Annotated in this window: 46 protein-coding genes (1 of these 46 running past the window's edge); 19 read left to right on the top strand and 27 right to left on the bottom strand. The window is 36.7% G+C overall.

What is annotated here, in order from left to right; genetic code table 11:
- Positions 1 to 529, top strand: partial view of a sigma-54-dependent Fis family transcriptional regulator gene (locus GVN22_RS18660; RefSeq protein WP_166552526.1) — the 3' end only. The gene continues 917 nt to the left of window position 1, outside the view; 529 of the gene's 1,446 nt are visible here — the last part of the coding sequence; its start codon lies beyond the left edge, outside the window; its stop codon occupies positions 527 to 529.
- A gap of 51 nt (positions 530 to 580) precedes the next feature.
- Here the strand turns inward: GVN22_RS18660 and GVN22_RS18655 are convergent, their stop codons facing one another.
- From GVN22_RS18655 to GVN22_RS18585, 15 genes are all read right to left on the bottom strand, one after another.
- The gene (locus GVN22_RS18655; protein ID WP_166552525.1) at positions 581 to 1,951 is read right to left on the bottom strand and encodes a sigma-54 dependent transcriptional regulator; all 1,371 of its coding nucleotides are present in this window, start codon (positions 1,949 to 1,951) and stop codon (positions 581 to 583) included.
- A complete protein-coding gene (locus tag GVN22_RS18650; RefSeq protein WP_166552524.1) occupies positions 1,944 to 4,208 on the bottom strand; it encodes a histidine kinase dimerization/phosphoacceptor domain -containing protein in 2,265 nt (754 codons plus the stop codon). The genes GVN22_RS18655 and GVN22_RS18650 overlap by 8 nt, the downstream gene beginning before the upstream one ends.
- A gap of 84 nt (positions 4,209 to 4,292) precedes the next feature.
- Positions 4,293 to 4,766 carry a Dps family protein gene (locus GVN22_RS18645; protein ID WP_166552523.1) on the bottom strand — a complete coding sequence of 158 codons (474 nt, stop codon included), beginning with the start codon at positions 4,764 to 4,766 and terminating at the stop codon, positions 4,293 to 4,295.
- A 207-nt stretch (positions 4,767 to 4,973) separates the two neighbouring features.
- Positions 4,974 to 5,417: a DMT family transporter gene (locus GVN22_RS18640; RefSeq protein WP_166552522.1), complete on the bottom strand. Its 444-nt coding sequence runs from the start codon at positions 5,415 to 5,417 to the stop codon at positions 4,974 to 4,976.
- Positions 5,410 to 5,868 carry a DoxX family protein gene (locus GVN22_RS18635; RefSeq protein ID WP_166552521.1) on the bottom strand — a complete coding sequence of 153 codons (459 nt, stop codon included), beginning with the start codon at positions 5,866 to 5,868 and terminating at the stop codon, positions 5,410 to 5,412. The genes GVN22_RS18640 and GVN22_RS18635 overlap by 8 nt, the downstream gene beginning before the upstream one ends.
- 77 nt (positions 5,869 to 5,945) lie before the next feature.
- Positions 5,946 to 6,881 carry a ring-cleaving dioxygenase gene (locus GVN22_RS18630; RefSeq protein WP_166552520.1) on the bottom strand — a complete coding sequence of 312 codons (936 nt, stop codon included), beginning with the start codon at positions 6,879 to 6,881 and terminating at the stop codon, positions 5,946 to 5,948.
- Between the two features lie 21 nt (positions 6,882 to 6,902).
- Positions 6,903 to 8,279, bottom strand: a complete 1,377-nt coding sequence (locus GVN22_RS18625) for an alginate export family protein (RefSeq protein ID WP_166552519.1) — start codon at positions 8,277 to 8,279, stop codon at positions 6,903 to 6,905.
- A gap of 146 nt (positions 8,280 to 8,425) precedes the next feature.
- Complete coding sequence (locus GVN22_RS18620) at positions 8,426 to 10,204, bottom strand: amidohydrolase (protein ID WP_166552518.1); 1,779 nt, start codon at positions 10,202 to 10,204, stop codon at positions 8,426 to 8,428.
- A gap of 192 nt (positions 10,205 to 10,396) precedes the next feature.
- Positions 10,397 to 11,086, bottom strand: coding sequence for a hydrolase (locus GVN22_RS18615; RefSeq protein WP_166552517.1), 690 nt, complete (start codon positions 11,084 to 11,086; stop codon positions 10,397 to 10,399).
- 311 nt (positions 11,087 to 11,397) lie between these two features.
- Positions 11,398 to 12,219 (bottom strand): alpha/beta fold hydrolase, encoded by an 822-nt coding sequence (locus GVN22_RS18610; RefSeq protein WP_166552516.1) that lies wholly within the window; start codon positions 12,217 to 12,219, stop codon positions 11,398 to 11,400.
- Between the two features lie 309 nt (positions 12,220 to 12,528).
- Positions 12,529 to 13,632, bottom strand: coding sequence for an alpha/beta hydrolase-fold protein (locus GVN22_RS18605; protein WP_166552515.1), 1,104 nt, complete (start codon positions 13,630 to 13,632; stop codon positions 12,529 to 12,531).
- Positions 13,633 to 13,735: 103 nt separating this feature from the next.
- Entirely contained in the window at positions 13,736 to 14,614 is an 879-nt protein-coding gene (locus GVN22_RS18600) for an alpha/beta hydrolase (RefSeq protein ID WP_166552514.1), read from the bottom strand.
- An 81-nt stretch (positions 14,615 to 14,695) separates the two neighbouring features.
- Positions 14,696 to 15,244: a hypothetical protein gene (locus GVN22_RS18595; RefSeq protein WP_166552513.1), complete on the bottom strand. Its 549-nt coding sequence runs from the start codon at positions 15,242 to 15,244 to the stop codon at positions 14,696 to 14,698.
- Between the two features lie 21 nt (positions 15,245 to 15,265).
- Positions 15,266 to 16,933 (bottom strand): glycoside hydrolase family 43 protein, encoded by a 1,668-nt coding sequence (locus GVN22_RS18590; protein WP_166552512.1) that lies wholly within the window; start codon positions 16,931 to 16,933, stop codon positions 15,266 to 15,268.
- 1,036 nt (positions 16,934 to 17,969) lie between these two features.
- Positions 17,970 to 18,512 carry a transposase gene (locus GVN22_RS18585; protein WP_166552511.1) on the bottom strand — a complete coding sequence of 181 codons (543 nt, stop codon included), beginning with the start codon at positions 18,510 to 18,512 and terminating at the stop codon, positions 17,970 to 17,972.
- A 565-nt stretch (positions 18,513 to 19,077) separates the two neighbouring features.
- Here GVN22_RS18585 and GVN22_RS18580 point away from each other — a divergent pair.
- From GVN22_RS18580 to GVN22_RS18550, 7 genes are all read left to right on the top strand, one after another.
- Entirely contained in the window at positions 19,078 to 19,818 is a 741-nt protein-coding gene (locus tag GVN22_RS18580; RefSeq protein ID WP_370520441.1) for a helix-turn-helix transcriptional regulator, read from the top strand.
- A gap of 80 nt (positions 19,819 to 19,898) precedes the next feature.
- A complete protein-coding gene (locus GVN22_RS18575; RefSeq protein WP_166552510.1) occupies positions 19,899 to 20,291 on the top strand; it encodes a RidA family protein in 393 nt (130 codons plus the stop codon).
- A 385-nt stretch (positions 20,292 to 20,676) separates the two neighbouring features.
- Positions 20,677 to 21,288, top strand: a complete 612-nt coding sequence (locus GVN22_RS18570) for an RNA polymerase sigma factor (protein WP_166552509.1) — start codon at positions 20,677 to 20,679, stop codon at positions 21,286 to 21,288.
- Between the two features lie 108 nt (positions 21,289 to 21,396).
- On the top strand, positions 21,397 to 22,494 hold the full coding sequence (locus GVN22_RS18565) for a FecR family protein (protein ID WP_166552508.1): 1,098 nt from the start codon (positions 21,397 to 21,399) through the stop codon (positions 22,492 to 22,494).
- 216 nt (positions 22,495 to 22,710) lie between these two features.
- Positions 22,711 to 26,067: a TonB-dependent receptor gene (locus GVN22_RS18560; RefSeq protein ID WP_205690956.1), complete on the top strand. Its 3,357-nt coding sequence runs from the start codon at positions 22,711 to 22,713 to the stop codon at positions 26,065 to 26,067.
- A 36-nt stretch (positions 26,068 to 26,103) separates the two neighbouring features.
- Positions 26,104 to 27,738, top strand: a complete 1,635-nt coding sequence (locus GVN22_RS18555) for a RagB/SusD family nutrient uptake outer membrane protein (protein WP_166552507.1) — start codon at positions 26,104 to 26,106, stop codon at positions 27,736 to 27,738.
- A gap of 100 nt (positions 27,739 to 27,838) precedes the next feature.
- Positions 27,839 to 29,572, top strand: coding sequence for an alpha-L-fucosidase (locus GVN22_RS18550; protein ID WP_166552506.1), 1,734 nt, complete (start codon positions 27,839 to 27,841; stop codon positions 29,570 to 29,572).
- A 95-nt stretch (positions 29,573 to 29,667) separates the two neighbouring features.
- Here the strand turns inward: GVN22_RS18550 and GVN22_RS18545 are convergent, their stop codons facing one another.
- The 5 genes from GVN22_RS18545 to GVN22_RS18525 form a co-directional block, all read right to left on the bottom strand.
- Positions 29,668 to 30,294: an NAD(P)H-dependent oxidoreductase gene (locus GVN22_RS18545; protein ID WP_166552505.1), complete on the bottom strand. Its 627-nt coding sequence runs from the start codon at positions 30,292 to 30,294 to the stop codon at positions 29,668 to 29,670.
- Positions 30,295 to 30,576: 282 nt separating this feature from the next.
- Positions 30,577 to 31,440 (bottom strand): SDR family oxidoreductase, encoded by an 864-nt coding sequence (locus tag GVN22_RS18540; RefSeq protein WP_166552504.1) that lies wholly within the window; start codon positions 31,438 to 31,440, stop codon positions 30,577 to 30,579.
- A gap of 244 nt (positions 31,441 to 31,684) precedes the next feature.
- Complete coding sequence (locus GVN22_RS18535; RefSeq protein WP_166552503.1) at positions 31,685 to 32,335, bottom strand: NAD(P)-dependent oxidoreductase; 651 nt, start codon at positions 32,333 to 32,335, stop codon at positions 31,685 to 31,687.
- A gap of 11 nt (positions 32,336 to 32,346) precedes the next feature.
- Positions 32,347 to 33,312: a pirin family protein gene (locus GVN22_RS18530; RefSeq protein ID WP_166552502.1), complete on the bottom strand. Its 966-nt coding sequence runs from the start codon at positions 33,310 to 33,312 to the stop codon at positions 32,347 to 32,349.
- A 235-nt stretch (positions 33,313 to 33,547) separates the two neighbouring features.
- A complete protein-coding gene (locus tag GVN22_RS18525; protein WP_166552501.1) occupies positions 33,548 to 33,922 on the bottom strand; it encodes a DoxX family protein in 375 nt (124 codons plus the stop codon).
- Between the two features lie 84 nt (positions 33,923 to 34,006).
- Between GVN22_RS18525 and GVN22_RS18520 the strand changes: the two genes are divergently transcribed.
- From GVN22_RS18520 to GVN22_RS18495, 6 genes are all read left to right on the top strand, one after another.
- Positions 34,007 to 34,369 carry a helix-turn-helix domain-containing protein gene (locus GVN22_RS18520; RefSeq protein WP_166552500.1) on the top strand — a complete coding sequence of 121 codons (363 nt, stop codon included), beginning with the start codon at positions 34,007 to 34,009 and terminating at the stop codon, positions 34,367 to 34,369.
- Positions 34,370 to 34,809: 440 nt separating this feature from the next.
- Positions 34,810 to 35,805 carry an SDR family NAD(P)-dependent oxidoreductase gene (locus tag GVN22_RS18515; RefSeq protein WP_166552499.1) on the top strand — a complete coding sequence of 332 codons (996 nt, stop codon included), beginning with the start codon at positions 34,810 to 34,812 and terminating at the stop codon, positions 35,803 to 35,805.
- A 123-nt stretch (positions 35,806 to 35,928) separates the two neighbouring features.
- A complete protein-coding gene (locus GVN22_RS18510) occupies positions 35,929 to 36,747 on the top strand; it encodes a helix-turn-helix domain-containing protein (RefSeq protein ID WP_166552498.1) in 819 nt (272 codons plus the stop codon).
- Between the two features lie 45 nt (positions 36,748 to 36,792).
- On the top strand, positions 36,793 to 37,839 hold the full coding sequence (locus GVN22_RS18505; RefSeq protein WP_166552497.1) for an MBL fold metallo-hydrolase: 1,047 nt from the start codon (positions 36,793 to 36,795) through the stop codon (positions 37,837 to 37,839).
- A 243-nt stretch (positions 37,840 to 38,082) separates the two neighbouring features.
- Positions 38,083 to 38,598, top strand: coding sequence for a hypothetical protein (locus tag GVN22_RS18500; protein WP_166552496.1), 516 nt, complete (start codon positions 38,083 to 38,085; stop codon positions 38,596 to 38,598).
- The gene (locus tag GVN22_RS18495) at positions 38,555 to 39,205 is read left to right on the top strand and encodes a transposase (protein ID WP_166552495.1); all 651 of its coding nucleotides are present in this window, start codon (positions 38,555 to 38,557) and stop codon (positions 39,203 to 39,205) included. Before GVN22_RS18500 ends, GVN22_RS18495 begins: the two co-directional genes overlap by 44 nt.
- Positions 39,206 to 39,285: 80 nt before the next feature.
- Here GVN22_RS18495 and GVN22_RS18490 read toward each other — a convergent pair whose 3' ends face one another.
- From GVN22_RS18490 to GVN22_RS18470, 5 genes are all read right to left on the bottom strand, one after another.
- Positions 39,286 to 39,426 (bottom strand): hypothetical protein, encoded by a 141-nt coding sequence (locus tag GVN22_RS18490; protein ID WP_166552494.1) that lies wholly within the window; start codon positions 39,424 to 39,426, stop codon positions 39,286 to 39,288.
- A gap of 1 nt (position 39,427) precedes the next feature.
- A complete protein-coding gene (locus GVN22_RS18485; protein WP_240915705.1) occupies positions 39,428 to 40,297 on the bottom strand; it encodes an AraC family transcriptional regulator in 870 nt (289 codons plus the stop codon).
- A 74-nt stretch (positions 40,298 to 40,371) separates the two neighbouring features.
- Positions 40,372 to 40,854 carry a nuclear transport factor 2 family protein gene (locus GVN22_RS18480; protein WP_166552492.1) on the bottom strand — a complete coding sequence of 161 codons (483 nt, stop codon included), beginning with the start codon at positions 40,852 to 40,854 and terminating at the stop codon, positions 40,372 to 40,374.
- A gap of 54 nt (positions 40,855 to 40,908) precedes the next feature.
- The gene (locus tag GVN22_RS18475) at positions 40,909 to 41,784 is read right to left on the bottom strand and encodes an NAD(P)H-binding protein (protein WP_166552491.1); all 876 of its coding nucleotides are present in this window, start codon (positions 41,782 to 41,784) and stop codon (positions 40,909 to 40,911) included.
- Positions 41,785 to 41,801: 17 nt separating this feature from the next.
- Entirely contained in the window at positions 41,802 to 42,608 is an 807-nt protein-coding gene (locus tag GVN22_RS18470) for an SDR family oxidoreductase (RefSeq protein WP_166552490.1), read from the bottom strand.
- A 498-nt stretch (positions 42,609 to 43,106) separates the two neighbouring features.
- Between GVN22_RS18470 and GVN22_RS18465 the strand changes: the two genes are divergently transcribed.
- Positions 43,107 to 43,415, top strand: a complete 309-nt coding sequence (locus GVN22_RS18465) for a helix-turn-helix domain-containing protein (protein WP_205690954.1) — start codon at positions 43,107 to 43,109, stop codon at positions 43,413 to 43,415.
- A 130-nt stretch (positions 43,416 to 43,545) separates the two neighbouring features.
- Here the strand turns inward: GVN22_RS18465 and GVN22_RS18460 are convergent, their stop codons facing one another.
- The gene (locus tag GVN22_RS18460; protein ID WP_166552489.1) at positions 43,546 to 43,938 is read right to left on the bottom strand and encodes a hypothetical protein; all 393 of its coding nucleotides are present in this window, start codon (positions 43,936 to 43,938) and stop codon (positions 43,546 to 43,548) included.
- A gap of 239 nt (positions 43,939 to 44,177) precedes the next feature.
- On the opposite strand from GVN22_RS18460, the gene GVN22_RS18455 reads away from it, so the two are divergent.
- The 4 genes from GVN22_RS18455 to GVN22_RS18440 all read left to right on the top strand — a co-directional run bounded on the left by GVN22_RS18455 (position 44,178) and on the right by GVN22_RS18440 (position 55,764).
- Positions 44,178 to 48,257, top strand: coding sequence for a hybrid sensor histidine kinase/response regulator transcription factor (locus GVN22_RS18455; protein ID WP_166552488.1), 4,080 nt, complete (start codon positions 44,178 to 44,180; stop codon positions 48,255 to 48,257).
- A gap of 250 nt (positions 48,258 to 48,507) precedes the next feature.
- Positions 48,508 to 51,657 (top strand): TonB-dependent receptor, encoded by a 3,150-nt coding sequence (locus tag GVN22_RS18450; RefSeq protein ID WP_166552487.1) that lies wholly within the window; start codon positions 48,508 to 48,510, stop codon positions 51,655 to 51,657.
- A gap of 11 nt (positions 51,658 to 51,668) precedes the next feature.
- Positions 51,669 to 53,480 (top strand): RagB/SusD family nutrient uptake outer membrane protein, encoded by a 1,812-nt coding sequence (locus GVN22_RS18445; RefSeq protein ID WP_166552486.1) that lies wholly within the window; start codon positions 51,669 to 51,671, stop codon positions 53,478 to 53,480.
- A 352-nt stretch (positions 53,481 to 53,832) separates the two neighbouring features.
- Positions 53,833 to 55,764: an alpha/beta hydrolase-fold protein gene (locus GVN22_RS18440; protein WP_166552485.1), complete on the top strand. Its 1,932-nt coding sequence runs from the start codon at positions 53,833 to 53,835 to the stop codon at positions 55,762 to 55,764.
- Between the two features lie 109 nt (positions 55,765 to 55,873).
- Here GVN22_RS18440 and GVN22_RS18435 read toward each other — a convergent pair whose 3' ends face one another.
- Positions 55,874 to 57,484: an erythromycin esterase family protein gene (locus tag GVN22_RS18435; RefSeq protein ID WP_166552484.1), complete on the bottom strand. Its 1,611-nt coding sequence runs from the start codon at positions 57,482 to 57,484 to the stop codon at positions 55,874 to 55,876.
- Positions 57,485 to 57,671 lie beyond the last annotated feature (187 nt).

The raw sequence follows: 57,671 nt of genomic DNA, 5'->3' as shown, positions 1-57,671 counted from the left end.
TGTTCGCATTATTACTGCCACGCATTGTGACCTAGAAAAATTAATAGAGGCTGGCGCTTTCCGACAAGATTTGTACTACCGACTGCACGTGTTTCCTATCCAGATACCTGCCTTGAGAGAAAGAGTGGAAGATATTCCTGTATTAGTGGAACACTTTGTTAATCACTTTGCCAAAACGCTCAACAAGCCTTTACTTGGGGTTAGTCAACAAGTGTTGAACTGTTTGATGCAAAATACTTGGCAGGGAAATGTCCGAGAATTACAACATGTTATCGAACGAGCCTGTATTTTATCGAAGGGAAAATTTATTAACAAGGTTTCTATCTCTCAAAATACGATACAAGCTAGAAGCGATGATTTTGAAATAAGACCTTTACAAGAAATAGAACGAAATTATATTATTCAAGTGCTTCAATATTGTCATGGAAAAGTATTTGGAGAAAATGGCGCAGCCCAACTTTTGGGTTTACCCCCGACAACCTTATTGTCGAAAATGAAAAAACTACATATCCAAAAGCAGATAGGCTAGTTCGAGGCTTAGTCTTGAACTAGTCATTTCATACTTCATTAGTATAAACGCTTACTGATAAACCAGCTTAATGCCGTGTTTCTTTATTTTGGAATAAAGGGTCTGTGCAGATATTCCTAATAGTTCGGCGGCACCACCTGCACCAGATACTTTGCCATTACTTGCTTTTAAGGTATTGATAATATGCTCTTTTTCCATTTCATCCATTGTCAGAATAGGACTAGGTTTTTCAGTTTCTACCTGATGTTTAGTCTTTAATTCTGGTATTGGGAGTGTATTTATTTCAGCATTATTTGCCAAAAGAATGGCTCTTTCGATACAGTGTTCCAATTCTCGAATATTTCCTGGCCAAGTATAGTTTTGAAGTTTTTCACGCGCTGAAACAGACAAACTGGTGATTTTTTTACCCAGCAATAGCCCATACTTTTCAAGAAAATAGCTTGTCAAATCTTCAATATCTTCCTTTCGTTCACGTAGTGGCAAAAGCTCTAAGGGAAAGACGTTGAGGCGGTAATATAAGTCTAGTCGAAAACGACCCTCCGATACTTCTTTTTCTAGATTACGATTCGTTGCTGCAATAACTCGAATATCAACTTTTAGGGTCGTGTCGCTTCCTATTCGCTCAAATTCTTTTTCTTGCAAAACTCTTAATAGCTTTACCTGTGCTTCGAGTGGCATTTCTCCAATTTCATCCAAGAAAATCGTTCCGCCATGTGCTTGTTCAAACTTTCCTATACGTCGCTGGTTGGCACCTGTAAAGGCTCCTTTTTCATGACCAAACAACTCAGATTCAATAAGATTGATGGGTAGAGCAGCACAGTTGACAGTAACAAAAGGCTGTTTATTGCGATTAGATAATGTATAAATCGCCTTGGCTACTTTTTCTTTACCCGTTCCACTTTCACCCAAAATTAACACGGAGGTAGGAGTGGGGGCTACCACTTGAATTTTATGAGTTAACTCTTTCATAAAAGGACTTTTGCCTATAAGCCCCGTTACTTCAGAGGTAAGCTCTACTTGTGTTTCAGTCTTAATAAAACCTGTCTCTATGCCGTATCTATGGCGTGCAATATCGAGCATGACAAATAAATCTTTGTCTCGAAAAGGTTTTACCAAAAAACCATAGGGTTGTGTTTTTTTTGCAGATTCCAGACTTGAATGATTGGTATTAGCCGAAATAAAAAGAAAAGGAATATTTCTTTTATGCAGTATTTGAGCCAAATCTACGCCTGTCAATTCACCTTTTAGAATAATATCAATGAGCACCCAATCGGGTTTCTTTTCTTCAATATATTGTAACGCTCTTTCTACAGAAGATGCAATTCCTGTTACCAAATAGCCTCCTTTGGTAAGCATGAGCTTAAGGTCATACGCTACAATAAACTCATCTTCAACAATTAATATTTTATCTTTTTTAGACATTCACTAACTCTTTATGTAGAGGAAAAACAATTTTCACCTTCACGCCATGATCACTTGTGATTTCAACATTTCCGTCTATTTGCTCCGCTAAACCATAAATCAAATTGACTCCTAATGACTCGGAGGTATGTTGTAAAAAATCATCTGGAAGCCCAATACCATTGTCACGTACCCCCAAATGTACAAAGTTCTGCTCATCGAGTTGGAGACAAATACGAATCACACCATCACTTTGGTTAGGAAAGGCATATTTAATGGCATTATTAATCACTTCATTGAGGATTAAACCTACTGGAACTGCCTGAGAAACATCAAGAATAACATCGTCGAGGACATAATCCATGGTAATCTTTTGCTTAAAATTAGAGTACTCTTTCACATACGAAATCAACTCAGCTATATACCACCGCATATCGATAGTTGATAGCCCATCCGTTTGATACAGTTTTTGATGTATCAGCGAAATGGCTTGCATACGTTGTTGGCTTTTCTGGATAGCCACTATGGCATCCTGATTATTAAGATGAGCCGATTGTGCATTGAGCAGGCTAATAACTACTTGTAAGTTGTTTTTAACTCGGTGATGTATTTCTCGAAGAAGCCACTCTTTTTCATTTAAGAGCTTTTTAAGTAAATCATTTTGTTGATTGATTTCAGCTTGTTTTTTCTCAAGTTGTAAATTGACTTTTTGCTTGAGTCGGTATCGACTAACAGAAATTACTAATAAGAGCAATAAAATTACGGCTCCAGCGATAATATTGACTTTTAAAACTCTTTCATTTTGGATAATACTATTCTGAATTTCTGTCTTTTGTTGTAAAATTTGGATATTCTTATCTTTTTGTTCGGTTTCAAACTTTACTTGAAGATTGATAAGCTGTTTGGCTTTTTCGATATTCAATAAAGAATCAGAAGCTACTTTATATAGTTTTAGATGCTTTATCGCATCCTGAAGCCTACCTAATGCAGAATCAGCTTTATAAATATTCTGATAGGCTAAGGAAAGATAAAGGTAGTTTTTTTCTTGAATAGCTATTTTTTCGTAATCTAAAAGTAGTGGATAGGCCTTTTTATATTGATGTGTTTCGACCAAATATCGTGTGATACTATTGAGATAAAACTTGTAATAAGCCTGTTCTGGTGTGAGTGTCGAAAATATATCCCACACCTTTTGATAATGCTGTTGAGCTTTATCAAACTCACGAAGTCCAATATAGATATTCAAATAGAGATAAGGAATCCGCCCTATCATTTCTGCACTTAAGTCTTTGGCATATTTTTTTTCGAAAAAAATTAAATCTTTTAGGGCACCTTTATAGTCATTGATGCGGGCTTTAGCAGTAATAATATTACCCGAAATCATTTGAATATAGCTTTGCTCTTGGTATTTTTTGGCGATGACTAATGCCTTTTCCCAATAGGCAACAGCAGGTTTTTCTTGTTTTAAATAATAATATACCAGTGCGGTGGTGTTGTAAATGCTGCTCATTTGTAAAGATGAGTCTTTGAGTGACTCAGCAGTTTTTACAGCGGAGATACTATTTTCGAGGGCATTATCGTACTTACCCATCTGTATATAAATACTAGCCATCAGTTTATACACGCCTTGGGTATCAGGTATTTTAGCCTTTTGAAAAGCAACAAGTGCCTCATTTAGTTCTTTCAAGGCTTGTTCTTTCTGATTATCAATAATCAGTAAATCTCCGAGCATTTGTCTTGCAGGAGCTTCTTTATTGTAGGCATTGGCTTGTGCAAAATATAAGATGGCTTTTTGATAAAACTTTATTTTTTGCTTGATATGATGTTCATCTTGTTCTATCAAATGCCCTTCATTTTCAAAATAATCGCCTTTTTGCTCTGGTAAATTATACAGTTTGGCAAAACCATACGCTTTTCTAAAAAGTAATTTCCCTTCTTTTCGAAATCCTTTTTCCAACAAAATACTACCTCTTAGATATAGACTTTTGACATATTCTGGATGTAAATTATTGATAACACTCATCCGCGTAGCATCTTCTGCCAAGGTTGATGCACTATCTAAATCAGATTTTAGTTCTCCATTCCTTAACAAATAATGCTCACTCAAAAGTAAAAGCGTATTCACTTGATTAAGGGGCGTAACTTTACCTTTGAGCACACGCTTAAGTGAATCGGCTTGAGCCAATGTTAGCACTTTAGTGTTTGCTTGAAAGTTAGTCAGTAATCCTGTGGCAACGAGCAACAAGCATATTCTTGGAAAAAAAGAGAACGTTTTCATTATGATTCAGAATAACAAATGGCGATTGAGAGGTAATGCAAGCTAGCCAATTTGCTAGCTTGTATTAATAAAATTACACAAATTTTACTTTAGATGTGCTCTTAACATCCATGCCATTTTTTCATGGGTTTCCATCAAGCCAGTAATAAAATCACTTGTCCCGAGGTCGTGTAAGTCGCTAGCAAAACGATTAATGTTTTCACGTAAGTGAAAAATAATCGTTAGGTGGTCTTGTAGTAATTCTTTGATTAGTCCAAGACTCGTATTTTCTTCACGGGTTTCTTCGGTTAAACGAGTGAGTTGTGAATAGCGTTTGAGCGTAGCAGGGGCAAAATGACCAATCGCCCGAATACGCTCGGCAATATCGTCGATAATGTCGTCTAACTCATCATATTGTTTTTCGAAGAAAAGGTGCATTGTATAAAAATCTGCGCCTTCTACATTCCAGTGAGCATTGCGTGTTTTGGTGTACAAAACAAACTCATCCGCTAATAATTTTGACAGCTCTAGGGCTATTTCCAAGCGGTCATGCTCTTTGATACCAATGTGTGTTTCCATATTTTATGTAAAGTTTTGAGATAAGTGACGGGAGTTATTTGTTAACAGTATATCGGTTATGTGTTTAGGCAACAGGCACAAGGCAAAGAGTGTTAAAATGTTTTTTATGTTTTGCCGAATGCCCAAAGCTAAAAGCCGAAAGCTCAATATTTGAATTTAATTTTGCCAACTAGCCTAATGCCTAATGCCTATGGCTTACAGCCATTTTTAAAACTTCCGAATAATTACGACGCCAGCAATAATGAGTAAAATTCCTAGAATACGGTATAGGTTGATAGGATGCGGGTGCGGAACTAATACGTTGAAATGGTCTAATAATAAGGAAATCAATAATTGTCCTGCCACCGCCAACCCAAAAGTTAGTGCTGGTCCGAGCCTAGGAAATGCCAATACCATGACAGTTACATAAAAAGCGCCAAGCAAACCAGCCACCCACAAATGAGAAGGCGCTGATTTTACCGAACTTAAAACAAGTGCTTCCCTGTTGACTGCAACATACGCAAACATACCAATCGCCCCAACAATAAAGGAAATCAATGTAGCCCAAGAAGGACTGTCGAGTGCCTTACCCATACGGGTATTGAGTCCCGCCTGAATCGGTAACATGGCCCCAGCCATAATCACCAATAATATCCAAATACCTTTATTCATCGTAATGAGATTTAGAAAATAAGAAATAGTCCAAACTGTAATTTCCTGCTCCAGCGAAGGTTAAAAAAATAAAAGATAGGCTATACATGAAAGGCGTATCTTTGACCAGCAAGGAATCGCCTGCATGTACCACTAAATATCCCATTAGCGTTACGCACCAAATGGGGATGCTTGAAAAACGGGTGAATAACCCCAAAATCACAAATATCGGACAAACCAAATTGGCCGTCAGAATAGCGCCATCATTCAACCATGAGGGTAAGCCAAAAGGGTTAGGGATTTGTTCAACTACTCCCGTTGTAATACCCAGCTTTTTGAGACCATGAACCAAGAATAGCTCCGTCCCCAAAGCCACTCTATAAATCAATAGGAGGATATTCCAAGATTTCGGTTGTAGATTACCCACTAAAAATAGGTTAGATAACCACTGATTAAAAGGTTCTGATTTCATACATATTTATTAGGTTGAAGAAAGTTATTGAAAACGTAAAGCCTTGCTCAACTACTTGTGAATACTTTTAAATTCACTCAATAAATCGGCGTGAGCGTATTTTCTATTTCGCTTCTAAAACGTTCAAATTGTATAGGAAGCTTCAGTGATTGCCCCAATTCGGCAAGAGGTTCATCTACATCAAAGCCAGGACTATCCGTTGCCACCTCGAACAGCACTCCGCCAGGTTCACGGAAATAAATAGAATGAAAATAAGTTCTATCCATAATAGGTGAAACATGCAAATCTGCATCTAAAACCTTCGCTCTTTGTAGCGCAATAAACTCATCGGTTGGCGTTCTGAATGCCACATGATGGACAATACCAGCGGCAATAAATGCTTCGGGTTCATCAGGTAATTCAAGAATATCGATATATGCAGCATTGGCTTCGAACTGATGCGAAAGTCTCGTAAATGCACCTTGCTTGCTTGAAACTGTATATCCTAGCAGTTCCTTTAGTACCTCAACACTTGGTTCAGTTTCATTGAGGGTGAGAGTTATACCATAAAAACCTTGTGTAGCGTACTGAGCAGCGATTTCGCTGGTTATCCAAGGCTGGGATGTTTTGCCTTTTTCTGTTTCTATCAACGCTAATGATAAACCATCTGGATCAGCGAAGGATAAGATATTTTCTTCAAAACCATCCTTTTGTTCTACAAAACGAATGTTATTTTGTGCCAAACGCTTTTTCCAAAAATCTGTACTTCCTACAGGAATGGCAAAAGTAATCTGAGAAACTGTTCCTGCGCCAGGGATGCCTTTTACCTCATCGCCCCAAGCAAAAAATGTCAGAATTGTTCCGGGTGAACCCGCTGTATCTCCAAAGTAAAAGTGATACGCATCAGGAGCATCGAAATTGACAGTCTTTTTGACTAATCTCAATCCTAATACTTTGGTATAAAAATCATAAGTTCTTTGGGCATCGCCAGCAATTGCTGTGATATGATGTAGCCCGTATGTGAGGTTTTCCATGAGCATTGATGATGTTTTTTGCTAAAACTTTACTTGTGTAGTGAGTGCTGTCATAAAAATGTCTTTCCCTGCGCTTTCTGCCTGAATAAAAGGACCTGAAGCAAACCACGTAGCCTCAAGTCTGAGGTACACAAAAGGATTAAGTTGATAATTAAAATCTGTAGCCAACTGAGTACCGATAAATTTTTCTTCGGTATTTTTTCCTGCATAAATCACCGACATATTGGGTGCATAAATACCGTCGTGCTTGCTCAACCGCCAAAAAATATCGTAATCCATACCCCAATTAAGTCTGTCTGTCAATTCTAAATCAATGGAAGGATGAATATCAAATAAATTGGAAGGACCGATTAGTGCTGCCAGACCAAAATAAGCTCCTTTGGGATATAAGGGATTAAAAGTTTCCACCCGATTATCGTTAGGATTTTCATCACCAGAGATAGCTTCAGTTTTTAAGCCAAACTTTGGTTTTAAACGCCATTCGTCTAATTGAAAAGTCGTATTTGATGAAATTGTCCAAGCACGAATGGTTTTATCTTGAAAAGCTCCAAACTGATATACTCCTTCAAAATCATATTGCCAAGCACCTGAGGTTTTCCAAATACGAGTGCCAAGTGAGTGACGAAGTTCTTCGCCTTTACCAGCTACAAGTGTGGCTGTTTTTTTCCAGATACCCAAGTAATAAACATCGATATTGTTCAATACAGGAGCATGATTAATGACCGAATAAAGCCCCCAAAATTTAGCATTTTCATTAAAATGGTCGTCAAAAATTCCTGTTTTGTTGGCGACGGGATGCGAGAAAAAGGCATCAGATTTGAAGTTTTTTTGTTGGTAAATAAGTTTCAAGGCATCAAATGCCATTCTGTTATTGGGTGCTTCACGGACTGCCACTAATCGCTGTGAACCATAAGATAACTCTTGTCGACCAATGCGAGTGGTAAGTATAGTTTGTGATGAAGTGTTCCATTTTGCCTCAACAAATGCCTGATGTAAATCCAGTGGGTTTTCTTCGACGACACTTGGCGCTAGACGGCTATTGGCCATGCTACTTTGCAATTGTACAAAGGCTCTCAAATGCTTGTTTAAATGCCAATCTGCATGACCCAGAAAACGTGTGAGTAAAAATCCATCTTTGTCAGGTGTGGCATCGCCCCAGTCTTCATTTTTGAGGTAAAAGTATTGATAGCGCACCTCTCCACCCAAAGACAAATAGGGAAGTTTTTGATGCTTTGTCAATGGGATAAACTTAATTTTATCGTAACTGCCTACACTGCTATCACGTTTAATTTTTGACCAATCTTCGTCATAACGAAGCGGCTTGAAAAGCGAAGCTTTTTGAGCAAAAGCACCAATACTTCCTAAGAAAATACCCAATGCCAAAATCGCGGTTTTCATACGGTATAACGAAGATTAAGTAAAACAATATTGGGCAATAGGCTGTAGGCTGTAAGCTGTAAGCTAAAGTAGTTTCTCATGTCAACCTATTTTAGGCAAGCACAGCCTAATGCCTATTGCCTAATGCTTAAAGCTTATTACCACTATTATTTGGTTTGGTAGCCTCCATAATATTTGACTGGGCTCCAGCTTGGAATTACGTCCAAAGGTAGGGGTGCGATAGCTTTAAAATCTCCTTTGCCATACACCACTTTACCATCGAGAATAGTCAATTCTGAAGTAATTTCCTTGATTTTTTCTTCTTCTATATTGAAGTAGTCATCACTCAGTACCACTAAATCGGCCAGATACCCCGAAGCAATTTTCCCTTTTTGTTTTTCTTTAATCAAATCATAGCCTCCTGCTGTATATAATTGGAGTGCTGTTTGGCGATCAAGCGTATTTTCTTTGGCCATTACCTGATTGCCTCCTAATGATTTTCCTGAAACTATCCAGTATAATGACATCCATGGATTGTATGAAGCTACTCGCGTTCCGTCGGTACCTAGACCAACAGGAATACCCAATTCAAGCATTCTTTTAACTGGAGGACTATTCAAGGCTGCTTTTTTGCCGTATCTACGAATAAAACTTTCTCCTTGATAAGCCATACGGTGCTGAATCGCAATACCGCCACCCAAGGCTTTTATGCGCTGCATATTTTCTTCACTGACAGTTTCGGCATGATCAAAAAACCAAGTTAGTCCGTTGAGGGGAGTTTCTTTGTTTACTTCTTCGATTACCGCCAAATCTCTTGAAATACTTTCGTTATAAGTAGCATGTAATCTAAAAGGCCAGCGATTTTTTACTAGTAATTGTAAAACAGGCTTTAACGAGCTTTCCATAGTAGTTGGCAACTCAGGACGAGGGAAAAGAAAATTCTCAAAATCAGCCGCATCTGCAACCAAATTTTCGCCACCACCTTCAACATGATAATCTACCTCATTATGCCCATTTGGATGCACAGCGTCCAAATCTACCATGCCAACCCATTTGGTATAGTCGCTTATTTCAGTACCTTTTTTCTGAGCAAACAAATAATAGGGCAACCGAACGGTTATTTTTCCTGCTCGGTCGAGCGAATCTGTGATTTTGTAATCATCAGGAAAATTCTGGAAACCGCCACCTGCATCCATTACCGCAGTCACACCCAATCGGTTGAGCTCGGTCATGTATTGTAGAGTGGAATTAATTTTTTCGTCGAGACTAAGCTCTGGTAATTTTGCTAGTGTAGAATACAAGATATAGGCATTAGGCTCAGCGGCTAGTAATCCTGTTGGGTTTCCATGTTCATCTTTTTCTATTAAACCTCCCATTGGATTGGGCGTATCTCCGTTGATATGAAGTTTTTCGAGACCAGCCTTATTGAGCCAAGCTTTTCCATAGAGATATAAAATAAACGTAGGAGTATTGCCCGTAGCTTGATTGATTTCTTCAAGCGTTGGCAAACGTCTTTCTTCAAATTGGTATTCGTTCCAGCCACCAACTACACGAACCCACTGACCTTCTGGGGTGCGCTGAGCTTGTTCTTTGAGCATTTCTAACGCTCGTTTTAGGGATTTAACGCCGTCCCAACGTAATTCAGTATTAAAAAATCTTCCCCCACGGATTACGTGTAAATGGCTATCGAAAAGCCCTGGGATAATGGTTTTTCCTTTAATATCTACTACTTGTGTTTTGGATGATTTGTAGGTTAAAATTTCTTTGTTACTTCCTACTGCCAAGACTTTGTTTCCTGCAATGGCAATAGCTTCGGCATTACTCTTTTGAGCGTCAAGGGTATGTACTTTGGCATTAATCAAAACAAGATCAGCTTTGATTTTTTGTCCAAAACCTTGAAATATGACAAAGGTTAAGAGAATAGTGAGTGCGGTTAACTTCTTCATGACAATTAGAAAGGTTTGGGTAATGGGGCAATAATGCTGAATTATGAATTGTGAATGTAAAGTGTTAAATAGCAATACTTTACATTCACAATTATTTTAATTTTGCTCGCTTTAAACGGTAGACTTTCGGTAAAAATATTCCCCTTGAATTCAAAGAATCTTTTTGGCTTAATGCCTACAGCATATAGCCTATTAATGTTTCAACATTTCGTGAGCATATTGGATACCGATACCGTAAGCACCACCGTATTTTTTAACGAGGTTGGTTACAGGTACATAAGTCTCGCTTCTTGCCCAGTCTCTTTGTAGTTCAAGTAAGTACTGGATAGACGTCATTGGGTGCGCACCAGCTTGTACCATACGTGCAATAGCTTGGTCATGAGCCTCTTTTGATACGTCACCACTAGCGTCCGTTATTACATATACGTCATATCCTTCACTGATAGCAGACAATGCTGGACCTACAATACAAACGCTAGTCCACAAACCTGCAAGGACAATTTTCTTTTTACCTTTATCAACGATGGCTTTGTGAGCATTTACATCTTCCCAAGTATTCATAGTAGTACGGTCGATGTATTTGGTAGTAGCTTGAGGGTAAAATTCAGAAACTTCAGGAAAAACAGGACCACTAAATGATTTTTCGGCTACTGTTGTTACAACCGTAGGAACATTAAAGATTTTAGAAGCACCTGCTACAATGGCCGTATTGTTACGTAATTCGGTCATATCGATATTTTTTGTAGCAAAACCCATTTGACTTTCATGGTCGATAAGCACCAAAGCATGGTTACTTGGACTCAACAACATTGGAGATGGTTTTTGCGCTAAACCAATAAATGAAACAAGAGCGAATGCGATAGATAAGATGGACTTTTTCATGGTTTTAAATGTTTATTGTATTGTGTTGTGAAAATTTTGGGCAAAGTTTTTCCGTCTCCCAAAATGGGGAGTTGAGCTACATTGCAGGTTTTTGAGTATGAATTTTTGATTTACAAAACCTTCAACGAGTTATTGATTCTCTGTTGTTGCTTTGTTGATTCAAAATTACTACAAGCATTTAGCCTGTGCATTGATGTATGTTAAGTAATGAGATTTTACGCTGTAGGCGATAAGCTATTGGCATTAAGTAAGGGAAATAATATAAACTGCTTAATGCCTATAGCCTAAAGCGGGTTAATGCAATTAAATCCCTATTTTGTCAAAAATGCTAGTAATTCTGAATTAAACTTATCCAATTCCTCAATAAACAATGCATGACCACTATTTTCAAATTTCACAATATAAGAATCTGCAATGCCTGCGTGCATTTGTTCTGCTAGATGAAACCCACAAATAATATCCTTGGTACCATGGAAGATTGCAGTAGGGACTTTGATTTTGCCTAAATCTTCTCGCAAATCTTCATCACGTAAGGCAATCAAACATTGAGTAGTAGCGTAGAAAGATGCTTCAAAGTTGATTCCGCCCAACCAGCCAGCTAAAGGAGCAGAAATAGCTGTTTCGGATGCACCGAAAATCTTTCCAAAATTTTCTAATAATTGTGGACGATTGGTGATACTCAAATCAATCAAACCATTTACCGCTTCTGCCTCAGACCAAATTGGAGCCGCAGCACCAAACAAGGCTAACTTGTTAATATGTGCGCCTGCATACTTAGCTGTAAAATGAATCGAAATAGCACCGCCCATCGAAAACCCTCCTAAAAGTGCATCTTCAATATTGAGTGTTTCGAGTACAATTTTGATATCCTCGGCAAAGATATCATAGTTGTAAGGACCAAAAGGCTTGTCTGATTTACCAAAGCCACGAAGAGTAATACCAATAACACGATAGCCTTTGGCGACTAAAAATTGATATTGATACTCATACATGGCATTGCTAAGCGGCCAGCCATGAATCAAAACCACCACAGGGCCTTCGCCCAAATCAGTTACATGCAATTTTACATTTTCTTCAACTGCGATAAATTCACTTCTTCCTGCTGAAGTCAGTTGTCTGTTAGATAAGGTCATTGTTAGATTTGGAGTTTTAGTGAAAAAATAGTTAGAGATAATCTCGGTTTATTAATTCCTAAAAACATGCCATAGTCTCAAATGTCTGAATATTAGATATTTATAAAATTTTATAGAATTTTAAAACTACGATATTTCGTAGTTTTATGAAAGTACAGTACTATATTTCATAATCTTTATCTAGAGGTAGCACATTGGTGCATAAACACGACATAAAATTTAAGGCTTATTCTTATTCCAAGATACGTACTTTGGAATAAGAATAAGCCTTAAGTCATACTATTTAGATGACCACGAGAATATGGTTTCCTATTTGAACAAAAGAGGCGCTAATTCATGTAAACTTCTACGCCATGTTTGGAATTCATGACCTGTTTTTTCGGAAACATAAGAAACAGCATTAATATTAGCTTCCTTCAAGGCAGTTACTGCACCGATAACGCCTTCGGGTCTTTCTCTGCTACCGCAACTCAGGAAGATAAGTTTTACTTTCGATTTATCTTTGATGTCAGTTGGAGCATAAGTACCGCCACTCAAAAGTGCATAATACGAAAACACTTCTGGCTTATTCAAGGTAATGGTTTTTGTTTCCATACCGCCCATACTTAGTCCAGCCATAGCACGGTGCGATTGTTTGGCAATAGTTCTGAAATGAGCATCCACGTAAGGTATCAATTCATCTATCAAAACTGTTTGAAATGGTTCGATTTTGAACTCTCTGATTTTTCCAAATTTCACTTCGTTGGTCATGCCGTAAGTATTTACGATAATAAAAGGCTTGATTTTCCCTTCGGCAATCAGGTTATCCATAATTAAATTGGCGCGACCTTGGTTCATCCAAGCAGTTTCGTCCTCACCCCAACCGTGTTGTAAATACAAAACAGGGTATTTGTCTTTGCCCAATTCGTAGCCTGGAGGTGTATAAACAAAGGCTCTGCGAGAAGTATTGCTACTTGGTGATGGAAACAGCACTTGTTGTACATGACCATGCGGTACGTTTTTGAGGGCATAAAAATCTTGGTCATGGGCAGGAATTTCGATGCCACTTTCCCAACGAATAGAGCCGTAGTAATTCATAGCTCCGGGGTCATTGAACTTTCCTCCGTCGATTTTTACATTATAATAATGAAAACCTTCGTCCATTGGGCCTTCGGTTGTACCCATCCAACTGCCGTCACTGGTCTTCTCTAATTTTGTACCGCCTCTGCCACCAAGTCCCAAACTTACTCGAACGCTATCAGCAGCAGGAGCAATAATCTTGAAGCGAGCATATCCTTGAGAGTTTACCATTGGATATTCTTGTTGTGGTTGGTTGAGCGGAGAAGGTTTAAAGTCCTCAATGATGGGGTTTTGTGCCAGAGCAATACCACAGGTTGATATGCTGAATAAAAGAGATAAAACGGTACTTTTCATTGTTAAATTTAGGTTTATAATCAAAAATAAAATTCGAGATGTTTTTGATTCAAGTAGTTAAATAATAGGTCATTATGTTTTTTTATGCAAAAAAATAGATTTCTTACAGCCAATTGTTACGTTTTAACCAATCAAAAAGAGGTTCCATCCAGCCTTTATGCCTAAAAATAAATCCGTGGTCGCCCTTGGGATAAATGTGCATTTCGACCTCAACTTTGTTTTTCCGTAAATTTTCAAAATAGGAAATACTATTATCAACATCGACGAGTTTGTCGTCGGTGGCGTGGGTCAAATAGGCAGGTGGCGTATTGTTTTTGATTTGTAATTCGTTTGAAAAAGTTTCGATGTCGACTGCGGTAGGATTTTTACCAATCAAATTATCACGAGATCCACCATGTGTCAGTCCATCTTTCATCGTAATAACGGGATAAACTAATATCTGAAAATCAGGTCGTAAGCTGGTGTTATTGGGATTTTCGATATACGATTTCTCAAAATGCCTAGCGGCAGTACTAGCCAAGTGTCCTCCTGCCGAAAAGCCCATGATACCTATTTTATTTTTATCAATCCCGAATTTGTTAGCATTTTCACGTACAATCTTAATGGCTTGCTGAGCATCTTGTAAAGCCCCAATTTTTTTATCAATCATGATATCATCGTTGGGTAATCTGTACTTTAACACAAATGCGGATATCCCTTTTTCTGCCAACGCTTTGGCGGTACTCAGTCCCTCGCCATTGTAAACAATTACACCATAACCACCTCCTGCAATCACGATGACCGCAGTACCATTTGGTTTTTCAGGCTTGATATATTCTAGGGTAGGGGAGAGCACATCCCTGTAAACTCCATTTTCATTAATTTCTTTTTTGCTTGTAGCTTTAGCATTAGGAACTGTGCCATCATATAAAGGAATAATTTGCTGAGCATTCACTGCATAGCTATTGATAAAAAGGACAATAACAAGAAGCTTCTTTTTCATTTTTGTATAAAATGGTTTTACATTTGACTGATTTACAATATTTTATAAAAAATAATATGCAATCCCTTATCCACGTAGGAATCAATGATAAATTTTATTGAATATAATCCTCCTGTCGATTTTATCTATGTTTTCTTTATAGACGTAGTTTAGCGTATAATCTTTAGTCCGAAAAGTTTCCGAATCATGTATGAAATCTTTCATTGCTAAGTCAATATAAATATTATAAATCTTCAATGAATCTGTCAAGTTTTTTGCGTCTTTGGCAATGGTATATACATTCTTACTTTGATATAAATAATTTTGCGTATAAACCTTCACATACAAACTATCTCCCAATTGGCTAACATCTAAGGAATCTACATATCTTAAAGAATCTATCGGAATATTTTTGATTTGTTCAGAAATCTGATTCCACTGTTCTTTTTTAGGAAAATATCCTATGAGTCTAAAGTCCATATCCATAAACTCATTTAAGCCAATTCGGCTTATGTTTTTATAGCTATTACTGGTGCTTTTATAGGTATTTACGGTGTCTGGTTGTACTGAAATATAGCTCGCCCAAGAACCACGATCGTAGGTACTTTGACTAAGTATCAATAGGATGAGGAATGAAAATATCTTTATCATTATCAGATAGTTTAGTATTCTTTATTTCAGCACAGCATCGTTACCCTCGTATTTCAAATACTTAAATGTGGCGCTATTATCAGATTTTTCGCCATTGGAAGTTGCATACATCGCATATACACAGCCGACAAAGCCTCCTGAAAACTTGGTTGAAAGATGTTTTCCATCTTGGTTTTCGGCTAATACTATGAATTCTTTACCATTTTCTGAGATAGCAAAATCACATTTATCTCCTTTAGTAGCGATACGTAAGACTAATTTTCCATTACCAACTGGTAGTGTATTAATCAATTCTACGTCTTTTTTGCGGTGAACACTTTTATATAATTCTACTTGAGCCTTACCATCTTTAATAGATTTTGCCAAAAAGTAATAATGACTTTCGTCTTGATAAATCACCAAACCAGCTTTTTCTTTTTCAAATTTTGGAGAAAAAACGAGTTCTGTTTCTGCCAAACTAGTTAAATGTTGTTGACGTTTTCCCACAAATGAAGGGTTACCTAGTTCTGAAATAGTTTCAGGTTTCAATTTTAATGTCAATCCATTTTTAGAAGTTTTGAACGAAGTACTATCTACCGTACGCAAGTGCATCATCGAAAGGTCAAGCCCTTTATCAAATGTCATTGTATAAGAAAAATTACCGCTTTGAGGTAAAGCACCATTTTGCTTTACTTCTTTGATATTGGTTTCGTATTTGTATGCGATGGCTTTTTCTCCGTGTTCAATCATCGGCCAATCGTTTACCCACGTGAGCGGAGCAATAAACATTTCACGACCAGTGTTGTAATAATCGCCTTCATAAGGACGAACAGCCAAGAATATAGAATACCAGTTGCCATCGGGACCTTCGATAAATTGAGCGTGTCCTGCCGAAGTAATTGGATTAGGACGGTCGGCTGGTAACTCTCTTTGTGTTAGTACAGGATTTCCTTCAAAAGGTACATACGGTCCCCAAATATCTTTGCTACGCAATGCCACTTGCGAGTGATTGACCGAAGTTCCACCTTCTGCACAATACAAAATATACCAATCGTTACGTTTCATAATGTGAGGTCCTTCTATCCAAACAGGCTTTTTAGAAATATCCACACCACCATTTACTAATAGCTTTTGTTCGCCTACCACTTTCAAGTTTTTGTAATCAAACTCATACATTCTAATAGTTCTGTGCCCTGAATAGAGTGGTTTGTTGTCGGGAGCATCGCTGTTGTAAACGAGGTAGGCTTTGTCGGTGGCTTCGTCAAAATAAATAGATGGGTCGATGCCTCTAACTTGTGGTAACTTTATAGGATCACTGTAAGGTCCAGCAGGATTGGTGGCGGTAACCACAAAGTTTCCATCGTTGTCAATATCGGTACAAGTGACGTAGTAAATGCCTTTGTAATAAGTAATTGCAGGGGCAAAAAGTCCACGACTCATACGCTCGCCCATGAAATCCATTTGTGAGGGACGGTTGATAACATTCCCAATTTGTTTCCAGTTTTTCAAATCACGGCTATGCATAATAGGCAATCCAGGGAAATAGGAGAAAGTAGAATGAACTGAATAATAATCGGCTCCTACTTTTACAATACTTGGGTCAGGATAAAACCCTGCCAAAACAGGGTTTACTAAAGTGGTTTTCTGTGCGTTTGAAATGCTAATTGCAAACAGATAAGTAAGTACTAAAAAGAATGCTTTTATTTTCATGTTTGTAAAATGTCTATACTAAAATTTATTTTAATGAAAAAGTAACAACTTTGCACCTCTGCGCAGCTACTACTCTTTCGATGTCCTATTTATGATAATTATAAGTTAACTACCGATGTCCCTCAAATTCATTTTTCTAACCATTGACAAAGCGTTTTCCCAAGAATTTCCTGCTGCTTGTCTATAACACAAGACCAACTTTTTTCTGTCTTTCGAAAAGCCAACACAAGAGAGCAAGAGTAGGCAGGAGATATAGATTATTTTCATAGTTATATTATTGTGAGATTGTTTTAAGTCGAAATACTAAATTCTTATAAATCAGCTAAATGTTAACCTTAGTTACCATTTTATGGTTTAGCTTGACAATATATAATTAACTCTGCTATCTTCAATAGGTATTTTCTGGTGTATGTTTATGCAACAAGATAGATAGGTTCGATTATACATATACGTATCTAATTTGTATGTATATTTTTCAGAAAAGCATGATTTACATAGCACTATAAAAATATGTAAATTATCAGTAATTGTATGAACAATTGTCGATAACAAAATCAGAGTTCATTTTAATTTTTATTGCACCGTGAAAGTAGGCGAACACGAAAAAAAAATGTAGCACAAATAATCAAAAAAGAACAACCAATGTTCAAACAAACAGTCGACTAATATATGAACAAGGCTATCGATTGTTATAGGATGGTATTAACTAGTGGATAGCTGGTACTTTCTGAATCAGAACAGACAAATCAACTTTTATCAGTCCTTGTGATACATTCATGATTTAAGTTCAGATAACCATTGAAAATAGCTATCAACTAACTCTCAAAAACAAATTAGTACCATTTAGTCAATTAATAGATAGTTAGTAAACTTTAATATATGGTACAAGTATAATTTACACTAAAAACTACTGTCAGTATAAATTGTTTGGTTTGGGTTATTTGTACCAGAAAAGGAGCATTTACGGTTCCTATTAAAAACAACAAATCTCCTGTTTCTAATAGCTTTATCCAGACGTGGACTACCACACCATCTACTAATTTTTCAAAATTAGGGCCTTATCAACCTTTAATTTAAGTTCTCCTATTTTAATTACTGTGCCATCTGGACGAGTAATCGTATGGTGTTTAGGAACTCTCATTACAAATCTAATGCCTTTGTCTTTCAGGTATTTAATCCAAGAGTGACCTATAAATTCTCGACCTCCAACAATATAACCTATTCGTTCCTTATCTAAAATTGATAGGCATAATTCCAATAAGTTTTTTCGGTCTTGTGTAGAAGAGTTGCCACTATTATCGTCCAATAATTCCCAATAAAGAGGTATCTGAAAATCTCCGTAACCAACTACTATCATTAGGATATTGAACTGTGTTTTTCCAAAATCCCATTCTGTTCTATCTATGCAAACTCGAAGTTTTTTCTTTGCTGGAACAAGACAGTTCAATAAGATTGCTACTTGATGATAATCTATTTCTACTTCACGAAAAAAATCCTGTATTCTTATCTCATTTGAGCTAAGTTTGGCATCGTCATTTAAGTGATGTGCTATTTCACAAAATTGTATGGCACGGGCCACCCCGTTTCCTATTTTTTATCAATCCTAAAACAAATGCCCCTAGAAATTTTTTCCGTGCTAAATTCTTCACAATTTGGGCTTTTGATACAACACTTGTAATTTCGTCGCTGAGCCGTTGGTTCATAGGAAGTGATGTGTTTTTGAAGTTTGGTCGCTACAAAAATCTCACTCCCTTTTATTTTTAACAATTTTAGCTGGGTCGAGTAGCATCATACTATATTTTAAATAATTTCTCGATGTGAATCGGTTACAATTTTGTAGTAAGATGCGTATATCTAATCATTTCGACACCTAAGAGGCAATGATCAACTACCTTAAATAGGCTCTGACACAAATCGATAAAAATATGGAACGTTATTTGTTGTCACAGTAAATATTTTCAAGTCTCTGTAGAACGTTCAATTCCACTATTTTCTTTTGAAAGGTTGCCCTCACAAATTCTCGTTTAGAAACAGTTTCTTACAATTCAGGTGTATCCTTTAGCGTAAACCAGCTGATAACACAGCTATGGAACTCAGCTTCCGTACAGCCTTCTTAATATCTACCAAAACCTATTGAAATCTTCATGGTCGGAGATTTTACACTATACAAATTAGAAGTGGTATTTAATAAAATGAGTGATAACGATACAAAACGACTCTCTCGATTGACTGCAATTCTTACGCAATTGCAAACGAAACGACTTTTGACAGCTACTAGTCTTTCAGAAAAATTCAAAGTTAGCATCAGAACAATATACCGAGACATTAGGGCATTAGAACAAGCAGGTGTTCCAATCATCACAGAAGATGGAAAAGGGTATTCACTTATGGAAGGGTATAAAATTCCACCTGTAATGTTTTCGGAAGAGCAAGCCAATGCGCTCATACTTGCAGAACAATTAGTTTTGAAAAATAAGGATATCTCCTTTATTAAAGACTATACAGAGGCTGTTGACAAAATAAAAGCGGTTTTAAGGCAAGTTGATAAGGATAAAGTTAATCTACTTTCTGAAAGAACGAGGTTTGAGCAAAATTTAAACAGAGAGCGAAATAGTAACAATATTTCGCAGTTACAACAAGCGCTTACTAATTTTTATCTGGTAAATATGGACTACACGGATGAGCAAGGCAAGGTAACACACCGAATAGTTGAGCCATTTGCTTTGATTAGTACCACCGAGAATTGGTTGCTAATTGCTTGGTGCCGTTTGCGCAAAGAATTTAGGTACTTTCGCCTGGATAGAATAACTAAGCTACAAGTACTACATGAGCAATTTGAACCACACAAAATGACCTTACAGGAATATTTTGATAAATTTCACTAAGTCCGTTTTGACCCCTGACATACTGCTGTCATCAGCCCATTCTACTTTTGTAATGACAAACAAATATTAACATAATCAATATGCAAAAGACATCATTTGACCCATGGGCTTGGGGAAAAAACACCAATTCAGTACAAGCAGTAGAAGCTAAAAATGTAGAGGGAACCCTTTACTGTTCAGGACAGGTAGCCATTGATGAAAATGGTGTACCAAGTAGTGCAGATATGCGTAATCAGTTAGTTCAGACCATTGCCAATTTGGAACAACTTATCTATAAATCGGGCTATGAATGTAAGAATATCGTAAGACTCAATGTGTATACCACCAATACCAATGAATTTTTTACAACTTGTATGGACGTGTATGTTCCTTTCATTATGAAGCATGGGCTTCAGCAAGCGACAACATTACTTGAAGTGAAGGGTCTTTTCGCTACATTAACGGTAGAGTTGGAAGCTACTGTCGTAAAATAATATCAATCTTAGCCAACAAAATTAGAGATAATTTTGTGAATGAGTGTTTATTTCAATCTATAATACTAGCCGTAGAGTTGCAATGCTTTACGTCTCTGGTTCAATAATAGCCACTCATTCACAACTTACCATTTAAAATATCAATGCTGAATTTGTGACTGTAAATTTTTAATTATCCTACCATTCTGTTACCTCCAAACAGTCTTAAAAAGGAATCCATATCACTGTAGTAGTAATGTTTCGTATTATTTTGTTAAATAATACTATTTATGATAGTATTATTTGTATTATTTTACTTAAGTAATTGTGTCATAAATACACGTTGAGTTGTAGATGATGAATAGCTGTGTCATAATCATTTATAAATTTTATTAACTATTATATTTTGGCTTTCAATTCCTTGCATAACAGTGATTTAGAAATTTGGCAATCCTTTAAAAAAGGAGATAAGATTGCTTTTGCCAAAATCTATCAGTTACACGCCAAGTCATTATTGAATTATGGTGTAACGCTTCGAATCTCCTCAAATTTATCAGTTGTAGAGGACTGTATTCAAGATTTATTTCTGGAACTATGGCAAAGCAGGGAAAACCTTGCTGATACAGATGCTATCAAGTTTTATCTGTTTCGTGCGCTCAAAAACAAGCTAATGCGAACAGTTAAATATGACTTTTCGAGAAATACGGATGAAATCGACGAACTATCAGGAGGAGACCTCTTTGAGGCTTCTATTGAGAGAATTTTGATTGAAGAAGAGAGTCAAAAAGAACGCCTAGAGAGACTTAAAATAGCCTTCGATGGACTATCTCAACGCCAACGCGAAGTCATCAATTTAAAATACTACCACCAATTCTCAAATACTCAGATAGCCGAAATCATGGAGCTAAATTATGCTTCTGTGGGTAATCTCATCCAAAAAGCATTGATGTCCTTACGTCAATCTATACATATTTCTATTCATTTTTTCCTACTTATTTTCTCCTCATTTATTAGATAAATCACTGATTTATTATCACTTAACTATTTTTCAATAGTTGATGTATAAATTTTTTTCAAAAAAATAGGATATATTTTTGTTATCCATGTCATTCTATAATTGACAGCTATGAACTACTCTCATTATAATACCATCGATTTTGTGAAAGACGATTTTTTTTGTCGTTGGGTACAAAATCCCGATAAACATACCAATACATTCTGGCAAGATTTTATGCGAAAGCATCCAGAAAAAAGAACGGTGATTTTAGAAGCAAAATCACTAGTGAAAACGCTTGGTACTATGCAAACCACACCTATTGATGAAGATGCTTCTCTTGAACGAATGTGGAGTGGTGTAGAACTAGAAATGCAAACGTCTGAAGCACCAAGCTATTGGCGAAGGTTTCAATGGCAGCTAGCAGCATCAGTATTATTACTGATAGGACTAGGGTATTGGACAAACTATTATCAGCGAGAGGATAGAAATTATGAAATTCCTCAGCTAGCGAATTATAATAGAGAAGTTGAATTTATTGAAAATCAAAATACCTCTAATCAACCCATGAGTATTAAAATGAGTGATGGGTCGGAAATTGTTCTCCAAAAAAATACTCGTATCAAATATCCAAAAGTATTTGAAAAGACTAAAAGAGAGGTCTATTTAGTAGGAGAGGCCTTTTTTAAAGTGAAAAGAAACCCACAAAAACCATTTATTATTTATACCAAAAAGTTAATTACTCAAGTACTAGGGACAAGCTTTACCATCAAAGCAAACCCTGATATTGAAGAGGAAAGGGTCATAGTAAAAACAGGGAAGGTGTCAGTGCTCTCACAAACTGAGCTAAGCAATCAGAATAGTAAAAGTAGTATTACGAATCCCAATACAGTTATCGTTACGCCGAATCAAGAAGTGCTTTATGAGTTATCAAAGGCCAAGCTAGTGAAGAAGATTGTAGAAACACCAGAGATACTCACAGAGGCTTCTGATAGTCAAACATTTATATATCAGAATGCTTCTTTGGCTAGTGTGTTTTCAGATTTAGAAAAAGCTTATGGAATCAAGATTATATATGATTCAAAGCTCTATGAAGATTGTACAATTAATGGCAATCTGTCGGACGAAACCATGTTTGACAAGTTGAACAGTATTTCAAAAATTACAGGATTAAGCTACCAAGTATTTGATGCTCAAATAATTATATCAGGACAAGGATGTAATTACTAACAATTAACAAATGTCTTTTTTAAACACTATAAAAACCTACAAACAACTATGATTCAAAAAGTTTCTAATTATTCCTAATAAAAAAAGTCGGCAAATGTTCGCACCATTTACCGACTTTACATGATTCCCGTTGAAGCAACTTTAGGCACTTCTCTCTAGGAAGTGCATGGGAATATTTTTGTCAATTTTTCGAGAAAAACAAAAACATTACAATTTATGAAAAAAAATCTATTAACGTTAGCAACGTTACTATCCATTATGAAAATTTCAGCTGGACAGATATTTATTGCGATTATTTTCACAACGCTGTCATACGCAAGAGATGCTATAGGACAAGATATGTTACATAAAAAGATAACTCTCCATATTCAAGAAAAAGGGTTAATCGAAGCTATTTCTGAATTTGAAAATACCGCAAAAGTAAACTTTTTCTATAGCCCTAATAGTATAGGTGCTAAGCGAAAGATTAGTATCAATGTTAAAAATAAGGAATTAAAAGAGGTGCTAAATGAAGTATTCACACCGCTTGGAATTGGCTACGAAATTCAAGGGAATAGGGTTTTGCTAAAAAAGTCCAATACTCTTTCCGTAAAAAACGACGAAAATATAGAATCTCAAGCTGAATATCTGGAACAAGCCGTTTCTGGTACGGTAGCCGACGAAAACGGAGTTCCTTTGGTTGGGGTAAATATTAGCATTAAGGGAACGACAAGAGGTGCAGTAACCAATGACAAAGGACAATTTAACATCAATGTACCAAATGGCTCTAGCATTTTGGTGTTTTCGTACATAGGATATAAAAAGCAAGAAATCCTAGTGGGGAAAACAACAGAGATCAATGTAAAGTTAGTTGCCGAACAACAAAGCTTAGATGAAGTGGTAGTTGTGGGTTATGGTACTCAAAAGAAAATAAATCTGACAGGTTCTGTTTCAAACATTTCTTCCAAAGAAATAGCAGATAGACCCATTACACAATCGTCTCAGGCATTAGCAGGTCTCATGACGGGTGTCTCGGTATCGCAAGGTTCTGGACAGCCAGGCAATAACGGTGCAAGTATTACGATTCGTGGTATTGGCTCTTATGGTGCAGGTGGTGGCGCCTTGATACTTGTCGATGGATTAGCAACGTCAATTAATGATGTTGACCCTAACAACATCAAGAGTATTTCGGTATTGAAAGATGCAGCCTCAGCGGCTATGTATGGTAGCCGAGCTGCCAATGGTGTAATCCTCATCGAAACTAAAAGAGGTGAGTCTGGCAAAATGAAAATTAGCTATAATAGTTATGCTGGCTGGCAAAACGCCACACAACTCCCTGATTTTGTAGAATCTGCTGAATATGCCAAGTTGAGAAATGAAGCAAATATTAATGCTGGCGCAGGCGCATCTTACACAGATGCTGAAATTGAAAAATTCAGAAACGGATCAGATCCAGACAATTACCCTAATGTTCCTCACCTCAAAAACCTACTAACTTCAGGAGATGGTTTTCAGAGTAACCATAACCTAAGTTTTATGGGAGGAAATGATAAAACACGATATCTTTTTTCTATTGGTTATCTTCAACAAAATGGTATTGTAGCTAAAAACGGCTATTCAAAATATAATATCCTTTTGAATACAGATACCAAAATCAAAGATAATCTTACGCTAAAAGTGAATTTGTCGGGCTATACTTCCGAAAATCATTCTCCTCGTCAATATGATGGTGGTATGAATAGCATGATAAATTTCGCAGTAAGAGAAGGTCCTATTTATGCTGGTAAAAAATCTGACGGAACGTATGGATATCAAGATAATTATAGCCCTGAAGCATGGATGGCTAGTGAGTCTTTTTACAAAGGCACAAACAAATACTTTTTAGGAAGTAGTGAAATTGCTTGGGAGGTAATCAAAGGATTAACCTTGAGTGGTAAAGTTGGATATAATTTTTGGAGTTACTACAACAAAGACTATGCTTCAGAATTTGTGTTTAATCCAAACAAAACGGTAGGCCCTAACAACTTGTCGGTATCTTCTGGTCAAGGACAGCAATTAACTATGCAGTCGTTAGCAACCTATACCAAACAAATAGACAAACACTCGTTTACGATACTAGGGGGTGTTTCTCAGGAGCAATATGACGATTGGGGTATGTCGGCATATCGTAAAGATTTCCCTACGAATACACTCTATGAAATCAATGGTGGTTCTGCCACAGGTATGAGTAACTCTGGTTCTGCTTCGGCATGGTCAATGCGCTCATTTTTTAGTAGAGTGAACTACTCATTTAACAACAGATATTTGTTTGAAGCCAACATGCGTTCAGATGCAACTTCTCGCTTCCCAGCAAAAGGTAGATGGGGTTATTTCCCTTCTTTCTCGGCTGGTTGGATTATCTCAGAGGAAGATTTCTTGAAGAATGTTTCTTGGGTTAATACCTTAAAAGTAAGAGCAAGCTGGGGTAAATTAGGTAACCAAAATGTAGGAACATACCCATATCAGAATATTGTTTCGCTTGGGCAAAACTATTCTTTAGGTGGCGTTTTAGTTTCTGGAGCAGCTACTACCAGACTTAGTAACGCAGATATTACATGGGAAACTACTACCACTACTGATATTGGTCTAGATGCAAGTTTATGGAAAGGTAAGTTAGATTTTACGTTAGGTGTTTTCAAAAAGCAAACTTCTGGGGTGCTTTACAGTGTAGCTAGTTCTGCCACTTTGGGTCTTAGTACTTCGCCAGTTAATATTGGCGGTGTAGAAAATACAGGTTTTGAGGCTAGCTTAAACTATCATGCAAACATAGGAAAAGTTAAAATCGGTATATCACCCAACTTTACTGTTGTTAATAATAAGGTTACTGAACTTGCCAATGGACTTCAGCAAAATATTGGAGCCAATTTATTTGTTGGGCAGTCTTTGGGCGTTACTTATGGTTATGTTGCTGATGGCTTATTTAAGGATGCTGATGACGTAGCTAAGTATCCTCAACAACCTTATTCTGCACAACCTGGATTTATCAGATTCAAGGATATTAGTGGTCCTAATGGTGTACCAGACGGTAAAGTAGATGCAACTTACGATAGAACATTTATCGGAAATACCGTACCAAAATACAATTTTGGGCTAACCCTCACTGCTAATTATAAAGGATTTGATTTCTCGATGCTAGTACAAGGACTTGCTGGTTGGCAAAAACAAATGAATAACTATCAGGCATTTGCCTTCTTTAATGGTGGTCAAATCCAAAGATGGCAAGTCGAAAACCGTTGGACAACAGAGAACCCAAATCCAAATGCGCTTTATCCAAAACTAACCAGTCTTAATGAAGGAAGTGGTATTGTTCAAGCATCAACATTTTGGAATAGAAACGCTAGTTTCGCAAGATTGAAAAACTTACAGGTTGGCTATACATTTAGTAATGAGTTGATGGAGAAAATGAAGATTGATAGACTCAGAGTGTACTTTAGTGGGCAAAATCTCCTTTCAATTAATTCTTATTATCAAGGATGGGACCCAGAAATGGCACAAAATGGCGGGTTCTACCCCCTCACAAGTGTTTATACTTTTGGTGTAAATGTATCATTCTAAATTATACTGACATTTTTTTCTAAACGATTGAGAGACATGAAATTAAAAAATATATATTCAAAACTACCATCTTTCAAAATAGGCTTATTGTTTGTGCTATACTTTTCGATGGTAGCTTGTAAAAGTGACTATTTCGATAAGCAACCACTCGACTCTATTTCAGATGGTACTTTCTGGAAAACAGAAAAAGACGCAAATCTAGCTTTGATTGGATGTTATAATATTGGAGCAGGTTGGTCTGGAGAAGATTTTTGGAATGCAAGAGCCGTGTTTTATCTTGATTTGATGGCAGGGTTGGGTTCAGAAAAAGAGCTAATTCCTGACCATGTTACAGATGGTACGCTGAATGCTTCTTATTGGGTAACGAATAGTTATTGGAGCAATACTTACAACAAGATTGCCAAATGCAATAACTTCTTAGACCATATTGATGCTATTCCGATGGATCAAACTAAGAAGAATATCTTAAAGTCTGAAGTTCGTACGCTAAGAGCTTATTGTTTGTTCAACCTTGCCCTATATTTTGGAGATGTGCCTTTGCCTAAAAAGCTATTAACCTTAGAGGAAGCAAACTCTATTTTGCGTACGCCTAAAGCTGAAGTGTGGACTTTTGTTGAAAATGAGTTAAAAGAAAGTGCCGCGCTATTACCAGCCACTCGTCCTAGTAGTGAAATGGGACGTATTACAGCAGGAGCATCTTTGGCTCTTTTGGGTAGAGTACAAATGGCAGAGAAGAAATGGAGTGATGCAGCCGTTACCTACAAAAAAATCATAGATAGCGGTGTTTATTCGATTGAACAAGGTGGCTTCAAAAAGTTATTCATTCAAACAGGTGAAAATAGCAATGAAATCATTCTTGCTTCGCAATACCATGAAGATACCTACAGCCATGTGTTTTTACAATATCTGTATCCTGAGACCTACGGAGGCTGGCACCAGTTTTCGCCCTATAACGAATTAGTGCAGTCGTACGAGTGTATTGATGGAAAAACAATTGAACAGTCTCCTTTATATGACTCAAACAATCCGTATAACAACCGAGATCCAAGACTTGACCAAACGATTATGATTTCTGACCGTGCGGTATTTAAAGGTGTAAAATACATCTCAAGACCAGAGTCAACTTCTCCTGATAGAATGAGTCGATACAATTGGAGTGGCTATTGTGTTAATAAGTTTATGGATTCGACCTTTGCTGGAAACCTGATGAATTATGGTGGTAACTTCACTTTGATTCGCTACGCAGAAGTACTTTTAAGTTATCTTGAGGCAAAAGTAGAAGCTGGAGATGCTATCAATCAGGCGTTATTAGATGAAACAATCAACAAAGTGAGAGGTAGAGCTTCAGTAAATATGCCACCTGTGAAAGTTACAGATGCTGCCTCGTTGAGAACTATCTTTAGAAGAGAACGTAAAGTAGAATTAGCATTTGAAGGAATACATTATTATGATATTTTGAGATGGGGCACTGCCGCAACCGAACTGAATCGACAGTTTACAGGCATGAAACTCACTAATTCTCCTTCTACCTACAAAGATTTTCCTGTAGATAATCAAGGGTTTTTACTTTATCAAAAAAGAGCTTTTGTCGCTGGAAGAAATGAATTGTGGCCAATTCCTCAGTCGGAAAGAGACATTAATAAAAACCTTACACAGAATCCTGGATATTAATATCATTCATTAATTCATATCTCTGTAACCTCTTAGCGAATGAAAACATGTTTTCATTCGCTAAGTTTTTTTAATTAAAATGCTCAATAGAGCTAATTCCATGAAAAAAATATTCATACTACTTATTCCCTTCGTATTGCCTGTTTGTTTGTACGCGCAAGAGAAAAATCCATTGCCAGCCATTCCAAAGCCTAAACCCGTTGATAGCGAAACTCTAGGAGATTGGAAAACATTTCCAGAAATGAAACTAGATATTCCTATCGCCAAAGGCCCGTTTGAGCCTACATGGGAATCGATTGAAAAAAACTACCCGGGCACTCCTCAGTGGCTTCGTGATGCGAAGTTTGGTATTTGGGTTCATTTTGGCCCACAATCAGCAGGGGAAAGTGGCGACTGGTATGCCCGTAATTTGTATAAATCGGATAAAAAAGCGTATACCAATCATTTAAAAAGGTACGGACATCCATCAGAAGTTGGCTACAAAGAAGTATTACGTGACTGGAATCCCGTTAAACTCAATCCAGCGCAACTCACTAAAATATACAGAGATGCAGGAGCAAAATATCTGATGATTCAGGGCGTACATCACGATAATTATGATTTGTGGAATTCAAAATATCAGCCTTGGAATTCGGTCAATATTGGTCCTAAGCGTGATTTGATTGGAGAATGGGCAAAAGCTTGTAGAACTGATGGAATGCGTTTTGGCGTGACCTTTCACCATGAATATACATGGTGGTGGTGGCAAACAGCCTTTGGAAGTGACAAAGAAGGCGAGAAAAAAGGGATTCCTTACGACGGACACCTCACGCTTGCCGATGGCAAAGGAAAATGGTGGGAAGGCTATGACCCCCGAATGCTTTATGGTATCGACCTCCGAGAATACAAAGGAGTAGAACAAAATGCACATACTGATTGGTCGCCATCACCAGCAGGTATTTTTTCAAACCATCTTGACTATGCCAAATGGTACACCACCAATTGGGCTTTACGAATGATGGATGTTGTAGAACATTATGACCCAGATTTTATTTATACTGATGGCACTGTACAAGGTCCTTTTACAGGAAATGGCACAGGAACAGGCATAAAAGCCGATGCCATGCAACACGTAATTGCTGATTTCTACAACCGTACACTTCAAAGAAGAGGTAACGTAAATACTTTCAGTATTGTAAAATTCCGCCATAATACCAATGGTACGGTGAATACAGAAGAATTTGGCGTTCCTGAAAAAATTAATACCGCTCAAACTTGGATTGCCGAAGCACCAGTTGGAGACTGGTTTTATGCCCCCGGTTTTACTTATGATTCAGGAATGATGATTAGATATGTCATCGAAGCCATTGCACGTGACGGCAATGCCGCACTTTGTATTTCTATACTACCAGACGGTTCTTTAGACGAAGGCAGTTTAAAAATGTTAAAAGAAGTAGGCGTTTGGATGCGTAGAAATGGCGCTGCTGTATATGGTAGCAAAGCTTGGAGTATTCCTGGTGAAGGCGAAATTATCAATAATAAATTGAAAATGTTACCAGGGGGTGGATTAACGAAAAGACACGCCGAGTTTAAATTCAATGAAACAGATTTTAGATTTACGGTTGGCAAAGATAACGCACTCTACACTTTCTGTATGACAGTACCCGCTCCGAATACTACTATTAAAATAAAATCTTTGGGTGCAAATGCTGGTCATTATCCTCAAAGTATAAAGAAGGTTTCTTTGCTTGGTTACAAAGGCAAACTCAATTGGAAACAAGAAGCTGATGGCTTAACCATTACCTGTCCTTCAAAGATGCCTTACGAAACTTCTGTAGTTTTTAAGGTAGAATAACCTTAATTTTTTGTGGGGTGGTTTTATGTATCACTGATACATAAAATCACCCCACAAAAAGTAATTTATCAAATTAAAGATTATTAGGAACCCTATTACATCGAAATAGCAAAAGATTCTAATGGTAGCCTAACTTTTACTGCATGTGCATACGGGTCATTATTCTCATCTCGGTAGCCCAAAGCCAATAATACCACGCTACGCAATCCTTTGTCTTTCAAGCCCAAAATGTCATCAAATTGTGAAGGTCTAAAACCTTCCATCGGCGTAGTATCAATCCTTAGCTCTGCGGCAGCAGCCAAGGCTGTTCCTAATCCGATATAGGCTTGTTTAGAAGCCCATATAAAATTTTCTTCATCAGTTTTCCCACTAATATTGGCAGTCAAAATATGCTTAAACTTCTCCAAGCTTTCAACCGAAACGCCACGAGTATCAGCCATTAGCTGCATGTAATCATCAACATGTGAGACAGATAATTGATCTATTGCCGCAAATACCAACAAATGGGAAGCCTCTGCAATTTGTGGGTTAAACCCTCCTTCACTAAGCTTTTGGCGTACTTCAGGATTTTCAACATTAATCACTCGGTATGGTTGCAACCCTGCCGACGAGGCCGAAAGATTGATGGATGTTAATATACTTTGTAAGTCATCTTGACTAACCTTTTTATCGCTAAATTTTTTAACAGCATAACGCCATTTTAAAGATTCTTGTAAGCTCATTGTGTTTAGTATTTAGTTGATTTTAATCACATTTAAGTATTTGTGCAGAATTAGGAGTAATAGTTTTTAATTGAAATTCATAAATTATATCTAGTACTGTATGAAGGTTGAGCTTTATCGTTAAAATATAATTGGTGTAGTGGTAACTCTTGCAGTTGTTGTGCCTACACCCCAAAAAACAATAAATAAGAACTCTTTTGAGCAAAATAAAAACCTTCGTACAGTCCTAAATTATATCACGTAGTTCTATAGAATTACCTGAATCGACTACTGAGTATTTTTTTATTGAGATAGTCTAAAAACCTCTACTAATCCTTTTTCTAATCCAATCGGTTTTCTTCCAATCAATTTTTCCAAATCATAGGTTAGCGTTTCAAAATGACCATTTTTGGTATCTACATTGAATCCTGTCAAGATAAAAACGATGAATTCATCTAGTTCATTCTCAATAAGTACTTGCTTAAATGTTTCTGGGTCTGCATCGGTATAAGTGATGCTTCTCCCCAAAAGTTTAGAAAGTGTATTAGCAATATCTTCATAAGAATACAGTTCACTGGCCGCAATCTCATAGATCTTGTTTTCATGACCTTCTTGCAACAAAACGTTGGCAGCTGCTTCACCCATTTCTCTACGCAAAGCAAATGGCACTTTCCCTTTACCTGCGGGTAGATAGAAGCCTTTTTCGTATAGTGTTTCTCCGCCGTAAAATGGTAAGACATCCATATACAAATTATTGCGAAGAAAGGTATAACTTAAACCACTTGCCACGATGTAATCTTCTGTTTCAAAGTGAGCTTCGAGACCCGCAGTGGCAGTCTCTTCAATATTTTTAAAGGAAATACCAGTGTACAAAATATGTTTTACCTTATTCTTAACGGCAACATCGATAACCCTTTTGTTCTGTTCTAGTCTATGAGGTACAATTGTCGGAATCAACAACAACTTAGTAATGCCGTTTAATGCTCTATCTAATGAATCCGTATCGTCAAAATCTCCAATACGTACTTCGATTCCCTTCTCTATGAAAGACTTTGCTTTGTGTTCATCTCTTGCTAAAATAGCAAATTCATGAGGAGCAAGATGTTTTAAAAGATGCTCGACTGTGGCACCACCAAGGTGTCCAGTAGCTCCTGTAACTAAAATCATAACAATTAACTATTTTGAGGGTTGAGATTTTCTAGATTCAACGTGGTTCTGAGTATCAATGCCGAAATGTGAGAGATGAGCTATGAATGCAAAATATTTAATCTCTCAAATTAATATAATAGCATCAGGTATTCAGCGCTATACCTTAGTCCAAAGATTTTAATATGCTTATTAGAAAATCATTGAAATATTTAACTTACTTCCAAAAGCCTAATAATGTATTGGTTGCAAAAAATTAGGTACTCTAATAAGCCGCAGTAAATCTTACTCTGTGATGCTTTGGAGACTCGATTTCGTCAACAATTACCACAGCCAAATCTTCGCCTGAGAGAACATTTTTTCCATGGCTATCTACAACAGGATAATCTGTTCCGAGACGATATTTCCCTGTTCTTCCTGTTGTGATACCTTGATGCATTTCTATAGCTGGACTAAAAAATATCCAATCCAATGTATCCTCTTGTTGGATGTAGTCTAAAAACTCCTTAGCTGCCTTCGCGCCAGGATAAAATGGAGAATCGCTAGGGAAAGTATCTAAAACTTGTGGACCACCTTCTGACACAAATAAGCTTCCCGCTCCTCCAATCGAAATAAAACGTTTAACTTTCGCTAATTTTGCTGCTGTCAAAATATTTTTTGAGCCTTCAAGAAACTCATTGTAAATATTTGGATTACTCCATCCAGGATTAAAAGCATTTACAACAACGTCATATCCTTTAATAGCTTCTACAAGATTAGAAAGTTCGTTTACATCTACAGCCAGATAACTTATGAGACTTGATAAAGACTCCTTCTCTCTTCTGGAAATGCCTAAAACTTGAAAGTTTCTACTGGCTAACTCATTGACTATGTGGTTTCCTACAAATCCTGTCGCTCCTATTACTGCTATTTTCATGTTATTAATAATTATGTTCTTCTTATACCATTTGTTTGGACTAAATCACCAAATTTTCCTTGTTGAAAATCAAAATAAGCTTGTCTAATTTCAGATTCATTATTCAACACAAATGGCCCATTGGTGACATAGGACTCATTATTTACCTCTCCTCCTAAAATCAATAACTCCGACTTTTGATTAGCTTTAATACTGATAAAGTCCCCGTCTCTTTCGTACAAAACTGATTGCCCAGAGGTAACATATTGTTTATCTCTGACCTCTAATTGCCCTTTAATAAGATAGATAAATGCATTTTGTTTAGGGTCTACTGGCAATTTTAATGATGAGCCTTCATTCATAGAGATATGCCAATAAATAACAGGAATCAATAATTTTGTTGCTGATTTTACCCCCAACACCTCCCCAAGAATAACGCGAATCGTAGCTCCTTCGAGATTAACAATACCTATGTCTTCCTTCTTGGTAAGCGAAGCTGTCGGCTCCGACTTTTTAAGTTTTGAAGGAATATTAATCCAGCTTTGAATTCCGTGAAATCGCCCTCCATTTCGGTACAATTTATCGCCTGTTTCTTCCATGTGCAAAGCGCCTTTTCCAGAAGTAAACTGGATAAAGTCTCCTTGTTCATATTGAAAATCATTCCCCAAACTGTCACGATGATGTGTATCACCTTCTAATATATACGTAGTAGGGATTATTCCAGCATGTGGATGAGCATCTACTCGAAAAGGTGTACCAGCTTGCAGATTTACAGGACCAAACTCGTCAAATAGAAAAAATGGAGATACATAATTCTGATAATTCCCATGAATTACATTTTTTAGCGTCATTCCTCCCATTTGAGCAGCTTTAGCATTCATAATTTTGAAAACGCTTCTCTCGTGCTGAACCAATGTTGATGAAGCTGCGACATTTTGTGTGGATGCTATTCCAGTTATCATAATTCCTGAGTTGATAATGAAGTCTCTTCTATCCATTTTTAGCTTATTTACTAGTTATTATTGAATAGTTTTCCCAAAAAATCTAAATTAAATACTGATAATGATTTGTGAGTCAGGGCTATATAAAGCATAAAAATAGTGCAGATTTGAGATTCATAATTTCAGGGGAATGGCAAAGTATCATTATTTTTCACAAAGCTTGGTTAAAAGTAGCTTACACTTCCAAAATCCAAGATGCTAAATTTTTGACTTCCATCGTCTTCCCTACACCTTACAATTCTACACTCTTGTCAGTTATTTTGTGAAAATAAATGTAAGAAACAACTAAAAATACAAAGGGTACACAAGGAACTAGTCCTAGTCCTATGCCATCAACTGTTCCATGAGCAATAATTCCTGAAATAAATGTAATACCAAAACCTACATAGGCCCATTCTTTTATTCTTGCTGGTACCATAGGAATTAATAAAATCAGTAGTCCTATGATTTTGGCAATTCCTAATTCAATCCTAAAGTAATCAGGGAATCCAAGATGTCGGTATCCTTCTATAAATTTTGGCTCTGTAAAATACATAAAAGCCGAAGATGCACCAGTTACCATGGCCAATACTGTGGTAATCCAATAGATAGTTTTGTTCTTTTTCATTCTGTTTTTTTTGACGAAATTATTTTATATTTGCTATACTTACAATAGTACTATACTTTTGTATAGTACAAAAAACGAAAAACCATGGAAATAAATCTTGATTTAGAAGCGATAAAAGGCTGTCCACAGTCATTTGTGAGGGCAGTCAATGATACTATGAATGTTTTAACAGGTAAGTGGAAGTTACCAATCATGGCATCACTCATCTTTGGGAAAAAGCGTTTTAAAGATTTGGAGCGTGAAATACCCAAAATTACTCCCAGAATGTTATCCAAAGAACTACGAGATTTGGAAATGAATGGGATTGTTAAACGCACCGTCTATGATACTATTCCTGTTGTGATAGAATATGAATTTACAGAGTCTGGCAGAAAATTTAAAAATGTGCTAGATGCAATGGTCGAATGGGGATTGGAGCATAGAGAGGTAGTCCTACATGAAAACTAATTTTAATTACTTGCAGTAGAGAAGATACGATGAGCTCAAAGTATAAACTAAAAGTGTAGCATCCTTAAATTCTATAAGCGATATCATAAATGGATTTGGCGACTTTTCTTTTTAATAAGCTTTAGAAATATACAGATTGAGCTCGTCTTAACTTTTTGATTTTCTTCATTACGGTGATAAAATCGATTTAACAAAAAGATATATACCCTTATTTCTGGTACAAGTATGAATAGAATTAGATAACACAAGCGGAGTGCTACCAATGAGTGGTTTGGACAAAGTGCTTCTTTCTAGTTTCACCTAAAATGATTACTCTCACAAGTCTTGACTAATAATTTTATTACGACCTTTTAAACAAAGTGTATTCGGACGTTTGAACAAAGTCGCTCTGTATTGAACCGCTTAATTTTGTCTCATCGAAACAATTAAATTTTTACGAAATGAGACAGAATAATTATCAAGGAGCATTACAATATCCAGTAGGATCTGGATTTAACGCTACTTCAACGACTAATGAGGTAATCAAAGGAATTGATCTTACTGGCAAGATTGCTATAGTTACAGGTGGGAATACAGGTATTGGTCTGGAAACTACCAAAACGCTTGCAGCTGCGGGTGCCACGGTCATCGTACCTGCAAGAGATATCGCAAAAGCCCAAAGAAATTTGGCAGGAATAGCCAATGTAGAACTGGAATCTATGGATTTGATGAATCCGCAATCTATCGACGCATTTGCAGAAAAGTTTTTGGCTTCCAACAGACCCCTTCATTTGCTAATCAATAATGCGGGAATTATGTGGGTTCCATTACGCAAAGATAGTCGTGGTATTGAGTCTCAGTTAGCTACCAATTATTTAGCACAGTTCCAGCTTACCGCTCGACTTTGGCCAGCTCTCAAAAATGCCAATGGGGCAAGAGTTATTAATGTATCTTCTCATGGTCATCAATTTGCACCATTTGATTTTGAAGACCCTCATTTTCTTCATCGTACCTACGAAACGCTACAGGCTTATGGACAGTCCAAAACGGCTAGCAATTTATTTGCCCTTGAGTTGGATAATCTTGCTAAGGACTTCAATGTGAGAGCTTATTCGTTACATCCAGGTTCTATCAACGGAACAGAGCTCGGGCGAGAAGCACCTTTAGAATTATTTCAACAAATGGGTTTTTGTGATGCCGAAGGCAACTTATTACCAGAAGTGGTAGCATCGCTTAAAACTATCCCTCAGGGTGCTGCCACTACAGTTTGGTGTGCTACAAGTCCTTTGCTCAATACAATTGGAGGAGTATATTGTGAAGATTGTGATATTGCGGTCTTGGCTTCAGATACGGCGCCTTCTCATGGAGTAAAAGACTACTCGTTGGATGAAATGAATGCCAAAAAATTATGGCAACTCAGTGAAGAAATGACTCATAACGCATTCAAAGTAGATTAAGGAGTAGAGGTAATAAAGAAAAGAAGAATGATTTTCTAAAATACACAGAAGATACTTTGATCAAAGCTAATACCTGAAAGCTAAAGTTATCCTTATTTTTGTGTTAAGGCACATTACGAAACAATGGAGTATAAAGCGAAATATATAACAGAGGATATAAAACTGTCCTGCTACGAGGATAAGTTTTTCAAGTCGGATATTATGTTCGACCATCACATGTTGATTTGGTTTATTTCGGGCGAAACAAAAATTGTACAACCCAACGCCACTTATGTTTTTAGGAAAGGGGATATTTTTTTAATTCCAAGAAATCAACTAGCTACAATTATTAATTATCCTAAAGATGGTCAGCCGCACAAAACGGTCGTCATGCACTTGTCTATTAGTAGATTAAGGGATTTTTATGCAAACCTAAACGTGATTCCAAAACCTTTGGAATCACACAAAATATATTGTTTCAATAACCATCCCTTGCTCGAAAGTTGTCTGGCTTCTTTAGTTCCGTATTTTGATATGCAGGAACTTCCAGCAGAAATAGCCAGCCTTAAGATTACCGAAGCTATTAGTATTCTCAGGACCATAGACCAAGGAATAGATCATGTTCTAGCAAATTTTGAAGAGCCAGGAAAGATTGATTTGGTAAGCTATATGGAAAAGAACTTTATGTTTAACCTTCCTCTCGAAAAATTTGGATATTTAACAGGTAGAAGCTTAACTACTTTCAAGCGTGATTTTAGTAAAGCTTTTCATACTACTCCACAAAGATGGCTTACTCAAAAACGATTAGAATTGGCTCATTATCAATTTGTGGAAAAAAAGAAAAGACCTATTGATGTGTGCTATGAAGTAGGATTCGAAAACTTATCTCATTTTTCTTATGCCTTCAAAAAGCATTTTGGCTATGCTCCCACCGAGTTGATGAGTCAAAGCTATAATCGATAACAGGAAAATTATTTTCAGTATGACAAACATTAAATATCTATCAAAATGTTAACTCTATTCTTGATTTTTATCAAAAAGTTTTTTTTGGGAAAAAACGTACCAATAGTCAAAGGTTACACCTCAAATACAGCATTAAAAACCATTAAGCAAGATTGGTTAGGTACACCTTTGGACCAGCATGGATTGTTTATGAATCATGAATTTCCAACAGTTATTCGCTTAGGTGCAATTATCAAATTTATGTTGGGAAAAAATCCTCAAAAGCAATTCAAGAAAAAAGATACATGGCGAATACCTGTCGAGAAAAACGATGATTGGCTAATGGATTCTTCTGATAAAATTGTTTGGCTGGGACATGCAAGCTTCTTTATTCAGTTATCAGGTATTCGTATTTTAATTGATCCAATTTTTGGGAGTTTGCCAGTAGGCAAACGTTATTCACCCTTGCCTGTTGACCCTGAGAAGCTACTTCATATCAACTATATTCTTGTTTCGCATGCACACTATGACCATTGTGACAAGAAAAGTATAAAGCTTTTAGCCAAAAATAATCCAGAGGCGCAAATTTTAGTAGGATTAAAACTTGAGACGCTAATAGCCAAATGGATAAATAATCCGATTCAGTCGGCTGGTTGGTACCAACAGTATCAGCTTGACAATGAGCTAACTATTACGTTTTTACCATCAAGGCACTGGGCAAATAGAAGCCCATTTGATGCCAATACAAGCCTATGGGGTGGTTTTATGATTCAGTCAAAAGATAAGTGTCTCTACTATGGCGGGGATTCTGGCTATGGCTCACATTTTAAAGCTATTGGTGAACTTTTTCCAGCAATAGATGTGGCCTTAATCGGTGCTGGAGCTTATGCACCAACGTGGTTTATGTCACCCAATCACCAAGACCCCTATAATGCAGCCAAAGCCTTCAACGAAACTGGAGCAAAGACATTTATTCCTTTTCATTATGGTACATTCGACGCTGCTGATGAACCAATGAGCGAGCCTGAAAAGATATTAACCACCCTAAAAGCAGCGGGAAAAATTAATAATGAACTTCAAATATTGCACTTAGGAAAACCTTTTGGGGTGTAATGATTAATTGTTTTCCTAAAACAAGAAATACTTAACCGACTTAAATTAGATCGGCCTTAGCACTTGCTATTTTATCATTCCTAAATTTAAAATCAAATTTTCCCCCAATTTTTCCTTCTGGAAAATCACCTGTAAATTCAACTTCAATATGAGCCTCGCTGTCATTTTACTCTACACTACTAAAAATAAAAGAGGCTCAAAATCATTGTAATTTTGTTTTGCGAACAAGAAAAAACAATAATAATGAACCTCCAAAACGAAATTAGAAGAATTTTAAAGGAAAACAAAATTGTAAAAAATGCCTCACGAAAAGAATTCCTTGGCTTCTATATACCCGCTTTGATTCAAAGTAGTTCAGTTCAGTTCTTTAAAACAGCAAAATTTTTAAATGCTGAGGTGAAAGTCCAATCCAATATGACTCGTATTCAGGATTTTTATCGTGAAGTAGATATAGATTATGATTTTGTCTCTATCTTATTACTAACACTACTTCCTAAAAATAAGAAACTCCGAATTTGTATTGACCGAACAGAGTGGGATTTTGGAAAGATCCAAATTAATATTTTAATGGTATTAGTAGGTCATGATAATTTCCAAATTCCATTTTATTGGGAAATGTTAGACAATAATAGTGGAAACTCAAATAGTGATAATAGAATAGATTTACTAGGAAAAGTTTTTAAAATTATAGATAAAAAAAGAATTGGTTTAATCCTTGCTGACAGAGACTGGGCTGGCACACCAGTTTATTGGTCATAAATGGTTAAAATGGCTCAAAGACCAAGGCTTAACTTTTTGTGTTAGAGTTCCACAAAGTCATCATATTCATCGACTTAATGGTGATATACTTAAAGCCAAAGACCTTAGTAAATCATTTCCAAACGGAACATATCTCGTTGACTGTATGGTAGATAGTGTTTGGGGGAATGTCTATATTAAGCCATTACCTGACGGTGATATTCTCTTCCTATTTGGTAATTGTAATTCAAAATTCTTAGCTCAACTTTATAAAAAAAGATGGGTTATAGAAGCATGTTTTCAAAATCTTAAAACCAGAGGATTTAATCTTGAAGAGACTCATCTACAAGACTTAAAAAGAATTCAAAAACTAATAGCAATGGTGAGTATAGCCTATGCTTTTTGTGTGAGTTTGGGAATTTATGTAAATCGAAAAATTAAGCCAATAAAAGTTAATACGGATAACTATAAGATAAATAGCTTTTTTAGAACAGGTATGAACTTGATTTTTGAAAATTTCCGTAAACCAGAACTAGTTGAGAGACATTTACTCCCAGTATTTAAAATATTTACTCGATATATCATCCAAAAATTACAGTTATTCGAATATCAAATTTTAGTAGTGTAGAGTACTGTCATTTAACACAACTAAATCAATGAGTTTGGTTTGTGTTTTGTAGCCAATAAAATAATTTTCAAAATATTTTTTTATACCTGAAAGTCCCTCAAAAATTTGTCTACCGAAGGGTCATCAAGCGAAGCGTCACTATGCCATTTTTCTAAATAGGCCTCTGTATTGTAGGTATTGCTTGCATTGATAAATTCTTCAATAAAGGTTTTGATATTCATATTAATTAAATGATTGTTTGTATTCAATAGGGGTCAATTGTGTCTTTTTCTTGAATACTTTGTTGAAAGATTGTGAATGCTCGAAGCCTAATTGATAGGCTATTTCGGAAACGGATAAGTCGGTAGCAATCAAGTATTCTTTGGCTTTTTCGATTAATTTTTCATGAATATGCTGTTGTGCATTTTGCCCTGTATGCGCCCGAAGCATATCGCTTAAATATCGTGGCGAAACATTTAATTGTTCTGCCAAATACTCTACAGAAGGAAGCCCTTTGTTGAGCCCTTCTTCTCTGTTGAAATAGTCATTTAGTATCATTTCCATTTGGGCAATCAGTTCATTATTAACAACTTTCCGAGTAATAAATTGACGTTTGTAAAAGCGATTACTGTAATTGAGCAATACTTCGATATGTGAAATGACTAAATCTTGACTAAAGTCGTCGATGTTTCCGTTGAGTTCTTCTTTGATATTATCAAATACAGAGAAAATGATTAAGCGCTCTTTCTCGGATAAATGCAAAGACTCATTGGCTGAATAGGAAAAGAAACCAAATGAATTAATTCGAGTAGATAGCGGATATCCTCTCAAAAAATCTGGATGAATAAGTAAGGTATACCCTGTATAGTTGCGTTTGTCATCAGAACAGGCTATTACTTGATTTGGAGATATAAACGATAGTCCACCTTCAGCACAATCATAATAGCCTTGACCATATTTTATTTTCCCCAATGGATTTATTTTATAGGATATTTTAAAAAAATTAGGAAGAATCGATTTGGGCCACTGCTCATGTGGCATCGTTATATCAGCATAATTGACCAGACTCACCAGTGGGTGCATGGGTTTAGGAAAACCCAGAGCTCTGTGCATTTCTGAAATAGAATTCAGTTTGAGCGGTATGTTTATTTCCTTTTTCATAAACCAAATATAAGAAGTTATTATGCTTATTGTTCTGGAAATACAAAGGTCAAATCATGATAAATGCGATGTGTGGTAATTTTCCAAGTTCCATCCTCCAATACCAATGAAGGTTTGTAATAGCCTGACTCTGTTGGTTTAACACTTCCTATCAACCCAACGGTACCTACTGTCCACCCATTTTCAGGACGAATAGCACCGATAGAGTCAAAACGTATAAATTGGGCATCCATTTCGGCATAGTTGCCCTCTACGGTAATGAGAGGGTCATGAGTTGTATGGTGGCTCCAACCCTTGTTAGGATGTGGTTTCATCAAATTTGAAATAGCATTAGCGATTTGGTCTTTACCATTCAAGACAAATAGCAAGGATGGATTTCCTGCATTCCAATCATAAATCTCAACTTTTCCATTTGTTATAAAAAGTTGACTAAGTGCCTCGCCATTGAGCGAATCTGCGGCTCTGACGTATTGGGCTAGCACTTGTTGGACGGCTCTTTCGGGGCTCATAATATTTTCGAGTTTAGTATCTTAAATTTCTTATAATCAATTTGATAGGCAGACCTATCTGAACATTGGACTAAGGATATTTTGGGCAAAATCCTCCAAAGAAGTTTGAGTTGTAGATATATTATTTCTTACTCCCTCATTGAAATATCCGTCATTAATAGACTTATAACGCTCGGTAATTAGGGTTGCTCTACTTTCGGATATTCCTGCTTTTAGTAAAGCATTTTTATAAGTCTCATAGGCATACTGTACATATTCTATTTGTGGTTTACCTATGGCAGCACCAACAATTGCGGCAATTTCGGTTTGGCTGTAGTCTCTATCACCAAGTAAATCTTGGTATGATTTACCAGTAAAATCTAGTTTTAATAATCGTTGTACAGCAAAATCTGCAATATCATCTGTAGCTATTAAACCTGTTTTTACCTCTGGGCGTAAAGGAGTAGCAATAGTATTGAATAACTTTAGGGAGTCTATCAGATTTTCCATAAAACCCTCTGCACGAATACTCAGTACATTGACTTCATCTGGCAATTGATTCAATCGTAGTTCTTGTCTACCCAAACCTTTAACCGTACCTGTATGTAGTACATCATGAACACCCTGTGATGAAATAAATACAATATTTTTAACTCCAGCGTTAATAATTGCCTCACATTGGGCCTCCCCTACTTGGTCTTGAAACGCCCCAAAATCTGAAGTTTCTTTGTCGGGCGGCAGCATAAGTAATACAGCTTCCGAATTAGAAAATGCTTTTGTTAGAAAATCCACCTCACTCATGTTCCCTACTGCTATTTGAGCACCTAGTTCTTTTAGATGTTGTAAACTTTGTGCATTTCGACCAATTACTCTCACGGATTTGCCATTTTTGAGTAAAGCTGTTGCTGTTTTGGAGCCAATTTTTCCGGAAGCTCCTGTAATTGTTATCATGTTATTGATGATTTTAATTATTGAGTAAATGCTTGTAATAATTGTTGAACTTGTTTTTCAGAGCCTCCCACTAAGCGTTCTTGATATAGTTGATTAGCATCTGCTCCTGCTATGTACCGAAGTTGGTTTTTCTGGTCGGTAGCTGCTTCATAAATGACTGATGCTATTTGTGTTGCCGTAGAAAACTGACTAATACGCTCTTCGCTATAACCTTCGCTTACTTTATCAATTAAAGTTTGATATGCAGGATGCGTTGCTCCATCCAAGGAGCGCCCCGCAAAATCAGTTTGGATGCCTCCTGGAGCAATAATCTTCATCTGTATATCAAATTGGGCTAGTTCATACGCTAGACTTTCTGAAAAGCCATCAATAGCAAATTTTGTCGCAGAATATATCGAGCAAGTAGGGTACCCAATTAAACCAAACATAGAGGTAATATTGATAAACATTCCTTTTCTTCTTTGGCGAAAAAATGGAGTAAATGCTTGAGTGACTCTAATAACTCCCAACAAATTGGTATTGAGCTGTCGAGTAATTTGCTCATCAGACAATGCCTCCAAAACACCCACTAATCCATAGCCCGCATTATTTACGACAACATCAATATCATGATTATGAAGGACTTGATGAATCGCACTTTCGATTTGAGATGGGTTAGTTACATCTAGCCTTAAAACAGTAACATTGTCGAGATGTGTTAATTCCGTTTCGTTTTCTGGATTTCGCATAGTTGCAAAAACCCTCCAGCCTTTGGATTGAAAGAGTTTTGCTGTGGCTTTGCCCAAACCGCTAGAGGCACCTGTGATAAAAATAGACTTTTGCATATTTGAATGAATAAAAATGATAATGCAAAATTCTACAGAAGCAGATAGATAATTGTTGCCAAATAGGAATAGCTTGTAGCCAAAATGACGTAACTTTTTTTGGGGTAAAAGTTACGCTTTTACTCCTAGTATGATTTCTTGTAACTGTTTATTTTGGGGAGTGAGTATTTATGAGGTACACTGATGAGGCTTACTTGGATTTATAAAGCCTGTCTGACCAAACTAAACCACCGGATCATCAAGCATACATTGAATTACACGAAGACTTGTTTTCAGTTAGAATAATCTACCAATAGTTTAGAAAATGGATAAAGATGAAAGAAACTTTATGCCTTTTTGTTGTTTCAAATCTAGGGGAATTCTGAGCATGGCCAAGGTGATTTATTTTGAGTAATGGCCGATATAAGAGAATAAAAAGAGCTGTTTTGCTCTTATGTTTTATTCATATTGGTAATACTATAATATTAGTATTGGCTTTTATAATCCATAAGTACTACTATGATATCACTTATATCGCCTTCGAAAGCACAACTTAAAATAGCTGAAAATATACGCGCTAGACGATTATCCATAGAGCTTACTCAGGAAGGACTTGCTGAACGGTCGGGGGTTCCTCTTCCGACGTTGCGAAAATTTGAGCAGAAAGGCGCTATTTCGCTAGAATCTTTCTTAAAAATCCTAATGGTTGTTGGTGAACTAGAAGAACTCATCAATATTCTTAAACCATCAAAACCAGTATTTAATTCTATTGATGATGTATTGAAAGGAACTGATGGTGTATCGCGACAAAGAGGAAGAAAAAAATGATGAAGCTTATTACAGAAATTAAGGTCGGTTTAGATTTTGGACCCACAATACAACCAGTAGGACTCTTGGACTCAAACGAAGCATTGCTTAAATAAAGATAAATTGAAAATAACTAAACTAACTAAACAAGCTATTTCCAACTCACCGCAACTCCTTTGATATTAAAATCGGTCACGTCGAGTCTAATAACGGCATCTGCTCCATGATTTGCTGCTATTTTTTTCAAAATAGCTAGATTCTGATTTACTGCACTACCATCATATCTATTGGTTCTTGTTCTGATATACAAAATACCGATTTCATGGTATGGTTTTGATGGAAGTTGAGTAACATATAATTGCACAGAATCAGCTGAAGTAGGCTTGTAGTATTTATCAGGATTTAAGGTAATAAATGTATCAGGAAACATCTGATTACTACACCCCAAACTACTTATAGCCAGTACTATAAATGCTAACAATAATCTAAGATTACAAGGTTTTGATTGTTGAATAGACGGAGAGGAACTTGATAAGTTTTTCATAGTTTCAATTTTTATGAATAGTGTAACTATTTACTAACGAGGTATTTAAGCTTGGCATTAAGATGTATCTTTTCAAAAGTAGTATTTTTTCTTTATCATTCGAAAGCGTAACTAAAATTATTTAGTTTATTTAAAATTCGGAGCTCAACGTTTGTAGATTTCCCTAATCGAAAGTAGAAAAGGACATTTAATTTCTTTTTAGCCTAGAGATATTGATTACTGCTTAAAACTCCCAGCTTATGAAAAAAATAATCGCTTATATTTTTATTCTATTGTATCATCAAAGTTGGAGCCAGCACTCAATCTATAATTTTACCAATTATACTACCAAAAATGGTTTAGCTTCCAATACAACCTATGCAATCCACAAGGATAGGGACGGTTTTATGTGGTTTGGGACTGATGATGGTCTAACAAAGTTTGATGGGCAAAACTTTAAGGTGTTCCGTCACAAAGATTCTGATCCCAGAAGTATCGGAAGAGGTTCGGTGGCGGCAATAACCGAGGACAATCATGGCAACTTATGGGTGGGAATTTGCACAACGCTGTCTTTGTACGACCGTAGCCAAAATCAATTTACAAATATTGATTTCACCCCTTATGGTTGGATTAGAAGTTTGTGTTCCGACAGTCGAGGAAATTTGTGGGTGGGTACTTATACGGGTCTATACTATTTGGATACGCGAACAAAGCAAATTCGAGGCTACCGAAAAAATGAAAAAGATGTCGATGCTTTATCTTCTGATGTAATTTTGTGCTTGTTTGAGGATTCAAAAAAACGAATTTGGGTAGGCTCAAACGCAGGTTTACATAGACTAAAAGAAGATAGAAAGGGCTTTATTAGATTTGAACATAATCCTAAAAATCCTACTAGTATATCGAGTAGTATAGTTCGTTCTATTGCAGAAGGAACCAATGGTGAATTTTGGTTTGGTACCGATGAAGGTTTGAATTTATTACAAGACGATAATCGATTTTTGAGCTACCAACATCATCCCAACAATCCTAATACACTCAGTAATAACAAAATTTATAAAATCATTTTTGACAAAGACGGGATGTTATGGGTTGGTACTGATGATGGAGCTAATGTTTTTGATACACATACCAAAAAAGCCTTTAGAATAGCAAATACAATCGCTAAAAATCAGTATTACCAAAATGACTTTGTAGGTCATTCGGTACGAGAAATTTATATCGACCATAATGGGCTTTACTGGCTAAGTACCTTACAAGGAGGTATTAATAAGTACGATGCTAATTTGGCTTTTTTTAATCACAAATCTTATAATCCTTTCGATGCACGTGGCTTGAGTGCAAGATCGATTACTTCCTTCGCCGAAATGCCCAACGGAAAAATCTATATAGGGACCGATGGAGGTGGGCTTAACCTTTATGATAAAAAAACAGGGCTTATTGAGCATATTCTATTCAATAAATTAATTCCTAGCAAAATTGTTGGTGCACTGGAAGTACTTGGCAATAAGCTTATTATAGGGACTTATGGCGATGGAATGTATATTTTGGATACCGAAAATAAACAAGTAAAATATATCAAAATAAGGGCGAATCAGGGTAGTGATGTTCCCGTAAATTGTCTGAAAGTAGATAAACAAGGTAATATCTGGATTGGTACCAACGGAGAAGGGGTATTTATTTATGAAACATCTACCCAAAAGCTACATTCGATTAGAGACCTCTATCAGTCTACCTCTAAAGTGTATAACTTCTTAACGAATGGATATACCACGACATTAGAAGAAGACGCTCAGGGTAATATGTGGATAGGAACAAATGGGGCAGGTTGTGCGATTTATAATCCTAAAAATCATAAAATCGAAATCCTGAATCATGCGACAAGTAATTTAGCACTTGACCGAATCCTGAGTATTTATTGTGACACCCGTGGTAAGGTATGGATGGGTGTATTTGGTGTGGGCCTATGTACATTTGATTTTCAGCAAAGAAAGTTTATACAGTACGGTGAAGCCCAACTCTTATCAAATGATATCGTCTACAAAATCCTTGAAGATGAAGAAAATAATCTTTGGGTGAGCACCAACCAAGGAATCAGTAAGTTTGATCCAAGAAAAAAGACCTTCAAAAATTACAACTACCATAATGGTGTTCAGCAGAGCACTTTCAATATGGGGGCTGGAATCAAAACACAGTCTGGCGAAATCTATTTTGGGGGGCTCGATGGATTTAATTATTTTATACCTTCTACACTAAATATTAATAACAAAACCCCTAAATTGATTCTGACGGATTTGAAGATTGGTAACAAAAGTGTCATTCCTAGCGAAAATGCTGAAATTGACAAACCGATTGCCGTAGCTGATAAGATTACTCTGAGCTACAAACAGAACTTTTCGCTCGATTTTGTGGCACTCAATTATACCTCTCCACAAGAAAGTCAGTATTCGTATATACTCGAAGGTTTTGATAAAGAATGGAATAAGGTTGGGTCTGTCACTAATGCAGTTTATACCAATCTTGACCCAGGAAAATATCTATTTCGATTGAAGGCACAAAGTGAGGATGGTTCTTGGCATACGCCTGAAAAGGTGATAGAAGTCAATGTGTTACCTCCTTTGTGGAAGACGCCCATCGCCTATTTTATCTATTTTTATATCATATTTTTTACTCTTTGGTATCTCCGAAAAAGAGGGATTCAAAAGCTCAAAAACGAGTTTGAATTAGAAAAAGAACGGACTGAAAATGAACGCAGAATAGAGTTAGAAAAACTCAAAATCAAATTTTTGACAAACCTAAGCCATGAGCTAAAAACACCATTGACCTTAGTACTGAATCCAGTTGAGAGTTTGTTGGTAAACGAACAAAGTGAGAAAAAAATACAAACACTTAACCTCATTAATCGAAATGCCAAACGCTTGTTAAACTTAGTCAACCAGCTATTGGATTTTAGAAGAATAGAAGACAATGAACTGAAGCTACATCTTTCAGAAGGAGATCTGATTGAGGTGGCAAAAGATATTTTTGAATCTTTTAAGTATTTATCAGAAAGCAAACATATCCAGTTAGATTTTGAAAGTGCAACCAAGTCCTATTACTGTGACTTTGATAAAGATAAAATTGAACGTATTTTATTAAATCTGCTGTCAAATGCCTTAAAATTTACCGACCCGAATGGAAGCGTTTATTTCCATATTGAAATAGCGACAGAAGGCAGTGGAATTAAATTTATCGTAGGCGATACTGGCTCAGGGTTTTCGAAAGAAATGTATGAAAAGATTTTTGATAGATTCTTCCAAATACCTACCAACGAGTCAACGCTAAATCAAGGTAGTGGTATCGGACTGTCTATTACCAAAGAGTTTGTCAAATTGCACGGCGGTATCATCGAAGTTGACAGTGAAGAAGGAATGGGAAGCACGTTTACAGTTTTCTTACCATTGAAAGAAAAAAATAGTACTTCCCAACAGGAAACTTTTGTTCAGCAACATGAGGAGTTTTCTGAAGAAGAATGTACGATTGAAATGCAGGATACCGCAAGTGAGAGGTTTGAAAAGCCTGCAATTCTTCTCATAGATGATAGTGAAGATATTCGGTTTTACTTGAAAGAAAACTTGAGTGACAAATACAAAATTATCGAAGCGTCAGACGGTAAACAAGGTTGGCAAAAGGCTTTGTCGGCTCATCCATTATTGATTGTGAGTGACGTCAATATGCCTAAGATGGACGGCATATCGCTTTTACAGAAAATCCGAAATGATAATAGAACCAAACATATTCCTGTTATACTTTTGACGGTTTTGGCAGAAGAAAAAGACCAACTAAATGGACTGTCGTTAGGCGCAAACGACTATCTGGTCAAGCCTTTTAGTTTTAATTTGTTAGATGTCAAAATTGGGAATTTGTTAAAAACGAATCAGACGTTCAGAGAAACCTACAGCAAACATATCAATGTAGAAACGCCAGAGGTACAAGTAGAGTCGCAAGACGAAAAGTTCTTATTAGAAGTAACACGTCATATTGAAGAAAATATGCTACAAACAAACTTGTCGGTTGAGGAAGTAAGCAAAATGATGAATATGAGTCGAAGTACTTTCTATATCCGTATATTGGCACTCACAGGCGAAACGCCCGTAGAATATATTCGATCAATGCGCTTGAAAAAGGCCGCCTACTTACTCGAAAAAAGCGATTTGAGAATTGCAGATATTAGCTTTGAAGTAGGCTTTTCAAATACGAATTACTTTGCTAGAGCCTTTAAAACAAAGTACCAAATAACGCCCACAGAATACATTCGATTGAAGCGAAAAACTGATATTTTGGTAGAAAAAACTGAAATATAGCAAAGCAAGAAAAGATATATTTTTCTCGTCAAACACCCTCCATAAAAGTAAATAGAGATACCAGTATGCTAGCCAGCAACCTATATACGGCTAACATGCTGGTATTTTTTTATGGATAAAACATTTCGTACAAAAATCGAGTAAAATGTGCTAATCTAATTTTTGGACATGAACTTACTTTACACCGTCAAAAGACAGACCTCTTCTAAAGAGGACAATATTCTATCTTAAAACAATCATATTTTACTCTATGAAAAGAAATAATTACTTTATTATTCAGTGGCAAAGTTTCCCTTTGATGAAATTATGTTTAATGATGTTTGCAGTTCTTTTGAGCTACACAATACAGGCACAAACCATCAAAGGAAAAGTAACGGCAGAAGATGGAAAACCTGTAGCAGGTGCTACTATTAAGGTAAAAGGAAGTAATGTAGGAACGGTAGCTAATAATGATGGAGAGTACACTTTGTCTAATGTAGCTAAAAACACGGTTTTTGTTGTTTCGAGTATTGGTTACTTACCCGCAGAAATCAACATTGGTACAAGAACATTTGTAGAGATTGTACTAAGCGCCGATACCCGTGAGCTTGGTGAGGTAATTGTAGTGGGCTATGGTACTCAAAAGAAAAGAGATATAACTGGAGCAGTGGTTTCTGTATCTGAGAAAACCCTCAAAGAAGTACCTGCACCCAACTTGCTTAATTCATTAAAAGGTAGAGCAGCTGGTGTATCAATTGTGAGTAATGGCTCTACGCCGGGTAGTCAGGCATCGATTCGTGTTCGTGGTAACCGTTCATTGACAACGGGTAGTGGTGATGGACTTGATGGGCCATTAGTAGTGGTAGATGGAATCCCATTTGGAGGTTTGAACGATATTAACCCCGATGATATTTCGAATATTGAAATTTTGAAAGACGCCTCGGCAACGGCTATTTATGGTTCACGTGGTGCAGGTGGTGTAATCTTAGTAACTACCAAAAGAGGTAAAGTTGGCAAGCCAATATTTAGTTATGATGGATATCACGGCATAACAAGTATGATGGGTAAATACAACGTAATGAATGGCGAGCAGTATGCCAAATTCAAAGACTTGTCGGCAGCGTATAACACACAAGGTGCAGGTACAACAGCATATCCTTTGACAGAAGAAGAAAAGGCAAATTTGGCTGCTGGGGTATCTACCGATTGGCAGAGCTTATTATACAAGCCTGGCTTCAATACTAGCCATCAGCTTGGCCTACAAGGAGGCGTTGAAAATACGCAGTATGGTATGGGTATCGGTTATTTTAATGAAACAGGTATTATGCCAAACCAAAATTTTGACCGTATGACGATTCGTGCAACTATAGACCAAAAAATAGGAAAGCACGTAAAAATCGGCTTAAATACCATCAATACCTTGACGCACCGTAACGATCCAGCGGGTGGTGGTATACCAACAGAGCTTGTTCGTCTTTCGCCTTTGGTGTTGCCGTATAATGCTGATGGTTCTGTGAATTTGAATCCTAAAAAGGGAACGATTGAATCTCAGGCAGTGAGCCCATTAACACTTATCTCTCGCGGAGCAGATATCCTTTCTAACGAGCGTTCATTAAGAACTTTCAATAGCTTGTATGCAGAAGTAAACATTTTGGATGGACTTAAATATCGCTTTAATGCTGGTTTGAACTTTAGTCAATCGCATTTCAATGGTTATGCTCCACCAAATACCTTTGTCAATACAGGAACTGATCAAAGTGTATCAAGTGCTGATATTAGAAATACAGAGTATTGGGATGTGAACTTCCAAAATTTATTATACTATGATAAAGTATTTGCTCAAAAACACAAAGTTAGTTTGACCGCTTTATATGAAATCACTAAAAATCATAGTTTAGGTTCAAACTTTAATGTAAAAGGAGTACCTGCGGATTATATCAAAACAGCCAACTTCGCTTTAGCGTCTGGAACGATCACTGCCAATGCTTCTAGTGGAAACTTTTTCTCGGAAACTGGTTTGGTATCTTACATGGCACGCTTGAATTATACATTCAACAATAAATATACGATGACTGCTACTTTCCGTAGAGATGGTTCGTCGACATTATCGCCAGGTAATCAATACTTTAACTATCCTGCTATTGGCTTTAGCTGGAATGTTATTGATGAACCGTTTATGCAAAAACTTCCTACTGTTTCGAACTTGAAATTGAGAGGTGGATGGGGTATTTCAGGAAACCGTAACGTAGATCCTTATGCGACTTTAGGGGCACTTTCTGCAGGTTATTATAACTTCGGTACTACTACAGCGGGTCAAGCTCTTGCGTATACAGTAACTAGTTTGCCAGCAAGTAATCTGGGATGGCAGTCTACAGCACAATGGGATTTTGGTTTAGAAATCGGTTTGTTTAACAACCGCGTAACTGGTTCATTTGATGTGTACAAACAAAGTACGAAAGACATTTTGCTTTCAGTAAACCTCCCTCAAAGTAATGGTGCAGGTTCGGCACTCAAAAACCTTGGAAAAACAGAGGGTAGTGGTTTTGAATCATCTGTAACAATTGATGTAATCAGAAGTAAAAGCGGATTTAACTGGAGTACAGATTTAACGTACTTCTTTAACCGTGAAAAAATCACTCAGCTAACAACACCTACTGAGCTGGACAATAAAGGCAACTATTGGTTTGTTGGACAGCCACTTACAGTTATTTATGATTATAACAAAATAGGTATTTGGCAACAATCAGATAAAGACAACGGTACTTTAGCAAAACAAACCTCACCTGTACAGGTACCAGGTGAAATCCGAGTAGAGGATGTAGATGGTAACGGCAAAATTGATGCAAATGACCGTAAAGTTATTGGTAACTTCCAACCAGCATGGGAAGGAGGCTTCACTAATAGAGTTAGCTACAAAAACTTTGATTTATCGATTGTGACTTATGCTCGCATGGGTATGAAGGTATTAGTACCTTATTTGGCAGGAACATCTGGTGGTGGCTCAGGATTTGGCTTCCTTAACCAAGGTCGCTCTAACCAATTGGTGATGGATTATTGGACAACCGACAACCCAACTAATGCGTTCCCAAGACCAAATGCTGGTGGTGGTGTAAGAGATTTTACTTCTACAACACAGTATCAAGATGGTTCATTTATCAAAGTACGAAGTATTAACGTAGGATATACACTTCCTTCAAAAATGCTTGGCAAATTAGGCTTTAGTTCTGCTCGTGTGTATATCAATGCAACAAACCCGCTTATTCTTTATTCGCCTCTTGTAAGAGACAAACTGGCTATTGACCCTGAAGGAAACGGTTATGGTAACACCATCCAAGGAGGTAATTTCAACCGTGTGATTAGTGTAAACCTCAACAACCCTCCTGTGCGTCAGTTTACTTTAGGTGTTAATCTCAAATTTTAATAATCGGAAAAATGAAAAAAATAAAAATATCAATACTTGCTTGTACGCTGTTTTTAAGTTTTGGTTGTGAAAATATACTAGAAGAAAAACCTCAATCTCAGATTGTACCTTCTTATTTCAATAGCCCTGCGGGTGTATTGGGCGGTATTGCAGGTGTTTACAATGAAATTCGTAATCAATGGGGTACTGAAGGGTTCTCCTCTGAAATGCAAGCGGGAACCGACGAATTTATTCAAGGAGCCAGTAGCGGCGGCGGTCCTATACACACCTTTAATGGTTTGAATGGCACTAACTTTGGTTCGGCATGGGGAACGGCCTTTACTTGTGTCAATACAATCAACGGTGTATTAAAGTTTGGTCAGAGTATCGATCTTCCTGATGCTACCAAAAAACAGTATTTGGCACAGGCTAAATTCTTGCGTGCTTTTTGGTATTTCTATCTAGTACAAACTTGGGGAGATGTGCCTTTGCACACTGAATTTATTACAGTTCCTTCTCAGGCAGCAAAGAGAGACCCAGCATTGGAAGTGTACAAGCTTATTATCAAAGACTTGACAGAAGCTGCTGCTGATTTGCCAGAAAAACCGACTGCTCCGTTCTTGGGTAAAGCAGCCACAAAATCTGTTGCACAATTTTTCTTAGCTAAAGCCTATTTAACTCGTGGCTGGTTGACCAACTCACAAACGGATTATGCGGAAGCAGCCAGAATATCGAGTGATATTATTGCCAACAAAGCCAACTATGGGTTAGACTTGTGGCAAGATTTCGGCGATGCTTTTGTACCTGCTAATGACTACGGAAAAGAAACAATGTTTGTGAGTGACCACTCAAATGATGCAAAATTTGGTTATTATTCAGTAGGTGGTGGCGCCAGCGGTGGTGGTGGACAAAACCTAACACCATGGTTTACCAACTGGAACTATCCAAATAACAGTGGGGTCAATTCTACGGTAAATGCTAGTGGAGTATTAGTAAATTCTGGTACTTCTTTGATGGTTCGTGATTCATACTATGGTCGTCCATACCAACGTTTACGTCCAAATAGTGTTAAACAAAGTTCTGGAGAAGTGGCTGGAAAGAACTATTTCCTTGACCAAGCTTTTGTAAAAAGAGATATTGATTCACGATTTGCCAATACCTTCTATACGGTATATATTGCGAATCAATCTATTACTAACACTGCTACGTCTGCTAACAACAAAAGAGGTATTACTTACACAACTCAGGTTGGGGTAGATACTGCCGTTTGGCTTCCTGATTTTGAAGTGGCAGGTGCACCTCAATTCTTTGGCACAAGACCATTTAAAGGACTTATTATTCCGCCAAGTCTTTGGAAGTCAGATGTGTATCCAGCTATCAAAAAGCACATGGATCCTAGTCGTGGAAGTAATTTCAATGACCCTTCTACTCGTCCTGTAGTAATTACACGATTTGCTGAAGTATATCTTATTGGAGCAGAAGCCTATCTTCAGGCTGGTGACAAGGCTAAGGCAGCCGAGTTGTTGAATGTACTTCGTCAAAGAGCAGCTTACCGCAAAACGAATACACCAGCACAAAATACCGCTGCGGCAGCTGCCATGTTGATTAAAGATTCTGACGTAACAATTGATTTTATTTTGGATGAAAGAAGTCGTGAGTTATTCGGCGAATGGATGAGATACCAAGATTTGGTACGTACAAAATCTTTGGTAAGACGTATTAAACTTTGGAATACTGAAGCCGCTCCTTATGTGAAAGATTTTCACGTTTTGAGACCTATTCCTCAGTCAGAAATAGATCGTACTGTTGAAGGACCTCCTTTTACACAAAATGCCGGATACTAATTTGTGCTGAATCGTGAGCGGTGAATTGTGAATGTAATTTTTTACATTCAAGATTTACTTTATCAATTATACAACATAGATATACCTGTTTATTAGGATTTTTTCCTGACTTATTAAAAGAGCGCCGTAGGTGCGACAGACCTCAAGATTTTGGTTTTCTGTCGTGCCTACGGTACTTTTAAGTATTAGTGCAAAATATGATTTAAGTTATATGCCTAGGCACTAGGTAACAGGCACTAGGCAAAGAGTTTAACATGTTTTTTGTAACTACAGATAATTGTGCTTGCCTAATGCGTACGGCTTACAGCCTAGCGCGTATTTGATACAAATACAACCTAAAATAACTCATTCTATGAAAAAAACATTATGGGCTTGCTTGACTGCCTTATTACTTCAGGCAAATGGCTTGCAGGCTCAACAAATAGCCCCCGAAGCGCCAAAAGGTTTTGACGTACTCCAAAGTACTATTGCTCATGGCAAAATAGATACGATTGTCTATGAGTCAAAAACCGTAGGTACTAACCGAAAAGCCCTAGTTTATACGCCCCCAGGCTTTAACAAAAAAACAAAATATCCTGTACTATACCTATTACATGGCATCGGTGGCGATGAAAAAGAATGGCTCAATGGAGGTAAACCGCAAATAATTTTAGATAATTTATACGCAGCAGGAAAAATCCAGCCGATGATTGTAGTCATGCCAAATGGACGTGCTATGAAAGACGACCGTGCAGTTGGAAATATTATGGCTCCTGATAAAGTACAAGCTTTTGCTACATTCGAAAAAGATCTATTAAACGATTTAATTCCTTTTGTTGAGAAAAAGTACCCAACATTAGTCGACAGAGAAAGTCGTGCTATTGCTGGACTTTCGATGGGTGGCGGACAATCGCTTAACTTTGGCCTAGGTAATTTGGACAAATTTGCATGGGTTGGTGGTTTTTCGTCGGCACCCAATACCAAGATTCCAAAAGAGTTAGTGCCTAATCCTGAAGAGGCCAAAAAGAAACTCAAATTACTATGGATTTCTTGTGGCGATAACGACGGATTACTCTCATTTAGCAAGCGTACGCATGAATATTTGTACCAAAACGATGTGCCACATATTTACTATCTTGAGCCTGGTGTGCATGATTTTAAAGTCTGGAAAAACGGTTTGTATATGTATTCTCAGTTTTTATTCAAACCTGTCGATGCTGCTTCTTTTACTAAGTATACTATTTTGGGCACTCCCGCCAGCACAAATATTCGTAACGCTCAGTATCCTCAAGTCCTACCCGACAACCGTGTGGTATTCAAGGTCAAAGCTCCTAATGCTCATAAAGTACAAATTGATTTAGGGAAAAAATACGATATGGTCAAAGATAGTACAGGTTTTTGGCACGTTACCACCGATTCGATCAGTCGTGGATTTCATTACTATTCTTTATTGATTGATGATGTAGCCGTTGCCGATCCTGCAAGTGAAACTTTTTATGGTATGAGTCGCCAAGCGAGTGGTATCGAAATTCCTTATAAAGAAGGTGGTTTTTACGCCCTTAAAGATGTACCTCATGGCGATATTCGCATCAAAAAGTATTTCTCAAAAGCTAGTAACTCATGGCGTGAAATGTACGTTTATACACCCCCAGGTTATGATAAGGCAACCGAAAAATATCCCGTTTTGTACCTTTTACACGGAGGTGGTGAAGACCAACGTGGTTGGGCAACACAAGGTCGTACAGATCTTATCTTGGATAATTTGATAGCCGAACAAAAGGCAAAACCCATGGTTATTGTAATGCTCGATGGCAATTTTTATGGCAATGGAGGTGGTATTTCAGGCTTTGGAGAACCTCAACTCAAAGCCTTCGAAAACGAACTTCTGAATGGAGCAATCCCTTTTGTGGAAAATAATTTCAGAGTAGAGACAGATGCAAAAAATCGTGCCTTAGCAGGACTTTCGATGGGAGGCTTACAAACACTCTACGCAGGAATTAAGAATACAAATAAGTTTTCATACTTGGGAGTATTTAGTTCTGGATGGTGGGCTAATAATACAAAACTATCTGACCCTCAATACGAATTCATGAAAAACAATACTTCGACCATCAACTCAAACCTAAAAGAATTTTGGATTTCAATGGGAGGAAAAGAAGATATTGCACACGCCAATTGTCAAATTATGCTGAAAAGATTTGATGACATGGGTATCAAATATCAATACAGCGAATACGCAGGAGGACATACTTGGCCTGTTTGGCGTCATGATATTTTCTTGTTTTCACAACTATTGTTTAAGTAAGAGCACGGTTTGTTTATAAAACTTAAAGCTCTATAGATATGACGAGTTTCTCTTTCATATCTATAGAGCTTTAAGTTTTATAATGGAGTTACATTTCAACTATTTCTTTCTATCTGGTAACTGAAATATATTTTCTATTTGGTTTAAAACTATACCCTCTGTGATTCCAATCGAAAAAAGCTAACTTATCCAAAGCTATAGGTCTTTCATTTACCTGTATTGAGTTTAGTTTAAAGCTAGTAACCTTTCGTAGAACCAAGCTAACAGAAATATATTCAGTATTCTGAGGTATCTCAAAAGTGGCATTCGAATCTTTAACCGAAAATATGCGCGTATTGTGACTGAGAAGCTTTTTATTTACGTCATTAAAATAGATAGAATACTGTGTTGTACCCTCTTGATTTGTTTCAAACTGAGACAAGAGTGTTATTTTTTGAGTTGTTAGTATTTGTTTCAATTCTTTATCTAAATTCAAATAAAGCACGCAAAAATCATCATCCTCATAGAATAAGTAAGGACTGGAAGATTTTATAAAAATTATTGCATCAAATGCATCGCCAATTACACCTTGACCATCTGTTAATGCACTTTCTAGCGTGCCTTTCGTAATTTTCAACGATGAATTATTGAAAACCTTTCTTAAACCTTCATTAAAAGCAATAAAGCCAATATTATTAGTAATATTTGACCCTATAATAGTTCCTATTTTTGTAGGATGTTCTAGAACTTGTTGTTTATTAGGGCTTCCATTGTAGAAGAATCCCTTCTGAATTTCGGTAGCTATACTTAGGTACATTGTTCCGTATTTGTTCGACAAATACTCTCCAAAAGGTTTGTATGTTTTTGTATAAACATCTTTTAAAATCGCTTTCTTGTTAGTATGGGAATTATGAGCAAATACAATGACTGTTTTCCCTTTTGAAGTAAAGAGCCATTCTATATTTTGATATATCATTTTATCTCTTTCAAGAAATGTAGCCAAGGAGTTATTACGGTTAGCAAATAGCTTTGGCAAATTAGAGAGTGATTTAATCATACAGTCTAACTTAAAATCAAGAGAATCAGCCTTACCTTTTTGATTGTTCAAAATATTAATCAATTCTGATGTATAGAAAGTCAAAGAATCAACGCCTGTAGACGATTCGGTATGATTTGAAAAAGTCTTACTAATATTGAATATTAGCTTTTTAGCATCAGAATAGTGATTGTTTGTACAATGTGTAGATACAAAATCAATGATTTTTTCAGGTGTATCAACTCCACATCCTAACAGCCATACCTTTTTGCTCCATGGCTTATTGAGATTATATTGTTTTAACCATAGTAATAAATCGGCAATATTAAAATGAAATAGGTTCGATAGTACTTTAGTATCTCCATTGCCATTAACCACGTAATCGAATAGAGGATAAGAATCTAGAAGTGGAGACTCTCCAAGTGCAATTGCCTTAAAATTAGAGTTTAGAGCTAAATTTTTTGCAAGTAGTATCTGTATTTTTCTGATTTCATCCGTTCCATGTGTAGCTTCTCCAATGGATACAAATGATTTGTCTTTTGCAAGATTATAAAGAGTTTCAAACTGTTTTATAGTGTCTTCTTCCGATACAAAAGACTCTTTAATTAATTTCAAATCGTTTTCTTTGAGTTGGTAATGATTTTGTGAATAGGCATTTACAACTAAGAAAGTTATAAAGAACGTTAGTATTTGGTGTAATCTCATTTCCTGTAAATTTTAAGTAATATGTGTAGGCAAAGGTACCAAGTCGACTACTTAACAAAGTATTAAATTATGTTAAAAAAGTTCAATTTCTACCACTATTGCAAAACCCTTGTTGAACTAAACCTCTGGTAGCTTTTGCCTCTCCAGTTTTATCTTTGCATAAATTACAAACTATTTTTAAGATGAC

Origin of the sequence: Cellulophaga sp. BC115SP (assembly GCF_009905545.1) — a bacterium.
Classification (GTDB): domain Bacteria; phylum Bacteroidota; class Bacteroidia; order Cytophagales; family Spirosomataceae; genus Flectobacillus; species Flectobacillus rivi.
The sequence above is the reverse complement of the archived record's forward strand: the minus strand, read 5'-3'. Positions and strand labels throughout refer to the sequence as shown.

Coding starts and splice junctions, on each gene's coding strand:
- GVN22_RS18655 (WP_166552525.1), bottom strand. CDS start 1,951: ATGTCTAAAAAAGATAAAATATTAATTGTTGAAGATGAGTTTATTGTA.
- GVN22_RS18650 (WP_166552524.1), bottom strand. CDS start 4,208: ATGAAAACGTTCTCTTTTTTTCCAAGAATATGCTTGTTGCTCGTTGCC.
- GVN22_RS18645 (WP_166552523.1), bottom strand. CDS start 4,766: ATGGAAACACACATTGGTATCAAAGAGCATGACCGCTTGGAAATAGCC.
- GVN22_RS18640 (WP_166552522.1), bottom strand. CDS start 5,417: ATGAATAAAGGTATTTGGATATTATTGGTGATTATGGCTGGGGCCATG.
- GVN22_RS18635 (WP_166552521.1), bottom strand. CDS start 5,868: ATGAAATCAGAACCTTTTAATCAGTGGTTATCTAACCTATTTTTAGTG.
- GVN22_RS18630 (WP_166552520.1), bottom strand. CDS start 6,881: ATGGAAAACCTCACATACGGGCTACATCATATCACAGCAATTGCTGGC.
- GVN22_RS18625 (WP_166552519.1), bottom strand. CDS start 8,279: ATGAAAACCGCGATTTTGGCATTGGGTATTTTCTTAGGAAGTATTGGT.
- GVN22_RS18620 (WP_166552518.1), bottom strand. CDS start 10,204: ATGAAGAAGTTAACCGCACTCACTATTCTCTTAACCTTTGTCATATTT.
- GVN22_RS18615 (WP_166552517.1), bottom strand. CDS start 11,086: ATGAAAAAGTCCATCTTATCTATCGCATTCGCTCTTGTTTCATTTATT.
- GVN22_RS18610 (WP_166552516.1), bottom strand. CDS start 12,219: ATGACCTTATCTAACAGACAACTGACTTCAGCAGGAAGAAGTGAATTT.
- GVN22_RS18605 (WP_166552515.1), bottom strand. CDS start 13,632: ATGAAAAGTACCGTTTTATCTCTTTTATTCAGCATATCAACCTGTGGT.
- GVN22_RS18600 (WP_166552514.1), bottom strand. CDS start 14,614: ATGAAAAAGAAGCTTCTTGTTATTGTCCTTTTTATCAATAGCTATGCA.
- GVN22_RS18595 (WP_166552513.1), bottom strand. CDS start 15,244: ATGATAAAGATATTTTCATTCCTCATCCTATTGATACTTAGTCAAAGT.
- GVN22_RS18590 (WP_166552512.1), bottom strand. CDS start 16,933: ATGAAAATAAAAGCATTCTTTTTAGTACTTACTTATCTGTTTGCAATT.
- GVN22_RS18580 (WP_370520441.1), top strand. CDS start 19,078: ATGGTCGGAGATTTTACACTATACAAATTAGAAGTGGTATTTAATAAA.
- GVN22_RS18575 (WP_166552510.1), top strand. CDS start 19,899: ATGCAAAAGACATCATTTGACCCATGGGCTTGGGGAAAAAACACCAAT.
- GVN22_RS18565 (WP_166552508.1), top strand. CDS start 21,397: ATGAACTACTCTCATTATAATACCATCGATTTTGTGAAAGACGATTTT.
- GVN22_RS18560 (WP_205690956.1), top strand. CDS start 22,711: ATGAAAAAAAATCTATTAACGTTAGCAACGTTACTATCCATTATGAAA.
- GVN22_RS18555 (WP_166552507.1), top strand. CDS start 26,104: ATGAAATTAAAAAATATATATTCAAAACTACCATCTTTCAAAATAGGC.
- GVN22_RS18550 (WP_166552506.1), top strand. CDS start 27,839: ATGAAAAAAATATTCATACTACTTATTCCCTTCGTATTGCCTGTTTGT.
- GVN22_RS18545 (WP_166552505.1), bottom strand. CDS start 30,294: ATGAGCTTACAAGAATCTTTAAAATGGCGTTATGCTGTTAAAAAATTT.
- GVN22_RS18540 (WP_166552504.1), bottom strand. CDS start 31,440: ATGATTTTAGTTACAGGAGCTACTGGACACCTTGGTGGTGCCACAGTC.
- GVN22_RS18535 (WP_166552503.1), bottom strand. CDS start 32,335: ATGAAAATAGCAGTAATAGGAGCGACAGGATTTGTAGGAAACCACATA.
- GVN22_RS18530 (WP_166552502.1), bottom strand. CDS start 33,312: ATGGATAGAAGAGACTTCATTATCAACTCAGGAATTATGATAACTGGA.
- GVN22_RS18525 (WP_166552501.1), bottom strand. CDS start 33,922: ATGAAAAAGAACAAAACTATCTATTGGATTACCACAGTATTGGCCATG.
- GVN22_RS18520 (WP_166552500.1), top strand. CDS start 34,007: ATGGAAATAAATCTTGATTTAGAAGCGATAAAAGGCTGTCCACAGTCA.
- GVN22_RS18515 (WP_166552499.1), top strand. CDS start 34,810: ATGAGACAGAATAATTATCAAGGAGCATTACAATATCCAGTAGGATCT.
- GVN22_RS18510 (WP_166552498.1), top strand. CDS start 35,929: ATGGAGTATAAAGCGAAATATATAACAGAGGATATAAAACTGTCCTGC.
- GVN22_RS18505 (WP_166552497.1), top strand. CDS start 36,793: ATGTTAACTCTATTCTTGATTTTTATCAAAAAGTTTTTTTTGGGAAAA.
- GVN22_RS18500 (WP_166552496.1), top strand. CDS start 38,083: ATGAACCTCCAAAACGAAATTAGAAGAATTTTAAAGGAAAACAAAATT.
- GVN22_RS18490 (WP_166552494.1), bottom strand. CDS start 39,426: ATGAATATCAAAACCTTTATTGAAGAATTTATCAATGCAAGCAATACC.
- GVN22_RS18485 (WP_240915705.1), bottom strand. CDS start 40,297: ATGCACAGAGCTCTGGGTTTTCCTAAACCCATGCACCCACTGGTGAGT.
- GVN22_RS18480 (WP_166552492.1), bottom strand. CDS start 40,854: ATGAGCCCCGAAAGAGCCGTCCAACAAGTGCTAGCCCAATACGTCAGA.
- GVN22_RS18475 (WP_166552491.1), bottom strand. CDS start 41,784: ATGATAACAATTACAGGAGCTTCCGGAAAAATTGGCTCCAAAACAGCA.
- GVN22_RS18470 (WP_166552490.1), bottom strand. CDS start 42,608: ATGCAAAAGTCTATTTTTATCACAGGTGCCTCTAGCGGTTTGGGCAAA.
- GVN22_RS18465 (WP_205690954.1), top strand. CDS start 43,107: ATGATATCACTTATATCGCCTTCGAAAGCACAACTTAAAATAGCTGAA.
- GVN22_RS18460 (WP_166552489.1), bottom strand. CDS start 43,938: ATGAAAAACTTATCAAGTTCCTCTCCGTCTATTCAACAATCAAAACCT.
- GVN22_RS18455 (WP_166552488.1), top strand. CDS start 44,178: ATGAAAAAAATAATCGCTTATATTTTTATTCTATTGTATCATCAAAGT.
- GVN22_RS18450 (WP_166552487.1), top strand. CDS start 48,508: ATGAAAAGAAATAATTACTTTATTATTCAGTGGCAAAGTTTCCCTTTG.
- GVN22_RS18445 (WP_166552486.1), top strand. CDS start 51,669: ATGAAAAAAATAAAAATATCAATACTTGCTTGTACGCTGTTTTTAAGT.
- GVN22_RS18440 (WP_166552485.1), top strand. CDS start 53,833: ATGAAAAAAACATTATGGGCTTGCTTGACTGCCTTATTACTTCAGGCA.
- GVN22_RS18435 (WP_166552484.1), bottom strand. CDS start 57,484: ATGAGATTACACCAAATACTAACGTTCTTTATAACTTTCTTAGTTGTA.